At 44.3% G+C, this 56,817-nt stretch carries 58 protein-coding genes, 5 tRNA genes, 1 rRNA gene and 1 pseudogene (1 of these 65 only partly in view); 59 read left to right on the top strand and 6 right to left on the bottom strand.

The window, feature by feature from the left end:
• The first annotated feature begins 181 nt into the window (after positions 1-181).
• The 9 genes and pseudogenes from rrf to priA all read left to right on the top strand — a co-directional run bounded on the left by rrf (position 182) and on the right by priA (position 9,446).
• Positions 182-294: ribosomal RNA gene (rrf, locus tag F7D73_RS12685) — 5S ribosomal RNA — on the top strand.
• Positions 295-665: 371 nt separating this feature from the next.
• Positions 666-887, top strand: a complete 222-nt coding sequence (locus F7D73_RS12690; RefSeq protein ID WP_006848869.1) for a DUF2795 domain-containing protein — start codon at positions 666-668, stop codon at positions 885-887.
• An 85-nt stretch (positions 888-972) separates the two neighbouring features.
• Positions 973-1,908 (top strand): PorP/SprF family type IX secretion system membrane protein, encoded by a 936-nt coding sequence (locus tag F7D73_RS12695; RefSeq protein ID WP_437182323.1) that lies wholly within the window; start codon positions 973-975, stop codon positions 1,906-1,908.
• A 43-nt stretch (positions 1,909-1,951) separates the two neighbouring features.
• Entirely contained in the window at positions 1,952-3,412 is a 1,461-nt protein-coding gene (locus F7D73_RS12700) for an SUMF1/EgtB/PvdO family nonheme iron enzyme (protein ID WP_194256920.1), read from the top strand.
• 5 nt (positions 3,413-3,417) lie between these two features.
• A complete protein-coding gene (gldL, locus tag F7D73_RS12705; protein WP_153125246.1) occupies positions 3,418-4,143 on the top strand; it encodes a gliding motility protein GldL in 726 nt (241 codons plus the stop codon).
• Positions 4,144-4,332: 189 nt separating this feature from the next.
• Positions 4,333-5,229, top strand: a pseudogene (gene gldM, locus F7D73_RS12710) (gliding motility protein GldM); the annotation flags it as partial.
• Between the two features lie 63 nt (positions 5,230-5,292).
• A complete protein-coding gene (gene gldN, locus F7D73_RS12715; RefSeq protein WP_153125250.1) occupies positions 5,293-6,351 on the top strand; it encodes a gliding motility protein GldN in 1,059 nt (352 codons plus the stop codon).
• Between the two features lie 50 nt (positions 6,352-6,401).
• Positions 6,402-7,034: a porin family protein gene (locus F7D73_RS12720; protein WP_153125252.1), complete on the top strand. Its 633-nt coding sequence runs from the start codon at positions 6,402-6,404 to the stop codon at positions 7,032-7,034.
• 138 nt (positions 7,035-7,172) lie between these two features.
• The gene (gene priA, locus F7D73_RS12725; RefSeq protein WP_153125254.1) at positions 7,173-9,446 is read left to right on the top strand and encodes a replication restart helicase PriA; all 2,274 of its coding nucleotides are present in this window, start codon (positions 7,173-7,175) and stop codon (positions 9,444-9,446) included.
• Positions 9,447-9,529: 83 nt separating this feature from the next.
• On the opposite strand, the gene F7D73_RS12730 is transcribed toward priA, so the two are convergent.
• Together F7D73_RS12730 and F7D73_RS12735 are read right to left on the bottom strand one after the other, a co-directional pair.
• Entirely contained in the window at positions 9,530-11,110 is a 1,581-nt protein-coding gene (locus tag F7D73_RS12730) for an OmpP1/FadL family transporter (RefSeq protein WP_153125255.1), read from the bottom strand.
• A gap of 184 nt (positions 11,111-11,294) precedes the next feature.
• The gene (locus tag F7D73_RS12735) at positions 11,295-13,376 is read right to left on the bottom strand and encodes an HD family phosphohydrolase (RefSeq protein ID WP_153125257.1); all 2,082 of its coding nucleotides are present in this window, start codon (positions 13,374-13,376) and stop codon (positions 11,295-11,297) included.
• Between the two features lie 110 nt (positions 13,377-13,486).
• On the opposite strand from F7D73_RS12735, the gene gltX reads away from it, so the two are divergent.
• Together gltX and F7D73_RS12745 are read left to right on the top strand one after the other, a co-directional pair.
• Positions 13,487-15,004: a glutamate--tRNA ligase gene (gene gltX / locus F7D73_RS12740; protein WP_153125259.1), complete on the top strand. Its 1,518-nt coding sequence runs from the start codon at positions 13,487-13,489 to the stop codon at positions 15,002-15,004.
• A gap of 110 nt (positions 15,005-15,114) precedes the next feature.
• Positions 15,115-16,386: a 3-deoxy-D-manno-octulosonic acid transferase gene (locus tag F7D73_RS12745; RefSeq protein ID WP_367383723.1), complete on the top strand. Its 1,272-nt coding sequence runs from the start codon at positions 15,115-15,117 to the stop codon at positions 16,384-16,386.
• Between the two features lie 99 nt (positions 16,387-16,485).
• On the opposite strand, the gene F7D73_RS12750 is transcribed toward F7D73_RS12745, so the two are convergent.
• The 4 genes from F7D73_RS12750 to F7D73_RS12765 all read right to left on the bottom strand — a co-directional run bounded on the left by F7D73_RS12750 (position 16,486) and on the right by F7D73_RS12765 (position 20,599).
• Positions 16,486-17,010, bottom strand: coding sequence for a nitroreductase family protein (locus F7D73_RS12750; protein ID WP_089543947.1), 525 nt, complete (start codon positions 17,008-17,010; stop codon positions 16,486-16,488).
• A gap of 53 nt (positions 17,011-17,063) precedes the next feature.
• Positions 17,064-18,266 carry a MalY/PatB family protein gene (locus tag F7D73_RS12755; protein ID WP_153125264.1) on the bottom strand — a complete coding sequence of 401 codons (1,203 nt, stop codon included), beginning with the start codon at positions 18,264-18,266 and terminating at the stop codon, positions 17,064-17,066.
• 263 nt (positions 18,267-18,529) lie between these two features.
• Complete coding sequence (locus tag F7D73_RS12760) at positions 18,530-19,384, bottom strand: DUF3737 family protein (RefSeq protein ID WP_153125266.1); 855 nt, start codon at positions 19,382-19,384, stop codon at positions 18,530-18,532.
• 222 nt (positions 19,385-19,606) lie between these two features.
• Entirely contained in the window at positions 19,607-20,599 is a 993-nt protein-coding gene (locus F7D73_RS12765; protein WP_089543944.1) for a malate dehydrogenase, read from the bottom strand.
• Between the two features lie 304 nt (positions 20,600-20,903).
• Between F7D73_RS12765 and F7D73_RS12770 the strand changes: the two genes are divergently transcribed.
• From F7D73_RS12770 to map, 48 genes are all read left to right on the top strand, one after another.
• Complete coding sequence (locus F7D73_RS12770; RefSeq protein WP_153125268.1) at positions 20,904-22,691, top strand: aminopeptidase P family protein; 1,788 nt, start codon at positions 20,904-20,906, stop codon at positions 22,689-22,691.
• 138 nt (positions 22,692-22,829) lie between these two features.
• Entirely contained in the window at positions 22,830-23,021 is a 192-nt protein-coding gene (gene rpsU, locus F7D73_RS12775) for a 30S ribosomal protein S21 (RefSeq protein ID WP_006848852.1), read from the top strand.
• A gap of 83 nt (positions 23,022-23,104) precedes the next feature.
• The gene (locus F7D73_RS12780; protein ID WP_153125354.1) at positions 23,105-23,986 is read left to right on the top strand and encodes a tyrosine-type recombinase/integrase; all 882 of its coding nucleotides are present in this window, start codon (positions 23,105-23,107) and stop codon (positions 23,984-23,986) included.
• 23 nt (positions 23,987-24,009) lie between these two features.
• Positions 24,010-24,309 (top strand): ribosome hibernation-promoting factor, HPF/YfiA family, encoded by a 300-nt coding sequence (hpf, locus tag F7D73_RS12785; protein WP_153125270.1) that lies wholly within the window; start codon positions 24,010-24,012, stop codon positions 24,307-24,309.
• A gap of 100 nt (positions 24,310-24,409) precedes the next feature.
• Positions 24,410-24,483 (top strand) — tRNA-Thr (locus tag F7D73_RS12790).
• A 16-nt stretch (positions 24,484-24,499) separates the two neighbouring features.
• A tRNA-Tyr gene (locus F7D73_RS12795) sits at positions 24,500-24,581 on the top strand.
• A gap of 13 nt (positions 24,582-24,594) precedes the next feature.
• A tRNA-Gly gene (locus tag F7D73_RS12800) sits at positions 24,595-24,667 on the top strand.
• A 14-nt stretch (positions 24,668-24,681) separates the two neighbouring features.
• Positions 24,682-24,753 (top strand) — tRNA-Thr (locus F7D73_RS12805).
• A 69-nt stretch (positions 24,754-24,822) separates the two neighbouring features.
• On the top strand, positions 24,823-26,019 hold the full coding sequence (gene tuf, locus F7D73_RS12810) for an elongation factor Tu (RefSeq protein ID WP_153125272.1): 1,197 nt from the start codon (positions 24,823-24,825) through the stop codon (positions 26,017-26,019).
• Between the two features lie 58 nt (positions 26,020-26,077).
• Positions 26,078-26,150 (top strand) — tRNA-Trp (locus tag F7D73_RS12815).
• A 16-nt stretch (positions 26,151-26,166) separates the two neighbouring features.
• Complete coding sequence (gene secE, locus F7D73_RS12820) at positions 26,167-26,355, top strand: preprotein translocase subunit SecE (protein WP_006848848.1); 189 nt, start codon at positions 26,167-26,169, stop codon at positions 26,353-26,355.
• 12 nt (positions 26,356-26,367) lie between these two features.
• Positions 26,368-26,910, top strand: a complete 543-nt coding sequence (nusG, locus tag F7D73_RS12825; protein WP_153125275.1) for a transcription termination/antitermination protein NusG — start codon at positions 26,368-26,370, stop codon at positions 26,908-26,910.
• 61 nt (positions 26,911-26,971) lie between these two features.
• On the top strand, positions 26,972-27,412 hold the full coding sequence (gene rplK, locus F7D73_RS12830) for a 50S ribosomal protein L11 (protein WP_153125277.1): 441 nt from the start codon (positions 26,972-26,974) through the stop codon (positions 27,410-27,412).
• 21 nt (positions 27,413-27,433) lie between these two features.
• Entirely contained in the window at positions 27,434-28,126 is a 693-nt protein-coding gene (gene rplA, locus F7D73_RS12835) for a 50S ribosomal protein L1 (protein ID WP_153125279.1), read from the top strand.
• 18 nt (positions 28,127-28,144) lie between these two features.
• Positions 28,145-28,663 carry a 50S ribosomal protein L10 gene (rplJ, locus tag F7D73_RS12840; protein WP_153125281.1) on the top strand — a complete coding sequence of 173 codons (519 nt, stop codon included), beginning with the start codon at positions 28,145-28,147 and terminating at the stop codon, positions 28,661-28,663.
• A gap of 55 nt (positions 28,664-28,718) precedes the next feature.
• Positions 28,719-29,096: a 50S ribosomal protein L7/L12 gene (gene rplL / locus F7D73_RS12845; protein ID WP_089543935.1), complete on the top strand. Its 378-nt coding sequence runs from the start codon at positions 28,719-28,721 to the stop codon at positions 29,094-29,096.
• A 111-nt stretch (positions 29,097-29,207) separates the two neighbouring features.
• Positions 29,208-33,020 carry a DNA-directed RNA polymerase subunit beta gene (rpoB, locus tag F7D73_RS12850; RefSeq protein WP_153125283.1) on the top strand — a complete coding sequence of 1,271 codons (3,813 nt, stop codon included), beginning with the start codon at positions 29,208-29,210 and terminating at the stop codon, positions 33,018-33,020.
• Between the two features lie 31 nt (positions 33,021-33,051).
• Positions 33,052-37,383: a DNA-directed RNA polymerase subunit beta' gene (gene rpoC / locus F7D73_RS12855; RefSeq protein WP_153125285.1), complete on the top strand. Its 4,332-nt coding sequence runs from the start codon at positions 33,052-33,054 to the stop codon at positions 37,381-37,383.
• A 311-nt stretch (positions 37,384-37,694) separates the two neighbouring features.
• Positions 37,695-38,210 carry a sigma-70 family RNA polymerase sigma factor gene (locus tag F7D73_RS12860; RefSeq protein WP_153125287.1) on the top strand — a complete coding sequence of 172 codons (516 nt, stop codon included), beginning with the start codon at positions 37,695-37,697 and terminating at the stop codon, positions 38,208-38,210.
• On the top strand, positions 38,203-38,844 hold the full coding sequence (locus F7D73_RS12865) for a DUF4974 domain-containing protein (protein ID WP_153125289.1): 642 nt from the start codon (positions 38,203-38,205) through the stop codon (positions 38,842-38,844). The genes F7D73_RS12860 and F7D73_RS12865 overlap by 8 nt, the downstream gene beginning before the upstream one ends.
• Positions 38,845-38,912: 68 nt before the next feature.
• On the top strand, positions 38,913-41,459 hold the full coding sequence (locus F7D73_RS12870; RefSeq protein WP_194256921.1) for a TonB-dependent receptor family protein: 2,547 nt from the start codon (positions 38,913-38,915) through the stop codon (positions 41,457-41,459).
• Positions 41,460-41,650: 191 nt separating this feature from the next.
• Positions 41,651-41,977: a DUF3467 domain-containing protein gene (locus F7D73_RS12875; protein ID WP_153125293.1), complete on the top strand. Its 327-nt coding sequence runs from the start codon at positions 41,651-41,653 to the stop codon at positions 41,975-41,977.
• A 240-nt stretch (positions 41,978-42,217) separates the two neighbouring features.
• The gene (gene rpsL, locus F7D73_RS12880; protein ID WP_006848839.1) at positions 42,218-42,598 is read left to right on the top strand and encodes a 30S ribosomal protein S12; all 381 of its coding nucleotides are present in this window, start codon (positions 42,218-42,220) and stop codon (positions 42,596-42,598) included.
• A gap of 186 nt (positions 42,599-42,784) precedes the next feature.
• On the top strand, positions 42,785-43,261 hold the full coding sequence (gene rpsG / locus F7D73_RS12885; protein WP_153125295.1) for a 30S ribosomal protein S7: 477 nt from the start codon (positions 42,785-42,787) through the stop codon (positions 43,259-43,261).
• 29 nt (positions 43,262-43,290) lie between these two features.
• Complete coding sequence (gene fusA, locus F7D73_RS12890) at positions 43,291-45,405, top strand: elongation factor G (protein ID WP_153125297.1); 2,115 nt, start codon at positions 43,291-43,293, stop codon at positions 45,403-45,405.
• Between the two features lie 115 nt (positions 45,406-45,520).
• Positions 45,521-45,826, top strand: a complete 306-nt coding sequence (rpsJ, locus tag F7D73_RS12895; RefSeq protein ID WP_006283658.1) for a 30S ribosomal protein S10 — start codon at positions 45,521-45,523, stop codon at positions 45,824-45,826.
• A gap of 20 nt (positions 45,827-45,846) precedes the next feature.
• A complete protein-coding gene (gene rplC / locus F7D73_RS12900) occupies positions 45,847-46,461 on the top strand; it encodes a 50S ribosomal protein L3 (protein ID WP_153125299.1) in 615 nt (204 codons plus the stop codon).
• Complete coding sequence (gene rplD / locus F7D73_RS12905; protein WP_153125301.1) at positions 46,461-47,090, top strand: 50S ribosomal protein L4; 630 nt, start codon at positions 46,461-46,463, stop codon at positions 47,088-47,090. Before rplC ends, rplD begins: the two co-directional genes overlap by 1 nt.
• 17 nt (positions 47,091-47,107) lie before the next feature.
• Positions 47,108-47,401, top strand: a complete 294-nt coding sequence (rplW, locus tag F7D73_RS12910; protein WP_006848834.1) for a 50S ribosomal protein L23 — start codon at positions 47,108-47,110, stop codon at positions 47,399-47,401.
• Positions 47,402-47,409: 8 nt separating this feature from the next.
• Entirely contained in the window at positions 47,410-48,237 is an 828-nt protein-coding gene (rplB, locus tag F7D73_RS12915) for a 50S ribosomal protein L2 (RefSeq protein WP_153125303.1), read from the top strand.
• A gap of 10 nt (positions 48,238-48,247) precedes the next feature.
• Positions 48,248-48,514 (top strand): 30S ribosomal protein S19, encoded by a 267-nt coding sequence (gene rpsS, locus F7D73_RS12920; protein WP_006848832.1) that lies wholly within the window; start codon positions 48,248-48,250, stop codon positions 48,512-48,514.
• Positions 48,515-48,550: 36 nt separating this feature from the next.
• A complete protein-coding gene (rplV, locus tag F7D73_RS12925) occupies positions 48,551-48,955 on the top strand; it encodes a 50S ribosomal protein L22 (RefSeq protein WP_006848831.1) in 405 nt (134 codons plus the stop codon).
• A gap of 9 nt (positions 48,956-48,964) precedes the next feature.
• Positions 48,965-49,702: a 30S ribosomal protein S3 gene (gene rpsC, locus F7D73_RS12930; RefSeq protein WP_153125305.1), complete on the top strand. Its 738-nt coding sequence runs from the start codon at positions 48,965-48,967 to the stop codon at positions 49,700-49,702.
• A gap of 16 nt (positions 49,703-49,718) precedes the next feature.
• The gene (gene rplP / locus F7D73_RS12935) at positions 49,719-50,147 is read left to right on the top strand and encodes a 50S ribosomal protein L16 (RefSeq protein ID WP_006848829.1); all 429 of its coding nucleotides are present in this window, start codon (positions 49,719-49,721) and stop codon (positions 50,145-50,147) included.
• Between the two features lie 2 nt (positions 50,148-50,149).
• On the top strand, positions 50,150-50,344 hold the full coding sequence (gene rpmC, locus F7D73_RS12940) for a 50S ribosomal protein L29 (protein WP_006848828.1): 195 nt from the start codon (positions 50,150-50,152) through the stop codon (positions 50,342-50,344).
• 2 nt (positions 50,345-50,346) lie between these two features.
• A complete protein-coding gene (gene rpsQ / locus F7D73_RS12945; RefSeq protein ID WP_006848827.1) occupies positions 50,347-50,613 on the top strand; it encodes a 30S ribosomal protein S17 in 267 nt (88 codons plus the stop codon).
• Positions 50,614-50,615: 2 nt separating this feature from the next.
• Positions 50,616-50,981, top strand: coding sequence for a 50S ribosomal protein L14 (gene rplN / locus F7D73_RS12950; RefSeq protein WP_006848826.1), 366 nt, complete (start codon positions 50,616-50,618; stop codon positions 50,979-50,981).
• A gap of 20 nt (positions 50,982-51,001) precedes the next feature.
• Positions 51,002-51,319: a 50S ribosomal protein L24 gene (gene rplX / locus F7D73_RS12955; protein WP_153125307.1), complete on the top strand. Its 318-nt coding sequence runs from the start codon at positions 51,002-51,004 to the stop codon at positions 51,317-51,319.
• Positions 51,319-51,873 (top strand): 50S ribosomal protein L5, encoded by a 555-nt coding sequence (gene rplE, locus F7D73_RS12960; RefSeq protein ID WP_022122149.1) that lies wholly within the window; start codon positions 51,319-51,321, stop codon positions 51,871-51,873. The genes rplX and rplE overlap by 1 nt, the downstream gene beginning before the upstream one ends.
• Before the next feature lie 5 nt (positions 51,874-51,878).
• A complete protein-coding gene (rpsN, locus tag F7D73_RS12965; RefSeq protein WP_089543921.1) occupies positions 51,879-52,181 on the top strand; it encodes a 30S ribosomal protein S14 in 303 nt (100 codons plus the stop codon).
• 71 nt (positions 52,182-52,252) lie between these two features.
• Positions 52,253-52,648: a 30S ribosomal protein S8 gene (gene rpsH / locus F7D73_RS12970; protein WP_006848822.1), complete on the top strand. Its 396-nt coding sequence runs from the start codon at positions 52,253-52,255 to the stop codon at positions 52,646-52,648.
• A gap of 14 nt (positions 52,649-52,662) precedes the next feature.
• Positions 52,663-53,235, top strand: a complete 573-nt coding sequence (gene rplF, locus F7D73_RS12975) for a 50S ribosomal protein L6 (protein WP_153125309.1) — start codon at positions 52,663-52,665, stop codon at positions 53,233-53,235.
• 18 nt (positions 53,236-53,253) lie between these two features.
• A complete protein-coding gene (gene rplR, locus F7D73_RS12980; protein ID WP_022122151.1) occupies positions 53,254-53,598 on the top strand; it encodes a 50S ribosomal protein L18 in 345 nt (114 codons plus the stop codon).
• Between the two features lie 6 nt (positions 53,599-53,604).
• Positions 53,605-54,117 (top strand): 30S ribosomal protein S5, encoded by a 513-nt coding sequence (rpsE, locus tag F7D73_RS12985; RefSeq protein WP_117662536.1) that lies wholly within the window; start codon positions 53,605-53,607, stop codon positions 54,115-54,117.
• 16 nt (positions 54,118-54,133) lie between these two features.
• Positions 54,134-54,310: a 50S ribosomal protein L30 gene (gene rpmD / locus F7D73_RS12990; RefSeq protein WP_153125311.1), complete on the top strand. Its 177-nt coding sequence runs from the start codon at positions 54,134-54,136 to the stop codon at positions 54,308-54,310.
• A 26-nt stretch (positions 54,311-54,336) separates the two neighbouring features.
• Positions 54,337-54,783, top strand: coding sequence for a 50S ribosomal protein L15 (gene rplO, locus F7D73_RS12995; protein ID WP_006848817.1), 447 nt, complete (start codon positions 54,337-54,339; stop codon positions 54,781-54,783).
• A 4-nt stretch (positions 54,784-54,787) separates the two neighbouring features.
• Complete coding sequence (secY, locus tag F7D73_RS13000) at positions 54,788-56,125, top strand: preprotein translocase subunit SecY (protein WP_153125312.1); 1,338 nt, start codon at positions 54,788-54,790, stop codon at positions 56,123-56,125.
• 15 nt (positions 56,126-56,140) lie between these two features.
• Positions 56,141-56,817: the 5' portion of a type I methionyl aminopeptidase gene (gene map, locus F7D73_RS13005; protein WP_153125314.1), read on the top strand. Its footprint extends 124 nt past the window's final position; only the first 677 of its 801 coding nucleotides appear in the window; it begins with the start codon at positions 56,141-56,143; the stop codon falls past the right edge of the window.

Below are 56,817 nucleotides of genomic sequence, written 5' to 3' on the forward strand. Positions count from 1 at the left end.
TGTAAAGACAGCGATGTCAAAGCCGAGCATTACTAATTGCCCGAACACTTTCTTTCAATAAGTTCATAGTTTCAACTGTATGAACAGTCTGAATGAGTGGTAGAAAAGATTAATCACTAATCACTACTCACTAATCATTTCTTATACGTTTGCTTGTGTGCAAATACGTCATAACCCATTATCAGGTGGTTATTGCGGTGAGGTCCCACCTCTTCCCATTCCGAACAGAGAAGTTAAGCTCACTTGCGCCGATGGTACTGCAATGCAATGCGGGAGAGTAGGTAGCCGCCTTCTTTCATCAAGAGCCTCAGATTTCGAAAGATTTCTGAGGCTTTTTTGTTTTCCCACTGCTTTTTCTTTTTCCCACTGATTTTTCTTCTGTTTTACCTTTTTATCTTTTTCCCACAGATTTCACAGATGCACACAGATTTTTCTTCTGCTTTACCTTTTTACCTTTTTCCTACAGATTTCACAGATGCCCACAGATTTTTATTCTTTGTTGATGAGAAGGATTTTGTGCGTAATCTTTTCTGCTTTTCTCTAGTATAATCTGTTTTCTTGGGATTTTATGTTCTTTTATGAAAAAAAATGAGAGAAAAACTTGTAGTTACAATATATTTTATTACTTTTGCAGCCAAATTCATAAAACGTTAAATAATTAAGCTATGTATTGGACACTTGAATTAGCTTCAAAGCTTGAAGATGCACCATGGCCTGCAACAAAAGAAGAGTTGATTGACTATGCAACTCGTTCTGGTGCGCCTCTGGAAGTTCTGGAGAATTTGCAGGAAATAGAGGACGAAGGGGATGTTTACGAAAGCATCGAAGACATCTGGCCTGATTATCCTTCAAAGGATGATTTCCTCTGGAATGACGACGAATATTAAAGTCGATGATAGGGCTGCTCTTTTCTTAGGGCAGCCTTTTTCATTTTTATATATAATAAAATCGTGTTTCTTCCGTTATTAGATTGTGTTTAAAAGATTTATCATATTATGTTTGGTGCTGGCGGATGCCCTGTGTTCCTGGGCGCAGTATGACCCTTCTTTCAGTCATTACTTCGACATGGAACCTTCCTTTAATCCGGCAGCAGTGGGTAAGCAGGCAAAACTGAACGTGACGGCTGCTTACGCTCTGGATATGGCAGGATTCGAACACAATCCCCGTACGATGTATGTGGCTGCGGATATGCCTCTTTATGCGCTGAAAAACTATCATGGCGTGGGAATCAACCTGATGAACGACCAGATTGGTCTTTTCACTCATCAGCGTCTTTCCTTGCAGTATTCTCTGAAGCGACCGCTCCTGGGGGGTATGCTGGGTATAGGATTGCAGGGTGGCATGATCAGCGAGAAGTTTGACGGTAGCAAGGTGGATGCCGGAGAGTCTGGTGACCCTGCTCTTGCCACCTCCGATGTTAATGGTAGTGGCATGGATTTGGGCGTAGGTCTTTATTATATGCGCGGACCTTGGTATGTGGGACTTTCAGCTCAACATCTGACTTCTCCCACCATCGAACTGGGAGAAACCAATGAAATGAAGATAGATGCCGTATATTATTTGACAGGTGGATACAATATTCAGTTGAGAAATCCGTTCTTAAAAATAAAATCGTCTATGTTGGTGAAGTATGACGGAACCACCTGGCGAGGAGATGTGACAGGCAGACTGGTCTACCAATATGACAAGAAGCTGCTGTATGGCGGTGCTACCTACAGTCCTGACCATTCTGTAACGCTTCTCTTGGGCGGTAGTTTTCATGGGGTAGTCCTTGGATATAGCTACGAATTCTATACCTCGTCTATAAGTGCCGGAAATGGCAGTCATGAACTCTTCATCGGTTATCAGACAGACATCAATCTGGTGAAAAAAGGAAAGAACAAACATATGAGTGTACGAATACTCTGACAAGAGTGGATATGCAGGAATAAATAATATAAGACTCATGAATATGAAAAAGAATATATTGCTTCTAGGTACATTGATTGCTGTCTTGACGCTGAGCAGTTGCTTCGGTGCCAAGTATACTTCAATGGCTGGCAGAGGCGGTGAGGTTGTTGGCGTTAGTGGTAAGAGTTTTGACGAGCCAGCCCCTTTTGGTATGGTAAAGGTGAACCGTGGCTTTCTGAAAATGGGTTTGGAAAGTCAGGATTCCCTATGGGGACAGAAGACTCCGAGAAAAGATGTATCTGTAGATGGATTCTGGATGGATGATACAGAAATCACCAATTCAGAATATAAGCAGTTTGTGGCTTATGTGAGAGACTCTATCCTTCGTACCCGTCTGGCTGATCCAGCCTACGGTGGTGATGAAACCTATATGATTACCGAGGATAAGAATGGTAATCCTGTTCCTCCAAGAGTAAACTGGAAGAAAATGTTGCCAAAGAAACCGAATGAGGATGAAATGCGAGCATACGAAAGTCTGTATGAAACCAATCCCGTGACCGGCGAAAAGCTGATAGACTGGCGACAGCTCAACTACAAATACGAAATCTACGACTATTCGGCAGCAGCCCTTCGCAGAAACCGTATCAATCCTAAGGAACGTAACCTGAACACGGATGTTACCGTGAATCCAGACGAAGTGGTGATGATTTCCAAGGATACTGCTTATATCGATGATGAAGGAAGAATCATCAGCGAAACCATCAACCGTCCGTTGAGCGGACCTTGGGATTTCCTGAATACCTATATCGTGAATGTCTATCCTGATACTACCTGTTGGGTAAACGACTTCCGCAATACGGAAAGCGAAATTTATCTGAGAAGTTATTTCAGTAATCCTGCCTATAATGACTATCCGGTCGTGGGCGTGACATGGGAACAGGCAAATGCCTTCTGTGCATGGCGTACCGATTATCTGCTGAAAGGTCTGGGACCGGAAGCCAGATTCGTACAGCGTTACCGTCTGCCTACTGAAGCAGAGTGGGAGTTTGCAGCAAGAGGCAAAAACCAGAGTGAATTCCCTTGGGACAATCAGGATGTGAAGAATGGAGACGGCTGTTACTATGCTAACTTCAAGCCAGACCGCGGTAACTATACCAAGGATGGAAATCTGATAACGAGTAAGGTAGGTATTTACTCTCCAAACTCAAACGGACTCTTCGATATGGCGGGAAACGTGGCAGAATGGACCAGTACCGTTTATACAGAGGCGGGTGTTGACGCCATGAACGACTTGAATCCGGAACTGAAATACAATGCAGCCAAGGAAGATCCTTACCGATTGAAAAAGAAGAGTGTGAGAGGAGGTTCATGGAAAGATCCTGAATCGTTTATCCGTTCGGCATGGCGCTCCTGGGAATATCAGAACCAGCCACGTTCGTATATCGGATTCCGTTGCGTAAGAAGTCTGGCTACTACATCGAGTGCCAAGCAGAAACCATCAAGAAATAAGAATAGGAGATAATCAAAATGGGTGACTATAGTAAATATAATATTGTCTATCGTCTGCAGAAGTGGATGGATAGCGTTCCGGGACAGACTTTCCTGAACTATGCATATAGTTGGGGTGCGAGTATCGTTATTGCTGGTACTCTCTTCACGTTGACGCATCTTCCCGGAGCCAAACTGATGATCTTCCTGGGAATGGGCACTGAGATTATCGTGTTCTTCCTGTCAGCTTTCGACCGTCCTTTCGATAAGACTGCTGAAGGTAGAGATCTTCCCACTCATGTGACGGAGGAATATCTGGAGGGCGATAAAGTAGAATACCAGGACAAGAATGTGGCAGCTTCTACCATAGGAGCGTCTTCTTCTCCAATTGCTGGTATTGCCAACCAGGCTTCCCAAATAGTTCAGACGGATGCCTTGGCAGAAATGCAGGTAGCTTCTGAGGAAATGCAGAAAGTGCAGAGCAGCTATGTGGATGAACTGAAGAATCTGGTAGATACCCTTGGCAAGGTTAATGAGCAGAGCTCCCGTCTGACTCGTGACAGCGAGGAGATTGAAAACCTGAACCGCACGCTTACCGGTATTACCAAGGTTTATGAGATGCAGTTGAAAAGTGCCAGTCAGCAGATTGGTACCATCGATCAGATCAATGAACAGACCCGGAAGATGGCTCAGCAGATAGAGCAACTGAACAGCATTTATGCACGTATGATTGCAGCGATGACCGCAAACTTAAAAGAAAAATAAATGGCAATAAAGAAAAGACCGATATCACCACGCCAGAAGATGATCAATCTAATGTATGTCGTCTTGATGGCTATGTTGGCACTGAATACTCCTACAGAAGAGGAACTCGGTGTCAAGGGAAAGTCGTTGATGGAGAAGGTGAAGAGAAGTTTGCTGGATGAGCCGAGAAAGGGCGACGAGAAGAAGAAGGATGTGAAACTCGTAGAACTGAATGTAAGCGAAATGGATGCCTTCGTGATTCCTGAAAAGACAACCCTGTATGCCGGTGAGCGTTTCAATTCACATGTGGTGATGGCGGCTGTGGATAGTACCCAGCGACCTGAAATTTATGTCAATGGCAGTCGGCTTCAGGCTGCTGATGGTAGATATAGCTTTACTGCTGGTGGGGTAGGAGAACACCGGTTTAGTGGTTATATCCTGATGAAAGGTAAGGATGGCGAGGAAATCCGTCGTAACTTCAGTCAGAAATATACCGTATTGCCTGTTCCTAATACAGCTACCGTTGCTGCCGACCTGATGAACGTGCTCTATGCAGGCTATGCCAATCCTATCAGTATCAGCGTTCCTGGTGTTCCGGCAAATGCCATTTCTGCAACCATGACAGGCGGTTCTTTCGTAGCTAAGGGCAATGGTCATTTCGTGGCTACACCTTCAGCGGTGGGTAAGGATGTTACCATCCATGTGACAGCCCGCGATAAGGGACAGGTGAGAAGTCTGCCTCCATTCGTTTTCCATGTAAGAAAACTTCCTGATCCAACCGCCTATATTGCGATGGGAACAGACAGATTCAAAGGTGGTGCCCTATCGAAAGGTGCTCTGATGGGTGCAACAACCATTCATGCTGCCATTGATGACGGACTTCTCGATATTCCATTCAAGGTGTTGGGTTTCGAGACCGTTTTCTTTGACAACATGGGAAATGCTATCCCGCTGGCTTCAGCCGGTTCCAACTTCTCTGACCGACAGCGCGAAGAGTTCAGAAAACTCTCCCGCAACCGAAGATTCTATATTTCGCATATCAAGGCTGTAGGTCCAGACGGAATTACCCGAAACCTGCCGGCTGCGATGGAAGTAATCGTCAGGTAAGTGAAGAATTCAAATGCTTTGCTAATCATAAAGTTCAAAGTTCAAATTTCAATGTTCAAAGTAATGAAAAAGATATTATTCATAATCATGCTCTTGGGAATGACGCAGGGTATTATAGCTCAGCCTCAGGCTCGCAGACAGCAGGCACAGCAGAAGGCTCAGCAGTCTAATGCCAACAACATGACTACCCGTGCGCAGATTTCCTTTCCTACTGCAGCCCCAATGGATGAGGATGTGGTATGGAGAAGAGATATCTACCGTGAGTTGGATCTCAATGAGGATGCCAATGCAGGATTGTATTATCCGGTAGAGCCAATTGGTAACCAGATGAATCTCTTTACATCAATATTCAGACTGATGATGACTGGCAAGATTAACGTCTATCAGTATCGTATGGATGGAAACGAGAGTTTTGCTGCTGCCGACCGTGTGCAGCCGTTGGCTTTCCTGGACAACTACCATATATATTATGAAAAGCAGAATAACGGTAGAATCAAGTTGGATAACAGTGATATTCCTTCCAGTGAGGTGAAAGCCTATTATATCAAGGAGTCTACCTATTACGACCAGCGCTCGGCTACTTTCCATACCAAGGTGCTGGCACTTTGTCCTATCATGACACGTGATGACGACTTCGGAGATGGTGGTACCAAGTATCCTCTCTTCTGGGTGAAATATGATGATCTGGCTCCTTTCCTTGCCAAGCAGCAGATGATGACCAGCAATCTGAACAATGCTGCGGTGATGAGCGTGGATGATTATTTTATACGTACCCAATATAAGGGAAAGATTTACAAGACCAATAATATGTTGGGTAAGACTTTGGCGCAATACTGTCCCAATGATTCTGCAATGACAAAGGAACAGAAGCGCATAGAAGCAGAATTGGCTGCTTTCGAAAAGAATGTATGGGGCAATCAGGCTAAGAAGGATTCACTCGACAGCATTGCCAATGCAGCCAATGCGGTGAAGGGAAAGGCTAAGGTGAAGAACCGTAGAGCTGGTGGCAGTTCTTCTGTGAGAGCTTCCAAGTCTGCTTCTGTCAAGACTCGCCGACCGAAGAGTAGTTCCTCTTCTTCCAATGGTTCTGCACGTGTAACGGTTCGTCGTGAACGCCATTAAAAATGAGGATAAGAATGTTTTTTATTAACAGAATAAATAAAAAAGAGAAAATGAAAAAAGTTTTATCAATTGTATTCCTGGTGGCAGCCATGCTGTTTGCCTCAAATGCCAATGCCCAAATCAAGTTTGGTTTGAAGGGTGGTTTGAATGTGACAAGCATGTCATTCAGCGAGGATGTATTCGATGCTTCCAACAAGACTGGCTTCTTTGTTGGTCCTATGGTGAAGGTTACTGTGCCTATCGTTGGATTGAGCTTCGATGCTGCAGCTTTGTACGACCAGAAAGAAGCTGATGTCAAGTATGCCGCAGAAGGTGAGCTTGGTAAGGTTAACGTGAAGCAGCAGTCTATCAACATTCCTGTGAACGTACGTTACGGATTCGGCTTGAGCAGCTTGGCTAATATATTCCTCTTTGCTGGTCCACAGTGGGGCATCAACGTGGGAGACAAGAACTTTAAGTGGAATGAGACAAGCAGCTATTCTTTGAAGAAGTCTAACTTCAGTGTAAACGTAGGTGCCGGTGTAACCTTGTTGAATCATCTTCAGGTTTCAGCAAACTACAACATCGCTTGCGGCAAGTCTGCTGATGCCAGTCTTTCTAAAGCACTTGATGCAGCAGCTAATGCCGGTAAGGACAAGAGCCACAACAATTCCTGGCAGATTGCCTTGGGTTACTGGTTCTAACCAAAGACAAGAAGAGGTCTATACCTATTAAAATATTTAAAAGCAGGTATCCAATGATGGATATCTGCTTTTTTTTTGCTAACTTTGCAAAACGAATGCTCCTAAGTGGAGCATCCCATCGTTTCAGAAGATAAAGATATGAGATACGTAGATGTGATATTACCCCTTCCGCTCGACGGAACCTTTACTTATTCTATCCCTGCAGGGATGGAAGAAAAGGTCGTGCCCGGTATGCGAGTGCTGGTGCCATTAGGCAAAAGCAAGAAGTATATTGCCATGGTTGCGGATGTTCATTCCGAGAAGCCCAACTTTGACTGCAAGCCGATAGATGCGGTGCTGGATGAATGTCCTTCTCTTCTGCCGCAGCAATACCGGCTCTGGCAATGGATCAGCAGTTACTATATGTCTTCACTGGGAGATGTATATAATGCTGCCATGCCTTCGGGAATGAAATCTACTGAGAAATTCAAGCCCAAGATGGAACTCTATGTGGAGCTGGCAAGTGGATTCCGGAATGAGCAGGCGCTCCATGTGGCTCTCAGTATGGTGCAGCGTGCGTTGAAGCAGTCGAAGGCTCTTACCACCTTCCTCACCCTTTCTCATTGGGATAGTCTGGAGGGAGATACTCCACGGGAAGGTATCAGGAAGGTAACGAAGGAAGAGCTGATGAATGAAGCCCACTGTACGGCGGCTGTCGTGAAGGCGCTTATCGACCGTGGCATTCTCTTTACTTACGAGTTGGAAGTGGGCAGATTGAATACTTCGGGTGAGGCGCATCTGGATTTGATCAAACCCTTATCCATGGCGCAGCAGGATGCCTATAATCAGATACTGATGCAGATGATGAAGAAAAACGTGGTACTTCTGCATGGAGTTACTTCCAGTGGAAAGACGGAAATCTACATCCATCTCATCAGAAAAGCCATCGAAGAGCACAAACAGGTGCTTTATCTGTTGCCGGAAATCGCCCTGACTGTACAGATTATGGAGCGACTGCACAAGGTCTTCGGTGACCGTCTGGGTATCTATCACTCTAAATACAGCGATGCTGAACGTGTGGAAATCTGGCAAAAGCAGTTGTCTGACCAGCCTTATGACGTGATATTGGGAGCGAGAAGTGCCGTCTTCCTGCCTTTCCAAAAGCTGGGACTTGTCATCATAGATGAAGAGCACGAGACATCCTTCAAGCAGCAAGATCCGGCTCCACGCTATCATGCCCGCAGTGCAGCCATCATGCTGGCTAATATGTATACTGACGCCAAGGTTCTGCTGGGAACAGCTACCCCTTCCATGGAGAGCTATTATAATGCGCAGCAGGGGAAATACGGACTGGTAGAACTGAAAACAAGATATAAGGACATCCAACTGCCAGAGATACAGGTGGTGGACGTGAAAGACCTGCGCCATCGCAAGATGATGACTGGAGCTTATTCTCCTCAACTTCTGGCGGCAGTAAGACAGGCATTGAAGAATGGAGAGCAAGCCATCCTCTTCCAAAACCGAAGGGGATTTGCACCGATGATAGAATGCAAGGTATGCGGATGGGTGCCTAAATGCAAGAACTGTGATGTATCGCTTACGTTGCATAAGAGTATTAATCTCCTGACCTGTCATTATTGCGGCTATACCTATCCCGTACCAACGGTATGTCCGAACTGTGGAAGTACCGAGTTGATGGGCAGGGGAATAGGAACGGAACGTATCGAAGACCAGATAGCAGAAATCTTCCCCGAAGCCCGGATTGCCCGTATGGACCTGGATACCACCCGTACCCGTAATGCCTATGAACGACTTATTGCTGAGTTTTCATCAGGCAAGACCAATCTTCTGATTGGTACTCAGATGATTTCAAAGGGGTTGGATTTTGATAAAGTGAGTGTGGTAGGTATCCTGAATGCAGATTCGATGCTCAACTATCCTGATTTCCGTGCTTACGAGCATGCTTTTATGATGATGGCACAGGTAAGTGGAAGAGCAGGAAGAAAGGGGAAGCGGGGGCTGGTAATCCTGCAAACCAAGAATCCTACCTTGCCGGTTATCGGACAGGTGGTGCATAATGATTACGAGGGATTGTTCAAGGGAATCCTGGAAGAGAGAAAGATGTTTCATTATCCACCTTTCTTCCATCTTATCAACGTGTTCCTGAAACATAAGCATGAAAAGGTATGTCAACAGGCTAGTTTTGAACTGGGCAAAACCTTAAGGGGATGGTTTGGCGAGCGTGTGCTAGGTCCGGATAAACCAGCTGTAGCAAGGGTAAAGACCATGAATATCCGCAAGTTGGTCATCAAGCTGGAGAATGGAATCGACCAGATGAAGGTCAGGGAATACCTGAAATATGCCCAGACCATGATGCTGAAAGATCCGAGATATGGAGCTTTGCAAATCTACTATGATGTAGATCCGCTATAATTGAAAAGGCTATCCTGCCTGATGCGGGATAGCCTTTATAATTGTAGTTATGTGTTTTCTTATGAAAAGAAAGTGAATTCTTTTTAGAAGTTGATGTCGAGACCAACTGCAAACACATTGTTGTTACGTGTATAGTCAGAGTTGTAGTTGAAGCTCTTCTGGGCAGTGAGCTGAACATTCTCTGAAGTCTTCTTGTGCTGATAGAAGGTATGGAAATAAGCCACGTTCAAATCCATCTTCTTATTGATGTGGTAGACACCACCGATGGCAGCAGAGTTGGAGCTGACAACGAACGACTTATCGTCCATGTATCTTTTTGAAGTTGGTGTGTCAAGGTTCTCATCAGGCAAACCATAGTTGGTATTCTGCCAGCCAGTACTCAAGGTAATCTTCTTGTTTACGTCTACCTCGACGCCTGCGTTGTACTCCAATGTACCACGCTTTAACTTCTCCTGTCGGTTGTTGTAAGATGTAGCGTGCTTGTCATCGAACCAGTGGAAACCTACGTTTACTCTTACTGTATTTACAGGACTGTAGCCTACACCGAGAGCCAGATAAGCAGGAATATCACCAGCAATCTTCTTGCCATCTTCGTATTCGCCGATAGCTCCCTCAAGCTTTGAATCAAACTGAGTCTTCAGCTGTCCCATTGCTCCCTGAATAACAGGATTAGACAGAATGGCATCTGCAGCCTGTTCTGGCACGCCACCTGCGATATAGGCATTGCGGAGGTTGTCTGGAAGGTTACCAATACTTGGTGTCTGGTTTACTGACTTATTCTTCAAACGAATGCGGGTCTTGAATTCATATTTGGCAGCAAAGTTCCATCTGCCAGTCTTGAAGTCGATACCGAGCATAGGAGTGAATCCCAAACCGCTCTGGTCACAGCTCAACTCAATGTTGGCAGCCTTTTCCTTGGTAGGGTCGAGTACCATATAGAGAGGCATATTGCCTACCTTGATATCTTCTACATATCCATAGTAGTTTGTTGAAGCATAGACGCCACGTACACCAGCGTATGCACTGAGGTGCTCGTTTATCTTGTAGGCTGCACCTAAAGAGAGGCCATAGTAGTACTGACGACCGTGCATATAACTATTGTAGCTATACTTGCCTTCCTTTCCAAAATACTTATCGCTAGAGAAAACTGCAGGTACGCCATATTGTGAAGCAACCTGGTCTACGGCACCAGCCAGCTGGCAAGCTGCAATAGCAGTCTCAGCAACAATCTTCTCGAAAGAGCCCAATCCATTATCAAAAGTACACTTACCGCCACCACCGGTGAGGGCGAAGCCAGCCTGGAGAGACCATCTACCTTTATTATAAGCATACTGGAAAGAAGGGATAACAGGTGCAAAAGCCTTGCCCTTGAATTCTCGTGGAGTAGTAGGATTGTTCACATTATTGGTGAACAATGCATAATCATTCTCAATGCTACGTGTCTGGTAAGCCAACTGCCAGTTGATGGCAAGATGCTTTCCTTCACCCATGAATACAACTCCTGCTGGATTGTAATAAACACCGTCGATACCAATAGAAGCCTCACGGCTCATCATTCTGTTGAATGCTACATGTTGATTGGTGTTAGTGAGCAAACCACCTGCAAAAGAAGGGGTTGCTGAAGCCATCGCAATGGCAAGACTAACTAATTTTAGTTTCTTCATTTTAATTATTTTAAATAAAAACGTCCGCAAAGGTAACAAGAATGTTCTATTTTACTGTCGTTTAGTGCGTTTATTTAAAGTATATTAACGCAAAAAGCCCATTAATCTGCACAGAAGTTAATTTGTGTGCAAAATAATGGGCTCATAGTTGCCATTTTGGGGGGATAGCCTTACATGGCGTTTTCTATGCCTTGGCTGTTGTTGCACTCTTGGCATCTCCATTTAAATGAGGATAGGAGATGCGAGTGTGGTAAATAGCCTTCAAACGTTCGATAAGAACCTGTTTGGCAAGGGCTATATCACGGAATGTAATCGGACATTCCTTGAAGAAACCATCAGCTACCTGACCATCAATCAACTTGTTCACCAGGTTGCTGATGCTTTCCTCGGTATATTCATTCATTGAACGGGAGGCAGCTTCTACAGTATCTGCCATCATCAATATCGCCTGTTCACGGGTGAAAGGGTTAGGACCCGGATACTGGAACAGGGATTTATCAACCACCTCTGTAGGATGGGCATTGCAATAGTTGACATAGAAGAATTTGGTGATTCCCGTGCCATGATGCGTAGTAATGAAGTCTTTGATGATGCCCGGTAAGCCAACCTTCTCTGCCATCTTCAAGCCTTCGTATACGTGATTGATGATGATTTGTGCACTTTCCAAGTCACTCAGCTGGTCGTGTGGATTTACGCCAGCCTGATTTTCGGTAAAGAAAACCGGGTTGGTCATTTTTCCGATATCGTGATAGAGGGCTCCTGTACGTACCAGCAGGCTGTTTGCCTCGATGCGGTTGGCGATTTCTGCAGCCAGGTTACCTACGGTGATGGAATGCTGGAAGGTACCCGGTGCTATCTCACTCAGATTGCGGAGCAGTCCCTTGTTGGTGTTTGACAACTCGAAGAGCGTCACGTTGGAGGTGAATCCGAACATCTTTTCGATGATATACATCAGCGGGTAAGACAACAGGAGGAAAATACCGTTGATGGTAAAATAGGTGTACATATTGCGATCGATATTGAACACCTGATTATCCTGCATCAGCTGAAGTGCAAAGTATACCACGCCACTGGCAAGGGCAACCAGCAAGGCTGTGATGAATATCTGGGAACGCTTGGACAGTTCGCGTAACGTATAGATGGCAACCAGACCGGAAGCCAACTGTACGATGATAAACTCGTACTGGTATTTTACGGCTGCCGCACAGATAAGTATCATCGTGACATGGGTGATGAATGCCGTACGTGAATCCATGAAGACGCGCACGAATATCGGTGTCATGGCAAATGGGATGATATAAACGCTGAAGAAGTTATGACTCATGATGAGTGAAACAAAAATAGGAAACAGCGTTATCATCGCATAGAGCATGGTGATACTGCGGGGCTTGTCGAAATAGTCTTTTCGGAACAGGCTGAGGTAGCTGGTGAACATGATGACCAGGATGAAGACGAAAAGAATCTGACCGATGATGGTTGTCGTGATTTCGTCTGCTGTAGAACTGCGGCGCTTCATCTCTTTGTCAAAAGAACAAAGCACACGGTAGGTGTTGTCGGTAATCACTTCACCACGGTCTATGATTTTCTGACCGCTCATCACCATGCCACTGGCGAGCGGAATACTGCTGAGCATATCATTCTTCTCGGTTTCACTTCGTTCTTTGTCGTAAACGAGGTTTGCCTCAATATAATTATTAAGGTTGCAGCGTGACAGAATCTGGCGCTGGGCGGCTATCCTTTCGTCGAAGAATATTCGCTCGTAGGCAGCAATGGTAGAATAGAAACTGCCGATAGGGACGCTACGGACATTCTTTCCGCTGATGATGCGAATCATGCTCGTGGAGTCTTTATAGATACGGTTGTATTCCGGGGTATTGATGATTCCGGTTTGATAGATTTTGTGCAGCTGCTGGGCTATGACCTCAACATACTCTTTAGGCAGTCCGGGAATGCCCTGGCTGAAGTCGTGTCGGAACCGGTGCACCTGTACATTTTCCGTATTAGGATTGACGGTATAATAAGGCAGGAACTGTTTCAGCAAAGAGTCTTGCTCATGCTTGATAGATTCATCTGTCTTGTAAATAGGAAAATCAAATTTTGCGATGACGGAACCGTACATCCAAGGCTTTCCTACATCATACCGATACTGTCGTCCTTCATTGTGTGGCAAGAACCAAACAATGATGGCAACGGTTACGCAGATAAGAACTGCTTTTGTGGCAAAATTACGCCAATAATTGTGTTCTGGGTTGTTGAATATGCTCATTTTCGTCTAATTATTCTATTTACAGTGCGAAAATACGAAAAAAAACTATTATAATCGCAAAAAAAGATGTAAATTTGCAGAAAAATTTGAAATAAGCTATAAAATAAGACATGACAGATAGAAAAGTAAGGGTGCGTTTCGCCCCAAGTCCTACAGGTGCATTGCACATTGGTGGTGTTCGTACCGCCCTCTATAATTATTTGTTTGCTCGCCAGCATGGTGGCGAGCTCGTGTTCAGAATTGAGGATACAGACTCTCATCGTTTCGTTCCTGGAGCTGAGGAATACATCCTGGAATCTTTCAAGTGGCTCGGCATCCAGTTTGACGAGGGTGTGAGCTTCGGTGGTGAGCATGGTCCTTATCGCCAGAGTGAGCGTCGCGACATCTATAAGAAGTATGTGCAGCAGCTCCTGGACAACGGCAAGGCTTACATCGCTTTTGATACTCCAGAGGAGTTGGAGGCTAAGCGTGCCGAGATTCAGAACTTCCAGTATGATGCTCATACCCGTATGCAGATGCGCAACTCTCTTACCCTTTCCAAGGAGGAGGTAGATCAGCTCATCGCAGATGGTAAGCAATATACTGTACGCTTCAAGATTGAACCGGGTCAGGAGATTCACGTGAACGATATGATTCGTGGCGATGTGAAGGTGATGAGCGATATCCTGGATGACAAGGTGCTTTATAAGAGTGCTGATGAATTGCCTACTTATCACCTGGCAAATATCGTGGACGACCACTTGATGGAAATCTCTCACGTGATTCGTGGTGAGGAGTGGTTGCCTAGTGCTCCATTGCACGTTCTCCTTTATCAGGCTTTCGGTTGGGAGGATACTATGCCTCGCTTCGCCCACCTGCCTTTGCTCCTCAAGCCAGAGGGTAAGGGTAAGCTCTCTAAGCGTGATGGCGATCGCCTTGGTTTCCCTGTATTCCCATTGGAGTGGCATGACCCTAAGACGGGTGAGGTTTCTTCTGGTTATCGTGAGAGTGGCTACTTCCCAGAGGCTGTAGTCAACTTCCTGGCGCTCCTAGGCTGGAATCCTGGTACAGAGCAGGAAATCTTCTCTCTCGATGAGTTGGTGAAGGCATTCGATATCTCCCGTTGCTCTAAGGCTGGCGCCAAGTTTGACTTCAAGAAGGGCATCTGGTTCAACCATGAGTATATCCTCATGAAGAGTGATGATGAGATTGCCAATCTCTTTGCACCTATTGTGGCAAACAATGGTGTAGAGGAGACTTTGGACCGCGTAAAGCAGGTGGTACACATGATGAAGGACCGTGTGAACTTCGTCTATGAGTTGTGGCCATTGTGCTCATTCTTCTTCATTCCTCCTACAGAGTATGATGCAAAGACAGTCAAGAAGCGCTGGAAGGAGTATTCTGCACAGCAGATGACCGAACTCGCTGAGGTACTCGAGGGTATTGAGGACTTCTCAATCGAGGGTCAGGAGCCTATCGTGATGAAATGGGTAGAGGACAAGGGCTATAAGCTCGGTGATGTGATGAACGCCTTCCGCCTGACTCTTGTTGGTGAGGGTAAGGGCCCTGGAATGTTCGACATCTCTGCCTTCCTCGGTAAGGAGGAGACATTGCGTCGTCTTCGCAAGGCTATCGAAGTTTTGGGTTAATTCACAGATATAAATATCTCTCTGGGGAAATATGTTCTGCACATGTGGCGGCATTTTCCTCAGAGAGTTCACGTATTTATAGATAGTAACCAATATAAAGAAATATCATGATCTATAATATCGTAATCTATTTCGTCCTTTGGGGCATAGCCATAGCCAGCTTGTTTAATGAAAAGGTGCGCAAGATGTGGCGTGGCGAACGTGAGGCTTTCAAGATATTGAAGCAGAAGGTGGATCCTACAGCTAAGTACATTTGGTTTCATGCAGCTTCGCTCGGCGAGTTTGAACAGGGACGTCCTTTGATGGAACGCATCCGCAAGGAATATCCGCAGTATAAGATTTTGCTTACCTTCTATTCTCCTTCTGGTTATGAGGTGCGCAAGAACTATGAGGGTGCAGACATCATCTGTTATATGCCAGTAGATACCCGTCTGAATGCCATTCGTTTCCTCCGCCTTGTACGTCCTGTGATGGCTTTCTTCATCAAGTATGAGTTCTGGTCTAATTTCCTTCATATCCTGAAGCATCGCAATATTCCTACCTATAGTGTGAGCAGTATTTTCCGTGAGGATCAGGTGTTCTTCAAGTGGTATGGCAGAAGTTATGCTGGTGTGTTGAAGTGCTTTACCCGTTTCTTTGTTCAGAATGAGGAAAGCAAGCGATTGCTTGAAAGCATCGGAATCACTGATGTGGATGTGGTAGGAGATACCCGTTTCGACCGTGTTCTCCAGATAAAGGAGGCGGCAAAGCATTTGCCTATCTGCGAAGCTTTCAGAAGTGGGGTGGCTGGTTCTGATTCTGCTGCGTCTTCTGAGAAAGCATCTCATCCAGACTATAAGGTCTTCGTGGCAGGTAGTTCATGGCCTCCTGATGAGGAAATCTTTATCCGTTTCTTCAATGAGCATAAGGACTGGCGACTGCTGATTGCACCTCATGTGATTGCCGAGGAGCATCTGAAACTGATTCTCTCCTTGCTGAAGAATAAGAAGGTGGTGCGCTATACGCAGACTACTCCTGAGGAGGCAGCCAAGGCTGATGTGCTGATTATCGATTGCTTCGGATTGCTGAGCAGCATGTATAACTATGGTGATGTGGCTTATATCGGCGGTGGATTTGGTGTGGGTATTCATAATACCCTGGAGGCTGCCGTATGGAATATGCCGGTAATCTTCGGTCCAAACAACAAAAAGTTCCAGGAGGCTCAGGGCTTGCTGAAATCGGGTGGAGGTTTTGAAATCAATACCTATGAGGACTTCGATGGACTGATGAGTTCCATGATGAACGATGAGGCTTTCCTGAAGCAGGCAGGCGATAAGGCTGGAGCCTTCGTGGCTCATTTGGCTGGAGCTACAGATAAGGTATTGGCAAGTGTAAAGTTGTAATAGCTTCATTATATACATATACAAGAAAAGGTCTCATGAATACTTTCCTTCATGAGACCTTTTTATATATATATGTTTCATAAACCAGGCGGTGTACCTTTATTTGATGATGCGATAGTAATCCTCCTTGCGAGGCTTCACGGTGTGAGGATGTGCAGAAGCATAACCCAATGCCAGGGCTCCGACGCCCATCAATCCCTCTGGCAGATTCCAGTCCTTCATCAACTTCTTGCCTTCTTCTGAAGCGAACATACCGTCTTCACGGTTGATCCAGCAGGAAGAAAGACCGATAGAGTGGGCTGCAAGCATCATATTGCCCAAGATGAGGCTGCCGTCTTTTACTCCGTTCACATTACTTTCTGGAGCCAGGACGATGACGATGGTTGGCGCTCCGTAGTAAGGATCGCTCTCTACACCCATGATGTCTGCGTTCATCTTGCGAAGCTGGGCGCAAATCTCAGGATTCTGAACGGCAATGATGAAAGGCTCCTGGGTTCCATGACCTGTAGCTGCCCATGTGCCGGCTTCCAATACCGTCTTCAACTCTTCGTCGGTAATCTGATCTGCCTTGAAGCGACGAATACTTCTTCTCTCCTTAATGGCTTTCAAAACTTCATTTTCCATCTTATCTTGTTTTAAACATTTTATTTAGAAATCTTTTCTCTTTCTTCTCTCTTTTATGCAGGGCATCCGCTTAAATCTTCTTCATCCATATACTGGCTGAGAACGCGTGCGATGCGAATCAATCCCTGCATTAGGATCTTGCGAGGACAGGCGATGTTGAGGCGCAGGTAGCCCTGGCCAGCCTTTCTGCCATACATCGTACCACTGTTGACGAATACCTTGCCATCATTCATCAGCTTCTCATAAGCCTCGTCGCTTGACAGTTCGAATGGCAGGATATCGAGCCATACCAGGTAGGTGCCTTCAAGGCGGGTAACGCGAACTTGTGGCAATTCGGTATTGAAGAATTCCTTTACTGCCTGATAGTTCTCGTAGAGATATTGGTTCAATTCATCCAACCATTCTTCTCCCTCATTGTAAGCTGCCTGGAGAGCGATAACGCCGAATGGGTTTACGTCACAAACCTCGTTGATGTTGATGGCACGGTTGATGCGGCGGCGCAATGTTGCATCCGGACAGATAATGTTGGCTATCTGAAGGCCTGCAATATTGAATGACTTAGATGGAGAATTCAATACTACGCAGTTGTCACGGCAAGCCTCGCTGATGCTGGCAAATGGAGTATACTGATAGCCTGGCATGATGAGCTCGCAATGGATTTCATCTGCGATGACCTTTACACCGTGCTTGAGACAGATGTCGTTCATTCGCTCCAGTTCCTCTTTCTTCCAGACTCTTCCGGCTGGATTGTGAGGATTGCAGAGGATGAAGGCTGTGGTCTTCTCATCGGCACATTTGCGCTCGAAGTCTTCGAAATCTATCTCATAAGTGCAGTTGCCCACACGTTTCAGTTCGTTTTCTACTACTTCGCAGCCGCTGTTTGTAATGCAGGAGAAGAAACAGTTGTATACTGGAGTCTGTACCAGCACCTTCTCTCCAGGCATGCAGATGGCTTTCAAACAGCAAGAAATGGCTGGTACAACGCCTGAAGTATAGAGAATCCAGTCTTTCTCAATGTTCCACTGGTGGCGGCGGGAGAACCAGCTGATGATAGCCTCGTAATAAGAATCTGGTACGAGGGTATAGCCGAAGATGCCGTGAGCTACGCGCTTCTGAAGAGCTTCGATGATGCAGGGAGCAGTCTGGAAATCCATATCTGCTACCCACATCGGAATAACGCCGTCTTCCTTCACCAAATCCCATTTGTATGAGTTGGTTCCACGACGTTTGATGATTTCATCAAAATTGTATTTCATATTTGTTTTCTATCTATGTTATTTCTTCTATTTATATAGGATAAATCTCTTATTTATATAGGATCATTCTCTTTTTCTCCTAATTGAAATCTTCGTTCATCGACGTTGAATGTACGTTCATCGACGCTGAATGTACATTCAACGTCGTTGAACCGCCGTTCAGCGTCGATGAACGGAGATTTCAGTTAAGTGTAAGAATAATTAGTTATGGGAACAATAAGTAATTTACTTGATTGTTGTCATTTCTGTAATTACCTCTTAAACTATTTCGATTTATCTGTGATTTTACATGCACCCTTTGGCGCTTTGGCAAACTCAGTATATGTTACGCTTCCCACTTCGTCTGCCTCGATTCTTCCGGAGATAGGGTTCTTGATATTGGTGATACTTCCCTTAATCTGTGCATCGATGTTGGTGCAATCCTCGAAGGCACGGTCGCATTCCTTATCAAAGGTGCAATCCTCCAGAGTTACATGGTCCATGTAGCAGAGAGGCTGCTCGCCGCTGATGTGGCAACGTACGAACTTGATGTTCTTGCTGTGCCAGGCCAGATACTCACCATTCAGTTCCGAATCATAGACGGTTACATTCTCGCATTCCCAGAAACTGTCCTTGGTTGTAATCTTTGCGTTGTGAATCTCCACATTTCTGCAGTATTGGAATACATATTTAGAGTCGCTCTCAAGTCCGTCTACATAGATATTCTTGGAGAACATGAATGGATAAGTTCCATCGTGGAGTTTTACGTTCTTCAGTTTCAAGCCATCTACCTTCCAGAAAGTCTCATCAGCATCTGTGATGTTTACGTTTTCCAATTCCAGGTTCTTCATTTCGCGGAAGAACTTAGGACCATCGATGGTGCAGTCTTTCATCACCATATTATCACTATACCAGATGGCCGAACGGCTTTCTGGGGCGAAGTAGCAGTCTGTGATGAGGGAACCATCCACATGCCACCAAGGGTATTTGCCATAAAACTTGGAATGGTGGCATTCTATGTTCTTGCAGCACTTGATGCCAGACTCGCCATCTGTAATCGTGATGTCCTCCAGACGTACATCGTGAGCACCGAAGAGAGGGCGCTCGCCTCCGAATGATTTGTTCTTTATCTGTTCCATACTTTTCTATTATCCTTTCTTATTTGTAATTTCTGTGTGCAAAATTACAAAAATAATGCCAAAGTCGTATAACCCGATTTACAGAAAAGTGTAACTTTATGGCGTATTTGTGGATAAAGTGGCTGAAGGCAGGAAAAATGGAAATCAAAAAAGGCTGAATCATGAAGCATTTTCACGATTCAGCCCTTATCGAGTTAACTTCTAAAAATCCGAAGCGGAGAATTACAAGTTAGGGTTCATCTCTTTCCACTCAGCTACTGGAGGAACGATGCCGAGCTCTACGATCTCATCGCGCATCTTGCAAAGGTGCTCGTAAGACTTCTGGAGGCTAGCGAGCTCTTCCTCAGTACCTGTAGGCTCTGTGAAGTGAACACCAGTCTTGTCGATAGTAGTAGGCATAGCCATCATTACGTTCTTGAAACCGAGCTTGTCGTGGTTTACATAGCAACCTGCTGGCAATGTGAACTTCTCACCACCCATAGCAGCCTCGATCATCTTAACTGCGTTGTAAGCTGGGCTCTGGAATGAAGAACGACCACGGAGCTTGATGATGTTAGAACCACCCTGTACTGTGTGGTGCTTGATCTCTTCCCAACGCTCGTCAGAAAGACCCATCTCTGCCAATGGCTTGCCGTCAACCTTAACCTGAGAAGCGAATACAGCCATCTGCTCGCCGTGACCACCGTAAGTGTGAGCGCCAGTAACCTTATCCTGCTGTACACCGAACTCGAGGGCCAAAGCCTGCTGCAGACGAGTAGAATCGAGAGCTGCGAGTGATGTCAACTGGTTTGGCTTCAAACCTGAGTGGATAAGTGCTGTAAGAGCTGTAACGTCAGCTGGGTTGAAGATAACAACTACGTGCTCAACCTCTGGGCAGTACTTCTTGATATTGTCACCGAACTCAGCAGCAATCTTGCAGTTACCCTTGAGAAGGTCCTCACGAGTCATACCCTCCTTACGAGGAGCACCACCAGAAGAGATAATGTACTTAGCACCAGTGAAAGCTTCCTCTGGATTTACTGTATAAGTAACGTTAACACCAGGGAATGCGCACTGCTGAATCTCATCGAAAACACCGTGAACACCTGGCTCGAAGATGTCGTAGAGACAAATATTAGGAGTAAGACCGAGCATCAAAGCGCTCTGAACCATGTTTGAACCAATCATACCGCCTGCACCGACGATAACGAGCTTGTCATTTGTTAAAAATTCCATAACTACAATATTTTATTTAAGATGTTTATAAATTTCTTGCTTACTGAGTTGCAATGTGTTGCAACTTTTGTTTTGCTGGATTGTCATCAGATAAAAAGACCGTAAATCTCGCTCTTTTGGCTTTCCGACCGCAAAATTACTAAAAAGTAATGTAAAACGTGCATTTATTTCCGCTTAAATTTGTGATTAATTCTTAAAATTCGTATCTTTGTAATCTCTAATTAGCAAAATACTATATTTTCTTCTCTTTCCAGAGAGGAATGGTAGTAATAAACGAAATGTATAATTATAATAATGTGTGCCGATGAATATGATTAATCAAAGATTGGAAAGTTTAAGGGAGGTTATGAAGCGTGAGCATCTTGCTGCGTTCATTTTTCCTAGTACTGATGCTCATCAAAGTGAGTATGTTGCTGACCATTGGATGGGTAGGGCTTGGATATCAGGCTTTGATGGTTCTGCAGGAACAGCAGTCGTGACCATGCATTCTGCTGCGTTGTGGACAGACTCCCGCTATTTTCTTGCTGCTGAGGAACAGTTGAAAGGTACTGAGTTTCAGTTGATGAAATTGAAAATTCCGGGAACTCTTTCGATTGCAGAATGGCTGGGGAAGGAGCTGCAGGATGTAGACTCTCCAGAAGTGGGTCTGGACGGATGGGTTAATTCCTATACCTCAACTTCAGGATTGATTGCTGATTTGCGTAAAGCAGGCGGCATCACGGTTCGTACCAATTTTGATCCGTTGGAGGAAATTTGGAAAGATCGTCCTTCCATTCCTTTGAAACCTGTAGAAATTCAGCCAATGGAATTTGCTGGTGAGGATGTTCCTTCTAAGATTAAGCGTATCAGACTGGCTTTAAGAGCTCAGCATGCTGATGGCATGTTGGTTTCTGCCCTGGATGATATCGCCTGGACTCTGAATCTGCGTGGTACTGATGTGCATTGCGTCCCTGTGTTTGTCAGCTATCTCCTGATAGCTTCGGACAAGGTGTCACTTTTTGTTGATGAAGCTAAAGTCAGCTCCGAGATACGTGCATATCTGGAATCCAACGGTGTCTCTATATATAAATGTAATAAGGTGGAAGAGGGGCTGAAGGCTTATTCTGAATATAATATTCTCCTGGATGGTAACGAAACCAGTTATTATCTTTGGAAAGCAGTAAGATGTCAGGAGATAGTTCAAGCTTCTTCCCCAATACCGGCAATGAAGGCTGTGAAGAATGAGGCCGAGATAGCCGGATATCGTAGTGCGATGTTGAAAGACGGTGTGGCGATGGTGAAATTCCTCAAATGGCTGCTTCCGGCTGTTGAGGCTGGAGGGGAAACCGAAATCTCAATCGATAAGAAGTTGACTGCTTTGCGTGCAGAACAGAAATTGTTCCGTGATATCTCATTTGACACAATTGCTGGATATCAGGCTCATGGAGCTATCGTTCATTATGAGGCAACGCCGGAAACTGATATTCCTTTGAAGCCGGAGGGATTGCTGCTCCTTGATTCAGGTGCACAATATCAGGATGGCACTACTGATATTACCCGTACCATTGCTCTGGGGCCGATTACCGAGGAAATGAAACACATCTATACGTTGGTACTGAAGGCTCATATACAGTTGGAATTGGCTAAATTCCCTGATGGCGCTTCCGGTACTCAACTCGATGCTTTGGGACGAGAGTGCATGTGGAGAGAAGGATTCAATTTCCTGCATGGTACAGGTCACGGTGTTGGATCCTATCTGAGCGTGCATGAAGGACCTCACCAAATCCGAATGGAGTATATGCCGACTCCATTACGTGCCGGCATGACTTTGACGGATGAACCAGGACTCTATCTGGCGGGAAAGTTTGGAGTACGTATCGAAAACACAGTCTTGCTTTCCGGTTATATGAAAACGGAATTCGGTAAGTTCTTACAGATAGAACCTCTAACCCTTTGTCCGATAGATACAGCACCAATTGATTTGACAATGCTCATGCCGGAAGAGCTGGCTTGGCTCAATGAATATCATGCTAAGGTGTATGCAGAATTGGCTCCTTATCTTGATGAAGAGGAGAAAAAATGGCTAGAAAATGCCACAAAAGCCATAAAATGAAGGCGTTAAAACAAAAAAAACGTCTAAATTCTTGGTTATCTGAAAAATAAGATGTAATTTTGCACCCGCAAATTGTGGCATCATGCCCATTACGCAAGAAATAATATAAGTTTAACATTATAAATTAAAAGCAAAAAAATGATTATTGTACCAGTTAAGGACGGTGAGAACATCGAGAGAGCTCTCAAGAAGTTTAAGAGAAAGTTTGAAAAGACAGGTGTTGTTAAGGAATTGCGTGCTCGTCAGCAGTACGACAAGCCATCTGTTTTGAAGCGTCTCAAGATGGAACACGCCATTTACGTACAGCAGTTGCGCGCAAACGAGGAATAATAGTAAAAAATCCTCAAAAAATTTGGTAGTTTGAATTAATTTTCGTAACTTCGTTGCCGAATAACAGAATGAGCAACGTTATGCTGAATATTGACAAGTTCTTAGAATACTTAGAGTGCGAACTGAATAGGTCGCAAAGGACAGTAGAAAGCTATCGGGATGATTTGAAACACTTCGAGAAGTTTGCTAGGGACTTGTCTGATTCCTTCTCTTGGGAAACCGTTGATGCTGATCTCGTCCGTAACTGGATGGCTCAGATGATTGACGAGGGAAATAAGGCTACTTCAGTCTGTAGAAGACTGAGTGCTTTGAAGACTTTTTATCGTTTTGCCTTGTCGAGGCATTATGTGGAAAGTGATCCTGTTTATCAAGTCCAAGGGCCGAAAAAAGAAAAACCTCTGCCGCAATTCTTGAAAGAGAGTGAGTTGGAGGATTTGCTGGATAAGCAACAGTGGGGGACTGATTATAATAGTGTACGTGCGCGTACCTTAATTATAACGTTCTATGAAACTGGGATGCGAGTCTCGGAACTGGTTGGCTTGAATGATGAGGATGTCAACTTTCTGAATAAAGAGTTGAAGGTCACGGGAAAGGGAAATAAGCAGCGTGTCATTCCGTTTGGTGACGAGCTTTGTGAAACTTTACAAGGATATATAAGGCTAAGGAATCTTAGCTTGGAGCGAAAGTCGGATGCTTTGTTCCTTTCTAGAAAGGGGACGAGGATGAGTACTGCAAATGTTCGCTCTATTGTGAAGGAAAACCTCTCGAGGGTCTGCTCGTTGAAAAAGAAAAGTCCACATGTCTTGAGACATACGTTTGCTACGGCAATGTTGAATCATCATGTTGGTATTGAAAGTTTGAAAAAACTGTTGGGACATGCCAAGCTCTCTACTACGGAGATTTATACGCATACAACGTTCGAACAGTTAAAGCGAGTTTATAATGAAGCCCATCCAAGGGCATAACCTTTTAAAAATTGGAGGTCACTATGGAAATTAAGATTCAGTCGATTCATTTCGACGCTACTGAGAAGTTACAGGCGTTTATCGAAAAGAAAATCGCCAAGTTGGAGAAAACTTATGAAGATATACAGAAAGTAGAGGTGCAATTAAAGGTCGTAAAACCTGCTACTGCCCTTAACAAGGAAGTTCATCTCGATGTTGCAGTCCCAGGAACCCAGTTGTTCGTGGAGAAGACATGCGATACTTTTGAGGAGGGAGTTGACCAGGCAGTGGATTCTATGAAGGTTCAATTGACCAAATTTAAAGAAAAAACAAGGAATCGATAAAAAAAACACGAAAAAATTTTGTGGATTCAAAAAATAGTTGTATCTTTGCAGCCGTTTTCCGATAGGTCGAAAACTTAGCCGTATTGCGGCTGTAAAGATTGCCTCTTTAGCTCAGTTGGCCAGAGCACGTGATTTGTAATCTCGGGGTCGTTGGTTCGAATCCGACAAGAGGCTCGAAAAGAAAGTCTATGGGTAGTTACCAGAGTGGCCAAATGGGGCAGACTGTAAATCTGCTGGCTATGCCTTCGGTGGTTCGAATCCATCACTACCCACTTTCTTTGATAAGCGGAAATAGCTCAGTTGATAGAGCACTAGCCTTCCAAGCTGGGGGTCGCGGGTTTGAGCCCCGTTTTCCGCTCAATTTATTAACTTGCTGTAATAGCTCAGTGGTAGAGCACTTCCTTGGTAAGGAAGAGGTCCTGAGTTCAACTCTCAGTTACAGCTCTATCGTTCTAGATGCTTTAGGATGGTAGAGGAACAGATTATTCATTTATATAAATAAAAAGAAAAGCTATGGCTAAAGAAGAATTCGTGCGTACCAAACCGCATGTTAACATTGGTACAATTGGTCATGTTGACCATGGTAAGACTACTCTGACCGCTGCTATCTCTAAGGTATTGAATGAGAAGCTCGGTACATCTGAGGCAGTTAAGTCATTCGATCAGATTGATAATGCTCCTGAGGAGAAAGAGCGTGGTATCACTATCAACTCTGCTCACATCGAGTATGAGACAGCAAAGCGTCACTATGCACACGTTGACTGTCCTGGACACGCTGACTATGTAAAGAACATGGTTACTGGTGCTGCTCAGATGGATGGTGCTATCTTGGTAGTTGCTGCTACTGACGGTCCTATGCCACAGACACGTGAGCACGTACTTCTTGCACGTCAGGTAAACGTACCTCGCTTGGTTGTTTTCTTGAATAAGTGCGATATGGTTGAAGATGAGGAGATGCTCGAACTCGTTGAAATGGAAGTTCATGAGATCCTCGAGCAGTATGGTTACGAAGAGGATACTCCTATCATCCGTGGTTCTGCTCTCGGTGCTTTGAATGGTGTTGAGAAGTGGGTTAAGTCTGTTGAGACTTTGATGGATACCGTTGACGAGTGGATTCAGGAGCCTGAGCGTGAGGTTGATAAGCCATTCTTGATGCCTATCGAGGATGTATTCTCAATCACAGGTCGTGGTACTGTTGCTACAGGTCGTATCGAGACTGGTCGTTGCAAGGTTGGTGACGAAGTTCAGTTGCTCGGTCTCGGTGAGGATAAGAAGTCTGTTATCACTGGTGTTGAGATGTTCCGTAAGGTTCTCGCTGAAGGTGAGGCAGGTGATAACGTAGGTTTGCTCCTCCGTGGTATTGATAAGGCAGAGGTTAAGCGTGGTATGGTAGTTGTACACCCAGGTGCTATTACTCCTCACGATCACTTCAAGGCTTCTATCTATGTATTGAAGAAGGAAGAGGGTGGTCGTCATACACCATTCGGTAACAAGTATCGTCCTCAGTTCTATCTCCGTACTATGGATTGTACAGGTGAAATCAAGCTTCCAGAGGGAGTTGAGATGGTAATGCCTGGTGATAACGTAGAGATCGAGGTAGAATTGATCTACAAGGTTGCTTTGAACGAGGGTCTTCGTTTCGCTATCCGCGAGGGTGGTCGTACAGTAGGTTCTGGTCAGATCACAGCAATTCTTGACGACATTAAGTAATTAGAATACTCTATTTACTAAATAAAGGCTCCCGCTTCTGCGGAAGTGGGAGCTACTTACGGGTTTAGCTCAGTTGGTAGAGCACTGGTCTCCAAAACCAGGTGTCGAGGGTTCGAGCCCTTCAACCCGTGCAAAATAGAAGATAATATGAATAAAATAGTAAATTATTGCAAGGCATGTTACGATGAACTTGCGCATAAGACTACTTGGCCATCACGTGCCGAACTTACTCATAGTGCAATGGTTGTATTATCTGCTTCCCTAGTCATTGCATTGGTGGTGTTCGCGATGGACTCTATATTCAAAGCCTTTATGGGTGTTGTTTATCCAGGTTAATTTTTAAAGGAAATGGCAGACGCAGGAAATAAATGGTATGTGCTCAAGGCCGTAAGCGGTAAGGAGGCTAAGGTGAAAGAATACATCGAAGCTGAGATGAAGCACAATGACTTACTTGCAGCAAATGTTTCTCAGGTGCTTATACCAGTTGAGAAGCATGCGGCTGTGCGTAATGGTAAGAGAGTTGTTAAAGAAAAAGTATCTCTTCCAGGTTATGTTTTTGTGGAGGCTAAACTGAAGGGTGATGTTGCGCATACACTGCGTTTCATGCCTAACGTTCTAGGTTTCCTTGGAGGATTGGATGAGCCTACACCTGTCCCACAGAGAGATATCAATCGAATGTTGGGAGCAGCAGAAGAGACTGAGTTTGAGGAGAATCTTGATTGTCCTTATCTCGTTAATGATACTGTTAAGGTAATGGAAGGTCCATTCAGTGGATTCAGTGGTGTTATCGAAGAGGTTAACTTGGAGAAACACAAGCTGAAGGTAACGGTTAAGATCTTCGGACGTAAAACTCCGTTGGAATTAGGTTTTATGCAAGTAGAAAAGGAATAGGATTCTGTTACGAGAATTTTAGATCCTTTTATAAGTTTCAATTTTAAATATTAACAAGAAAATGGCTAAAGAAGTTGCTGGATTAATCAAATTACAGATTAAAGGTGGCGCTGCAAATCCTTCACCTCCAGTAGGACCTGCTCTGGGTTCTAAAGGTATTAATATCATGGGATTCTGCAAGGAGTTCAACGCCCGTACCCAGGACAAAGCAGGTAAGGTATTGCCAGTTGTTATTACATACTACACTGACAAGTCGTTCGATTTCGTTATCAAGACTCCTCCTGCTGCAGTACAGTTGAAAGAGGCTGCAAAGATTAAGAGTGGTTCTGCTCAGCCTAATCGTCAGAAGGTTGCTTCTCTTACTTGGGATCAGTTAAAGGTAATCGCTGAGGATAAGATGAAGGACTTGAACTGCTTTACTGTAGAGTCAGCTATGAAGCTCATCGCTGGTACTGCAAGAAGTATGGGTATTACTGTAAAGGGAGACTTCCCTGGTAAATAATTTAAAACTTCAATTAGAAAAATGAGTAAACTGACAAAAAATCAAAAATCAGTAGCTGATAAGGTTGAAGCAGGGAAGATGTACACTTTGAAAGAGGCTGCAGAGTTGGTTAAGGAAATTACCACAACCAAGTTTGATGCATCTCTTGATATTGATGTACGTTTAGGTGTTGATCCACGTAAGGCTAACCAGATGGTTCGTGGCGTTGTTTCATTGCCAAACGGTACCGGTAAGGTTACTCGCGTGCTCGCTCTCTGTACTCCTGATCAGGAAGCTGCTGCTAAGGAAGCAGGCGCTGACTACGTAGGTCTCGACGAATATGTTGAGAAGATTAAGGGTGGTTGGACAGATATTGATGTCATCATCACAATGCCATCTTGCATGGGTAAGATTGGTCCTTTGGGTCGTGTTCTCGGTCCTCGTGGATTGATGCCAAACCCTAAGAGTGGCACTGTAACTATGGATGTTGCTAAGGCAGTTAAGGAAGTTAAGCAAGGTAAGATTGACTTTAAGGTTGATAAGGCTGGTATTATCCACACTTCAATCGGTAAGGCTAGTATGACCTCAGAGCAGATCTACGGAAATGCTAAGGAGTTCATCAATACAGTTATCAAGTTGAAGCCTGCTGCTGCTAAAGGTACATATATCAAGAGTATCTTTATTTCTAGCACTATGAGTAAGGGTATCAAGATTGATCCTAAATCAGTTGAATAACTCTAAAAGTTTTGTAAAATGAAGAAAGAAGTTAAAGATACTATCATCACCAAACTTGGACAGTTGCTTCAGGAATTCCCTCACTTCTATCTTGTAGATGTTACAGGATTGGATGCAGAGAAGACAAGCAATCTTCGTCGCAAGTGTTTCAAGAGTGAGATTAAGATGGTTGTTGTTAAGAATACCTTGCTTCACAAGGCATTTGAGGCATCAGACATCGATTTCTCTGAGCTTTATGGCAGCTTGAAGGGTACTACAGCAGTTATGTTCACTAACGTAGCTAATGTACCAGCTAAGTTGTTGAAGGAATACGAGAAGGAAGGCATCCCAGCATTGAAGGCTGCTTATGCAGAGGAAGGTGTTTATGTTGGTGCAGACAAGCTCGCAGAACTTTCAGCAATCAAGAGCAAGAGCGAGGTTATCGCAGAGATTGTTGCTTTGCTCCAGTCTCCAGCAAAGAACGTTGTTTCTGCTCTTCAATCAGGAAGCAACACTATTCACGGTGTGCTTAAGACATTGGGCGAGCGTCCTGAGTAATCAATCACAATGTTATCAATTTTAATAGTATAAACAAATAAAAATTTAGAATAAAATGGCAGATATTAAAGCTATTGCAGAAGAGTTAGTAAATCTTACTGTTAAGGAAGTTAATGAGTTGGCAACAGTCCTCAAGGACGAGTATGGAATTGAGCCTGCTGCTGCAGCTGTAGCTGTAGCTGCTGGTCCTGCTGCTGGTGGTGCAGCTGCAGCTGAGGAGAAGTCTTCATTCGACGTAGTTCTCGCTGAGGTTGGTGGCGCTAAGCTCCAGGTAGTAAAGGCTGTTAAGGAGGCTTGTGGTCTCGGTTTGAAAGAGGCTAAGGATCTCGTAGACGGTGCTCCTTCTACAATCAAGGAGGGTGTATCTAAGGACGAGGCTGAGAACCTTAAGAAGGCTATCGAAGAGGCTGGTGCTAAGGTAGAGCTCAAGTAATTAGATTAATTACATCTCTTACATAATGGTTAGGATTCTCCTAGTAGGCGAGTCCTAACCTTTTTGTGTCTTTTATTATCATGTTAATAAAACCCCATTTAATAACTTCTAATGGCTACAAAAATTGTTGATAACAGAGTAAATTTTGCCAGCGTCCATAATCCGTACCCATATCCGGATTTTCTCGATGTGCAGTTAAAGTCTTTTAAGGACTTCTTACAGTTGGATACTCCGCCTGAGGAACGCAAGAATGACGGTTTGTATAAGGTGTTCTCTGAGAATTTCCCTATCACCGATACTCGTAATAATTTCGTTCTTGAGTTCTTGGATTACTATATTGACCCTCCTCGTTATTCTATCGATGAGTGCTTGGAGCGCGGTCTTACATATAGCGTACCTTTGAAGGCTAAGATGAAACTGTATTGTACTGATCCTGACCATGAGGATTTCGGTACTTTCATTCAAGATGTATTCTTGGGTACTATCCCTTACATGACTTCTAACGGTACATTCGTCATCAATGGTGCTGAGCGTGTTGTTGTTTCTCAGTTGCACCGTTCACCTGGTGTGTTCTTTGGACAGGGTGTTCATGCAAATGGTACTCTTCTCTATTCTGCCCGTATCATTCCTTTCAAGGGTAGCTGGATTGAGTTTGCTACTGACATCAATAATGTGATGTATGCTTACATCGACCGTAAGAAGAAGTTGCCTGTTACTACCTTGCTTCGTGCTATCGGCTATGAGCAGGATAAGGATATTCTTCAGATTTTCGACCTTGCTGAGGAGGTTAAGGTTAACAAGAAGAATATGAAGGCTGCTATCGGTCGCAAGCTTGCTGCACGTGTCCTGAAGAGTTGGAATGAGGACTTCGTTGATGAGGATACTGGTGAAGTTGTATCTATCGAACGTAACGAGGTTATCATGGAACGTGAAACCGAGTTGACTGTCGATAACATCGAGGAGATTGTTGAGAGTGGTGCTTCTACTGTTCTTCTTCACAAGGATGAAGAGGCTGCTAACAAGTTTACCATCATCTTCAATACATTGGCAAAGGACCCAAGTAACTCTGAAAAGGAGGCTGTCAACTACATTTATCGTCAGTTGCGTAATGCTGATCCTGCTGATGATGCCAGTGCACGCGAAGTATTCCAGAACTTGTTCTTCTCAGATAAGCGTTATGATTTGGGTGAGGTAGGTCGCTACCGTATTAATAAGAAGTTGGGTCTCGATACAGATATGGATGTCCGCGTTTTGACTAAGGACGATATCATCGAGATTATCAAATATTTGATTCAGCTCATCAACTCAAGTGCTACAGTTGATGATATCGACCACTTGTCTAACCGTCGTGTTCGTACCGTTGGCGAGCAGCTGGCTAACCAGTTCTCTATCGGTTTGGCACGTATGAGCCGTACAATCCGTGAGCGTATGAACGTTCGTGACAATGAGGTGTTTACACCAACAGATTTGATCAATGCCAAGACCATCTCTAGTGTTATCAACTCATTCTTCGGTACAAACCCATTGTCACAGTTCATGGACCAGACCAACCCATTGGCTGAGGTAACTCACAAGCGTCGTCTTTCTGCCCTCGGTCCTGGTGGTTTGTCTCGTGAGCGTGCAGGTTTCGAGGTTCGTGACGTACACTATACTCACTATGGTCGTCTTTGTCCTATTGAGAGTCCTGAAGGTCCAAACATCGGTTTGATTTCTTCTCTCTGTATGTATGCAAAGATCAATGACCTTGGCTTTATCGTTACTCCTTACCGTAAGGTTAACGACAGCAAGGTGGACATGGATAATGCTGATGTCGTATTCTTGACCGCTGAGGATGAAGAGGCTAAGATTATTGGTCAGGGTAATGCTCCTTTGACAGAAGAAGGTGAATTTATCCGTGACGTTGTTAAGTGCCGTCAGGATGCTGATTACCCAGTTGTTCCTCCTGCAGACGTTGATTATGTTGACGTGTCACCTCAGCAGATTGCTTCTGTATCAGCAGGTTTGATTCCATTCTTGGAGCATGATGACGGTCACCGTGCGTTGATGGGATGTAACATGATGCGCCAGGCTGTTCCATTGCTTCACAATGATGCACCTATCGTAGGTACTGGTCTTGAGAAGCAGGTTTGTGAAGATTCACGTACTATGGTTACTGCAGAAGGCGAGGGTGTTATCGAATATGTAGATGCTACAACCATCCGTATTCTTTACGATCGTACAGAGGATGATGAGTTCGTAAGCTTCGAGCCTGCTTTGAAGGAGTATCGTATTCCTAAGTTCCGTCGTACCAACCAGAATATGACCATCGACTTGCGTCCTATCTGCAATAAGGGTCAACGTGTAAAGGCTGGCGATATCCTGACTGAGGGTTATGCTACAGAAAATGGTGAGTTGGCTTTGGGTCGTAACTTGCTCGTTGCTTATATCCCTTGGAAGGGTTATAACTATGAGGATGCCGTCGTTATCTCTGAGCGCATGGTTCGCGATGACGTGTTGACTTCTGTTCACGTAGACGAGTATTCTCTTGATGTTCGTGAGACTAAGCGTGGTGTAGAGGAATTTACTTCCGATATTCCAAACGTAAGCGAAGAAGCTACAAAGGACCTCGATGATAATGGTATCGTTCGCGTAGGTGCTAGAATTGAGCCAGGCGATATCATGATTGGTAAGATTTCACCAAAGGGTGAGAGCGATCCTTCACCAGAAGAGAAGTTGCTCCGTGCTATCTTCGGTGACAAGGCTGGTGATGTGAAGGATTCTTCATTGAAGGCTAATCCATCTTTGAGTGGTGTTGTTATTGACAAGAAGTTGTTCTCACGTGCAGTGAAGACTCGTGAATCCAAGAAGCAGGATAAGATTATACTTGCAAAGATTGATGAGGAGTACGAGGCAAAGGGAGACGACTTGAAGGATATTCTCGTTGATAAGTTGCTCACTCTGACAGAGGGAAAGACTTCTGAGGGCGTCAAGGATTATACAGGTGCTGAAATCATTACCAAGGGTAGCAAGTTCACTGCTACTGCCTTGAAGAACCTGGAGTATGATGGCGTTCAGTCTAATGGTTGGACAGATGATGACCATACCAATGGTTTGATCCAGCGTTTGATCATGAACTATATCCGCAAGTACAAGCAGCTTGATGCTGAGTTGAAGCGTCGCAAGTTTGCTATTACTATCGGTGATGAGCTTCCATCAGGAATTCTTCAGATGGCTAAGGTTTACATCGCTAAGAAGCGTAAGATTCAGGTAGGTGATAAGCTTGCTGGTCGTCACGGTAATAAGGGTATCGTTTCTAAGGTAGTTCGTCTTGAGGATATGCCATTCATGGCAGACGGTCGTCCTGTTGATATGGTATTGAACCCATTGGGTGTGCCTTCTCGAATGAACCTTGGTCAGATCTTTGAGTGTATCCTCGGTGCTGCAGGTAAGAAGTTGGGTGTTAAGTTCGCGACTCCTATCTTTGACGGTGCTAAGCTGGAAGACCTTTCTGAATGGACAGATAAGGCTGGTTTGCCTCGCTTCTGTTCTACTTACCTCTATGATGGTGAGACAGGTGAGCAGTTCGACCAGCCAGCTACAGTTGGTATGACTTACTTCTTGAAGTTGGGTCACATGGTTGAGGATAAGATGCACGCACGTTCCATCGGTCCTTACTCTCTGATTACTCAGCAGCCACTTGGTGGTAAGGCACAGTTTGGTGGTCAGCGATTCGGAGAGATGGAGGTTTGGGCCATCGAGGCATTCGGTGCCAGCCACGTATTGCAGGAGATTCTGACTATCAAGTCAGATGACGTTGTAGGACGTAGCAAGGCATACGAGGCAATTGTGAAGGGTGATCCAATGCCAACACCTGGCATTCCAGAGTCACTCAACGTATTGCTCCATGAGCTTCGCGGCCTTGGCTTGAGCATCAAACTGGATTAATTTTGAGAACCCCTAATTAAGATATAGAAACATGGCTTTCAAAAAAGATACAAAGGTAAAGAATAATTTTACGAAGATTACCATCGGTCTCGCTTCTCCTGAGGAGATCCTGGAAAATTCGTATGGTGAGGTTACTAAGCCTGAAACCATTAATTATCGAACATACAAGCCGGAGCGTGATGGTCTCTTCTGCGAGCGCATTTTTGGTCCTACCAAGGACTATGAGTGCGCCTGCGGTAAGTACAAGCGCATCCGCTACAAGGGAATCGTCTGCGACCGATGCGGTGTAGAGGTTACTGAGAAGAAGGTTCGTCGTGAGCGTTCTGGTCACATTGAACTCGTTGTTCCTGTAGCTCACATCTGGTATTTCCGTTCTCTTCCTAACAAGATTGGTTACCTCCTCGGTATGCCAACCAAGAAGCTTGATGCTGTTATCTACTACGAGAAGTATGTAGTTATCCAGCCTGGTGTGATGGAAGGTAAGACAGATGCTGATGGATTGGAAGTAAACGGTTCTCATAAGCTCGATCTCCTGACAGAAGATGAGTATATCGACATTATCGACAACCAGATCAGCGAGGAAAATGATCGTTTGGATGATTCAGATCCTAACAAGTTCATTGCCAAGATGGGTGCAGAGGCTATCTATGAGCTTCTTCAGAATGTAGACCTCGACAATCTGTCATACGAACTTCGTGACCGAGCTAACAACGACTCTAGCCAGCAGCGTAAGACTGAGGCTTTGAAGCGTCTTCAGGTAGTAGAGGGTTTCCGTGCCAGCAAGGGTATTAACAAGCCTGAATGGATGATCATGAAGATTATTCCTGTTACTCCTCCAGAGCTTCGCCCATTGGTACCGCTGGACGGTGGTCGTTTCGCTACATCAGACTTGAACGACCTCTATCGTCGTGTTATCATCCGTAACAACCGTTTGAAGAGATTGGTTGAAATCAAGGCTCCTGAAGTGATTCTCCGAAACGAGAAGCGTATGTTGCAGGAGGCTGTTGACAGTTTGTTCGACAACTCTCGCAAGAGTTCTGCTGTCAAGAGTGAGAGCAATCGTCCATTGAAGTCTCTCTCTGACTCTTTGAAGGGTAAGCAGGGTCGTTTCCGTCAGAACTTGTTGGGTAAGCGTGTAGACTATTCTGCTCGTTCGGTAATCGTTGTAGGTCCTGAGTTGAAGATGGGTGAGTGTGGTCTTCCTAAGTTGATGGCTGCAGAGCTTTACAAACCATTTATCATCCGCAAGTTGATTGAGCGTGGTATTGTCAAGACTGTTAAGAGTGCCAAGAAGATTGTTGACCGTCGCGAGCCTGTTATCTGGGATATCCTCGAGAACGTGATGAAGGGTCATCCGGTTATGTTGAACCGTGCCCCTACACTTCACCGTCTCGGTATTCAGGCTTTCCAGCCTAAGATGATTGAGGGTAAGGCTATCCAGTTGCACCCATTGGCATGTACAGCGTTCAACGCCGACTTCGATGGTGACCAGATGGCTGTTCACCTTCCATTGAGCAATGAGGCTATCTTGGAGACTCAGATTCTGATGCTCCAGAGCCATAACATTCTGAACCCTGCTAATGGTGCACCTATCACCGTTCCTTCTCAGGATATGGTGCTTGGTCTCTACTATATTACAAAGATTCGTCCAGGTGCAAAGGGCGAGGGATTGACATTCTACGGTCCTGAGGAGGCTTTGATTGCCCGTAACGAGGGTCGTTGTGATCTCCACGCTTTGGTAAAGGTTGTCGTTGACGACTTGGTTGACGGTAAGATTCAGAAGCGTATGGTTGAGACTTCTGTAGGTCGTGTTATCGTGAATGGTATCATCCCTGATGAGGTAGGATTCTTCAACGATGTCATCTCCAAGAAGACTCTCCGTGGCTTGATTTCTAGTGTAATCAAGGCTGTAGGTATGGCTGAGGCATGTGAATTCCTCGATGGTATTAAGAACTTGGGTTATCGTATGGCATACGTTGCAGGTTTGTCATTTAACCTTGGTGATATCATTATCCCACCAGAGAAGGAGGCTATCGTTGAGCGTGGTCGCAAGGAGGTTGAGGAAATCACCAACAACTATAATATGGGTTTCATCACCAACAAGGAGCGTTACAACCAGGTTATCGATGCATGGACTCACGTAAATACTGACTTGGGTAACATCTTGATGAAGGAGATGACTGAAGCTGACCAGGGATTCAACGCTGTATACATGATGCTTGATTCCGGAGCCCGTGGTTCTAAGGATCAGATTAAGCAGTTGTCAGGTATGCGTGGTTTGATGGCTAAGCCTCAGAAGGCTGGTGCAGAGGGTGCGCAGATCATTGAGAACCCTATCCTTTCTAACTTTAAGGAGGGTATGTCAGTGTTGGAGTACTTTATCGCTTCTCACGGTGCCCGTAAGGGTCTTGCGGATACCGCTATGAAGACTGCTGATGCTGGTTACCTGACTCGTCGTCTTGTTGACGTTTCTCATGACGTCATCATCACTGAGGAGGATTGTGGTACATTGCGCGGTCTGGTATGTACAGCATTGAAGAATGGTGATGAGATTATTTCTTCACTCTATGAGCGTATCCTGGGTCGTGTATCAGTTCATGACATTATCCACCCAACTACAGGTGAGTTGATAGTTAAGGCAGGTGAGGAAATTACTGAGCCAAAGGCTAAGGCAATCGATGAGTCTCCTATCGAGAGCGTTGAGATTCGTTCCGTACTTACCTGTGAGAGCAAGAAGGGTGTCTGCATGAAGTGTTACGGTCGTAACTTGGCTACAGCCCGCATGGTTCAGCTTGGTGAGGCTGTCGGTGTCATCGCAGCTCAGGCTATTGGTGAGCCTGGTACTCAGCTTACTCTCCGTACATTCCACGCCGGTGGTATTGCGTCTAACGCTGCTGCCAATGCTAAGATTGCTGCGAAGAACAAGTCTCGTATCGAGTTTGATGAGTTGAGCACTGTTCCTTTCATCGAGGAAGATGAGGAAGGAAATGATATCAAGTGCGAGAAGGTAGTAAGCCACTTGGCCGAAATCCGTTTCGTTGATCCAAATACAAACATCATCCTTGCTACATTAAATGTTCCTTACGGTTCTTCTCTGTATCATAAGGAAGGTGAAGTTGTTGAAAAGGATACTGTGATTGCCCGTTGGGACCCATTCAACGCCGTTATCGTCAGCCAGTATGCCGGTACATTGAAGTTCAATGACGTTCAGAAGGATCAGACCTACCGTGCCGAGGTCGATGAGACCACTGGTTTGGAGGAGAAGATCATCACTGATTCAAAGAATAAGGCGATGGTTCCTTCTTGTGATGTTATCGATGCTAATGGTGAGGTAGTTGGTACATACAACTTCCCTGTAGGTGGTCACCTCATTGTTGAGGATGGTCAGACTATCAAGACCGGTGAGGTGTTGGTTAAGATTCCTCGTGCGGTTGGTGGTGCTGGTGATATCACCGGTGGTCTTCCACGTGTTACCGAGCTTCTCGAGGCTCGTAACCCATCTAATCCTGCTGTCGTATCAGAAATCGATGGTGAGGTAACCATGGGTAAGGTAAAGCGTGGTAACCGTGAGATCATCGTAACATCTAAGACTGGTGATCAGAAGAAGTATCTCGTATCTCTCTCTAAGCAGATCCTGGTACAGGAGCATGATGCTGTACGTGCTGGTACTCCTCTTTCTGATGGTAGTGTAACTCCTGGCGATATCCTCGCCATCATGGGTCCTACTGCTGTTCAGGAGTATATCGTTAACCAGATTCAGGACGTTTACCGTCTCCAGGGTGTGGCTATCAACGATAAGCACTTCGAGGTTGTGGTACGTCAGATGATGCGTAAGGTTCGTATCGACGATCCAGGTGATACAACATTCCTGGAGCAGGAGTTGGTTGACAAGCTCGACTTCGCAGAGGAAAATGATCGTATCTGGGGTAAGAAGGTTGTTGCCGATGCCGGCGACAGCACCGAACTTAAGCCTGGTCAGATTATCACAGCACGCAGATTGCGTGACGAAAACTCTGCCTTGAAGCGTCGTGACAAGAAACTTGTACAGGTTCGTGATGCCGTAGCTGCTACTTCTACTCAGATTCTTCAGGGTATTACCCGTGCAGCTCTCGGTACAAAGAGCTTCATGAGTGCTGCTTCCTTCCAGGAAACTACTAAGGTCTTGAACGAGGCTGCTATCCGTGGTAAGGTTGATTACCTTGAGGGTATGAAGGAGAATGTAATCTGCGGTCACTTGATTCCTGCAGGTACTGGTCTCCGTCAGTGGGAGAAGCTCATCGTCGGCTCTAAGGAAGAGTACGAGCGTATGCAAGCTAATAGAAAGAATGTACTCGACTATGCAGATACTCCTATCGTGGACTAATCAGTAGGGTAGAGTCACATATATAATAAGGAGGGTGTGTCATAAGATTATGATGCACCCTCTTTTTCTTTTGTATGCTATTGATATATTGTTGGAAAAGACAGCTAAAGTTTTTGGGAAAGCTAGTATCTCTGGTCGCACAACAGCTGTTGTGCGCTTGCATATCAGCTGATGTGCGCTTGCATGACAGGTGATGTGCATGCGGCGGTCAACCGTTATGCGCTAACTTTTTTATATTTTTTCTTCTTCATGGGTTGGGAATTTTGTACCTTGATGTGTTCTTGGGATAAACAATACAGATAAAAATAGAAATGGAAAAGATAGAACAACTTTTTCGCCAGCATTATTCAAAGATGTTTCTCGTTTCGAGGATGATTCTAGGAGATGAAGAGACCGCAAGGGATGTGGTGAGCGATATTTTTGCAGATTTGCTCAGTGGAAAGCTTCGCCTTCCACCTAAAAGTACGGAAGGTTACTTTGTCGTTCTTACTCGAAACCGATGTTTGAATTATCTCAGAAAGATGACCCTTCACGAAAAGGTCAAGGCTGGTCTTAAGGTGGACCATACGGTAGATATCGTGCATGATGAAAACCGAATCATTCGCGAGATAGACCATGAGATGAGCAAGGCAGATCAGATGCTTCGTTTTGTAGATGAAGAATTGACGCTCCAAACCCGCCGCGTGGTCAATATGCATTATCGCCAGAAACTCACTTATCGTGAAATCTCAGAAGAGTTAGGTATCAGTGAGGCTGCCGTCTATAAGCATCTTGCTCAAGGTATCAAACGAATAAAAGAACATTTTAATCCCAAGAACAATGGATAAGTTAACACAAGTAATCGACATGATTGAGCACCCAGAGCATTATTCTGAGTCTCAGATGAAAGAGATTCTCCAAGATGAGGAGTCTCGCCAGACCTATCTCACGATGATGGAGATGCGTATGGCTTTTGATAAAGAAGCGACAGAGAAAGATTTGGATGTAGATAAGGAATGGCAATTGTTTACTGAACAGCATCCGGTAGTGAAGTCCCGTTTTGATTGGCGCAAACTCGCTGCTTCCTTTATAGGTGTATGTTTGCTGTCTGGCATCGCCTTTGCTGCCATTCATACATTCAGTTCGCATCGTCAGGTAGAAGAAACATCGGCAGGGGATACGTCTCAGGTAAAAGTAGTATCCAGTCCAAATACTGCTGCTGTCAGTGATAAAGCTACGTCATCTGATGTCAAGAAGGAAATTGTGCATAAGACTTTCGACAATGTTTCCTTAGAAACGATGCTCGGAGAAATGGCAGAGTATTATGGAGTGAATATTGTGTTCCAGAACCAGGAAGCCAAGCAGCTTCGTTTCTATTATGAATGGAACAGCGAGAACAGTCTGCAGAGTGTAGTGGATGAGTTGAATCATTCACAGCAGATAATTCTCTCTTTGGACAATGAGCAACTTGTTGTAGAATAACCCTGTCGCAGACAGGTCTGTTTGCAAGTTGGCTTATTTGTAATATGTATCAAATCAATATAAAAATTATGAAGAAATATATGTTCGCTTTCCTGATGTGTCTGTTGGTACAGGCATCGTTTGGACAGCGCATCTCTAGAAGCTATAACAACCGTTCCATGTCTGAAGTCCTGAAGGATTTAGACAAGGCAACCCGTCGATATAAAATCAGTTTTATCTATAATGAACTGGAAGATTTCACCGTCACTACCTCTTTCCGTAATCTCGATTTGCAGGAAGCTTTGGGACGGGTCTTTGGATTCTATCCGATGAAGGCTACGATAGAGGATAGCTTGATATTCGTGGAATGTACCCAAAAGGAACCTACCAAAATGATGGGACGGGTGATAGATGAACGTCATCGACCAGTGGAGTTTGCTAATGTGGCTTTACTCAATCCCAGGGATTCTTCCTTTCTCACAGGTGGTGTGACCAATGCCAGCGGCAATTTCGTGATACCTTGTGGCATGAAGAAGGTTCTCGCCAAAGTAAGTTGTGTGGGTTATTACACCTTATATAATATATATAATGTGGGAAAAGTCGGAAATGTGGTGTTGAAGGAGAGTACCATGCATATCAATGGTGTTACGGTGAAGGCGAAATTGCCTTCTTTCAAGATGGGACGTGAAGGAATGCTCATAGACATACAGCATTCTGATTTGTCAAAAGTAGGAGATGCCGTTGATGTACTCCGACAATTACCTCGCATCAATGTAAGTAGTACCGATGTCATCAGCGTTTATGGCAAGGGTACACCTATTATATATATCAACAATAAGCAGGTGAGAGATTCCAGGGAATTGCAGCGCCTGAAGTCTGATGCCATCAAGAATGTGGAAATCATTACTTCGCCTGGTGCAAGATATGATGCCACGGTTAGCTCTGTCATACGTATCCGAACCGTCAAGAAGCAGGGCGAAGGGGTGAGTGGATCCTTGAATTCCATGGTATGGTATAATGGATATCTGGGAGGGTCAGAACAGCTTAGTCTCAATTATCAGAGTGAAAAGCTCAACTTGTTTGGGTCTCTTTGGGGATATACAAGAGGGCATAAGGAGGCTACTTCGCTAATTCAGCATATTGAAGGAACGAAGAATGTTACCGTAAACCAGTATGATCCCTTATCCTATCGCAATACAATGGGAGAAGTAAACTTTGGTTTCAATTATGACCTCAATGATGAAAACTCTATCGGTGCTTCTTATGATTTAGAATGCGAACCCTATGCGAAAGGGCATGTTGATGGACAGCAGGAAATATTCAATGAGGGACAACCTGTGGATATCATCAAACAGAAAGCATTGGTCGATGATATAGGTGGTCCTACCCATGAGTTGAATGCTTACTATGTGGGAAAGGTCAATAAACTGGGAATAGACTTTAATGGAACCTGTCTCTGGCAAAAAACTGGGCGGGATATGTTGGAAACAGAAGAGGCTACCGTATTGGAAAATCGGGAAATCCATACTGCGAGTCGCCGCCATAATCAGTTGCTTGCAGGCAAACTGGTTCTTTCTTATCCCATAGCCAAGGGGCAGTTGGAGTTAGGAAGCGAAGTGAGCCATACCCACAGTAGCGGAGAATATAGCAATGCGGAAGGTGTTGTGGCGGATGCTTCTACCGATATGAAGGAAGATAATTTGGCGGGATTTCTTGCCTTTTCATATCCTTTAGGCTCGTTTTCAATGGATGCAGGATTGAGATACGAGTATGTGTCTGCCAAGTATTATTCTTTCGGTAAGTATGAAGAAGAGCCTAGCAGGAATTATAGCAATTGGTTTCCCAACCTGACCCTGTCATGGAATAAGGAACCATGGGCGGCATCTCTGGCGTATACCTGCAAGACAAAGCGTCCTTCTTATAGTTCCTTGCGCAATGAGGTGCAGTATGATAATCGCTATATGTATGAAGGTGGCGATCCTTATCTTCGTCCTACCATTGCTCATGATGTTTCATTGGATGTGATGTGCAACTGGATTTCGTTTGGTGTGGAGTATCTTTATGAGGACAATCCCATCATCTGGTATGTTACCCTTTATAATCATCAGGATATAGCCTTCTTGAGAAATGTGAACTTTTCCAGCAAGCAGACGATGACAGCGTATGTCATAGCTGCTCCCAAGTTCGATTGGTATCAGCCTATATGGCAAGTCTTCTTTCAGAAGCCTTTTTTTGATGCGGAAAAATATGGTGCCCCTCGTGGTTTGTCGAAGCCTGCCTTGGGTATTACATGGAACAACAAGTTTAAGTTGAGTTCTACTTGGACTTCATGGGTGACCCTTCATGCCAATACTACATCCTATAATGCCTTCCGCCGGTATCGCTCTGGTTATTTTGCCTCTATGCGAATGGTTAAGACATTCTTTGATGAAGCCTTGACTGTTAATTTCTATGCTGATGATATCTTCAGAAGTCAGAAAGACCAATGGACCATGTATGGCGACCATGCAACCTTGACGAAGGATAGTTATAATAGTGCCCGTGAAATTGGTGTCAGGGTGGTCTATAAATTCAATTCCGGTCATAGAAAGTATAAGGGCTCAGGTGCTGGTAATGCAGAGAAGAGCCGTTTTTGATAGACCGGTTCTTCAGATAAAAAAGAATTTATATTTCAAAAGTCCTTTCATACTACGCTTGTGTCTTTGAAGCGTTTTAGTGTGAAAGGACTTTTAACACAAAATAATTGGCAGATTATTCGTTTTTTCCAGATATTATGTGTAAATTTGCATCATAAATTAAAGTTTAACCCTATTAACTTAATAAAATTATGGAAGAAAATAAGAATAAGGAACAGCAGAATCAGTTCCAGATGGGTATCAGCCCAGAAGTAGCAGAAGGTACATATTCAAACTTGGCATTGATTACCCATTCTAGCTCAGATTTCATTTTGGATTTTGCTTGTGCACTCCCGGGAATGCCGGCACCTCAGATCAAGAGCCGTGTCATCATGGCACCAGAGCACGCTAAGCGTTTGCTTCAGGCCTTGCAGAGTAATGTATATAATTATGAGCAGACTTTTGGTAAGATTAAGATGGCTGAAGAGCAGCAGGATCGTACTATCGCTCCATTCGGCACACCAAAAGGTGAGGCTTAATCCATAAACATACATACTAAGACTAAATTTCCTGCTAAATTCCACTTTTTCTTTATAAGTTTTGTTTTTAATAGTTATATAAAGTTAAAATTTAGTGTCCTTTTTCAAAAGTTACCTATAATATTAGGTAGTTTGCAGAAAAAATCGTAACTTTGCACCCCGAAAAGCCCCATAATGTGGTGGCTTATACGGAAATAAGACAATAATAAAAAACAAAATAATAAATTAAAAAGTAAAATTATGCCTACTATTTCACAGTTAGTAAGAAAAGGCAGAAGAGTTTTGGTAGACAAGAGCAAGTCTCCAGCTTTGGATTCATGTCCTCAGCGTCGTGGTGTTTGCGTTCGTGTTTACACAACAACTCCAAAGAAGCCTAATTCGGCAATGCGTAAGGTTGCCCGTGTACGTTTGACAAACTCTAAGGAGGTTAACTCTTACATTCCAGGAGAGGGACACAATTTGCAGGAGCACTCAATCGTATTGGTTCGTGGTGGTCGTGTAAAGGACCTTCCTGGTGTTCGTTATCACATCGTTCGTGGTACTCTTGATACCGCAGGTGTTGCAAACCGCACACAGCGTCGTTCTAAGTACGGTGCTAAGCGTCCAAAGGCAAAGAAGTAATTCTAAATCCGGACAAAATTAAAAGAAATCCGAAAACTCACGGTCGGAGAAGGTCGAGAGTTTAGGTAAAAAGATTATTTTATTAAACGTTTTGCTGGAGAAGTAACAGGTTGAGTAAATACTCGGGTGCGAGTGTTGAAGAACGATATACAGCCCCATGCAGAATTTAAATTTTTTCGATTAAAAATGAGAAAAGCAAAACCAAAGAAGAGAGTGATCCTCCCAGATCCAGTCTTCAACGACCAGAAGGTCTCTAAATTCGTAAATCATTTGATGTATGATGGTAAGAAGAATACATCTTATGAGATTTTCTACAATGCACTCGATACCGTTAAGGCTAAGATGGCTAACGAGGAGAAGTCTGCACTTGAAATTTGGAAGCAGGCTCTCGATAATATTACTCCACAGGTTGAGGTTAAGAGCCGCCGTATTGGTGGTGCTACCTTCCAGGTTCCTACAGAAATTCGTCCTGACCGTAAGGAAAGTATCTCTATGAAGAACCTTATCAGCTTCGCTCGCAAGCGTGGTGGTAAGACTATGGCAGACAAGCTTGCTGCTGAGATTATGGATGCTTATAACAATCAGGGTGGCGCTTTCAAGCGTAAGGAGGATATGCATCGTATGGCTGAGGCTAACCGTGCATTTGCTCACTTCAGATTCTAATTTAACATATAAAATAGGTTTAAAAGAAAATGGCAAATCGCGATTTACATTTGACACGTAACATCGGTATCATGGCGCACATCGATGCCGGTAAGACAACAACATCTGAGCGTATCTTGTTCTATACAGGTAAGACTCATAAGATCGGTGAGGTACACGATGGTGCTGCTACAATGGACTGGATGGCCCAGGAGCAGGAGCGTGGTATTACTATCACTTCTGCAGCTACAACTTGTAACTGGAACTATCTCGGTAAGTCTTATAAGATTAACTTGATCGATACTCCGGGACACGTTGACTTCACTGCTGAGGTTGAGCGTTCACTCCGTGTACTCGATGGTGCTGTTGCTACATATTCTGCAGCTGACGGTGTACAGCCACAGTCAGAGACAGTATGGCGCCAGGCTGACAAGTACAATGTACCTCGTATCGGTTATGTAAACAAGATGGACCGTTCAGGTGCTAACTTCTTTGAGACAGTTCAGCAGATGAAGGATATCTTGGGTGCTAATCCTATTGCTATTCAGATTCCTATTGGTGCAGAGGAGAACTTCAAGGGTGTAGTTGACCTGATCAAGATGAAGGCTATTCTCTGGCACGATGAGACTATGGGTGCTGAGTATGACGTAGAGGAAATTCCTGCTGATTTGGCTGACGAGGCTGCAGAGTGGCGTGATAAGCTTCTTGAGGGTGCTGCTAACTTCGATGACGAGGTTATGGAGCTCTATCTCGATGGTCAGGATATTCCAGAGGAGAAACTCCTTGCTGCTATCCGTAAGGGTTGCTGCGCTATGGAATGCTGCCCAATGTTGCTCGGTTCTTCATACAAGAACAAGGGTGTTCAGCCATTGCTCGACTATGTATGTGCATTCTTGCCATCACCAATGGATACTCCAAATATCATCGGTACTAACCCTGATACAGAAGAGGAAGAAGATCGTAAGCCATCTGAGGATGAGCCAACATCTGCTCTCGCATTTAAGATTGCTACTGACCCATTCATGGGCCGCTTGGTATTCTTCCGCGTTTACTCAGGTAAGGTTGTTGCTGGTTCTTATGTTTACAACCCACGTTCTGGCAAGCGCGAGCGTATCAGCCGTCTGTTCCAGATGAACTCTAAGCAGGAAATCCCAATGGAGTCAATCGACGCAGGTGATATCGGTGCAGGTGTAGGTTTCAAGGATATCCGTACTGGTGATACACTCTGTGATGAGGATCACCCAATCGTATTGGAGTCTATGACATTCCCTGATACTGTAATCTCTATCGCAGTTGAGCCTAAGAGCCAGGCTGACATCGCTAAGATGGATAACGGTCTCGCTAAGTTGGCTGAGGAGGATCCAACCTTTACAGTACGTACTGATGAGCAGAGCGGTCAGACTATCATCTCTGGTATGGGTGAGCTCCACTTGGATATCATCATCGACCGTTTGAAGCGTGAGTTCAAGGTTGAGTGTAACCAGGGTAAACCTCAGGTTAACTACAAGGAGGCTATCACTAAGACAGCTCAGAGCCGTGAGACTTACAAGAAGCAGTCTGGTGGTCGTGGTAAGTTCGCTTGTATCGATGTAACCATCGGTCCTAAGGACGAGGATTACAAGGAGGGCGACTTGCAGTTCATCAACGAGGTTAAGGGTGGTAACGTTCCTAAGGAATTCATCCCATCAGTACAGAAGGGCTTCGCTGACTGCTTGTCAAATGGTGTACTCGGTGGCTTCCCAATGACAGGTTTGAAGGTAACTTTGACAGATGGTAGCTTCCACCCAGTTGACTCTGACCAGTTGTCATTCGAGTTGGTAGCACATCAGGCATTCAAGGTACTTTGCCCTAAGGCTGGTCCTGTCTTGATGGAGCCTATCATGAAGGTAGAGGTTGTTACTCCAGAAGAGAACATGGGTGACGTAATCGGTGACTTGAACAAGCGCCGTGGTCTCGTTCAGGGTATGGAAGAAGGTCGTAGCGGTGCTCGCATCGTAAAGGCAATGGTTCCATTGGCTGAGATGTTCGGTTATGTAACAGCTTTGCGTACTATCACTTCTGGTCGTGCAACAAGTTCTATGGAGTACGATCATCATGCACCTCTTTCTTCAACAATTGCTAAGGCTGTGTTGGAGGAGGTTAAGGGTCACGCAGAACTCCTTTAATAAAATAAAGAAATAACGGTAAGATGAGGCGCTGCTTAGCGAATGACTCTTAAGCAGCGTACCTCTTCTTCCTTTAGACTAAAATAATTCATATAATAATAACTTAATTTTAAAAATGAGTCAGAAAATCAGAATTAAGCTGAAGTCTTACGACCACCAGTTGGTTGACAAGTCAGCTGAGAAGATTGTGAAGGCTGTAAAGGCAACAGGCGCTATCGTTAGCGGTCCTATTCCATTGCCAACACACAAGCGTATTTTTACTGTAAACCGTAGTACTTTCGTTAACAAGAAGTCTCGCGAGCAGTTCCAGCTCTCAGATTTCAAGCGTCTCATCGACATCTACAGCTCAACAGCTAAGACAGTTGATGCCTTGATGAAGCTTGAATTGCCAAGTGGTGTAGAAGTAGAAATCAAAGTCTAATTATTAAAAATTAAATTGAAATGCCAGGATTAATTGGAAAGAAAATCGGAATGACATCCGTTTTCAGTGCCGACGGTAAGAACATTCCGTGCACTGTTATCGAAGTAGGTCCTTGTGTTGTAACCCAGGTTAAGACCGTAGAAAAGGATGGTTACAAGGCTTATCAGTTAGGTTTCGGCGAGGCTAAGGAGAAGCGTACTTCTCAGCCTATGATGGGAATCTTCAAGAAGGCAGGCACAACACCTAAGAAGCACTTGGCCGAGTTCAAGTTTGATGAGGAGTACAACCTCGGTGACACCATTACAGTTGAAATCTTCAACGGCTGCAAGTTCGTTGACGTAATTGGTACATCAAAGGGTAAAGGCTTCCAGGGCGTTGTTAAGCGTCACGGATTCGGTGGTGTAGGTCAGTCTACTCATGGTCAGGATGACCGCGCTCGCAAGCCGGGATCTATTGGTGCATGTTCTTACCCTGCTAAGGTATTCAAGGGTATGCGCATGGGCGGCCAAATGGGAGGTGATAGAGTAACAACTCAGAACCTTCAGGTGTTAAAGGTAATTCCAGAGCAGAATCTCCTTATCGTTAAGGGTTCTTTCGCTGGATGCAAAGGTTCAACTGTTTTAATTGAGAAATAATGGAAGTTAGCGTATTAGATATCAAAGGTCAGGAGACCGGCCGCAAGGTAGCTCTTAATGATGCAGTCTTCGGCATTGAGCCTAACGATCACGTTCTCTACCTCGACGTAAAGCAGTATCTCGCTAACCAGCGTCAGGGTACAGCTAAGTCTAAGGAGAGAAGCGAGATGAGCGGTTCTACTCGTAAGCTTGGTCGTCAGAAGGGCGGCGGCGGTGCTCGCCGTGGTGATATTAACTCACCTGTACTCGTAGGTGGTGCTCGCGTATTTGGTCCTAAACCACGTGATTACCGCTTCAAGCTCAACAAAAAAGTAAAGATTCTTGCTCGTAAGTCTGCTTTGTCTTACAAGGCACAGGAGAGCGCAATCGTAATGTTGGAAGATTTCACATTCGAGGCTCCAAAGACTAAAGAATTCTTAAGTGTTCTTAAGAATCTTAAAATTGAGGGCAAAAAAGTACTCTTTGTTTTGCCAGAATCAAATAAAAACGTATATTTGTCTGCACGTAACTTACAGCGCGCTGAGGTTATCCTCGCATCTAACGTCAATTCGTACAAAATTTTGAACGCAGATGTTGTAGTGATTACAGAAAAGTCGCTTGAGACTATCGACCAGATCTTAACAAAGTAAAAAGGAGATATTAGAATATGGCATTTATTATCAAACCATTGGTTACTGAGAAGATGACCAAGATTACAGACAAGCAGCCTAACCGCTATGGCTTCGTTGTTCGTCCTGAGGCTAATAAGCTCGAGATTAAGAAGGAAGTTGAGAGTCTGTATAATGTTACAGTAGTTGACGTGAACACTATTCGCTACGCTGGCAAGCGCTCTGCTCGTTACACAAAGGCAGGTCTTGTTAAGGGTCAGAAGAATGCGTTCAAGAAGGCAATCGTTACTCTTAAGGAGGGCGATACAATTGATTTTTACAGCAATATTTAAAATAAAAAATGGCAGTACGTAAATTAAAACCGGTTACTCCGGGTCAAAGACACAAGGTTATTGGCACGTTCGAGGATATTACTGCATCCGTGCCAGAGAAGTCTCTCGTTTACGGTAAGCGTTCTACCGGCGGTCGAAACAACACCGGTAAGATGACCGTTCGCTACATTGGCGGTGGTCATAAGCAGAAGTATCGTTTAATCGACTTCAAACGTGAGAAAGATGGTGTTCCAGCAGTTGTTAAGACAATCGAGTACGATCCAAACCGTTCGGCTCGTATCGCTTTGCTTTACTATGCTGATGGTGAAAAACGTTACATTATTGCTCCTAACGGACTTCAGGTAGGCACTACTTTGATGTCAGGTGCAGAGGCTGCTCCTGAAATCGGTAACTGTCTTCCATTGGCAAACATCCCTGTAGGTACAGTGATCCACAACATCGAGTTGCGTCCTGGTCAGGGTGCTTTGTTGGTTCGTTCGGCTGGTAATTTTGCTCAGTTGACTTCTCGTGAGGGCAGTTATTGTGTAATTAAGCTCCCTTCTGGTGAAACACGCCAGATTTTGAGTGCTTGTAAGGCTACAGTTGGTAGTGTTGGTAACTCTGACCACGCTCTTGAGCAGTCTGGTAAGGCTGGTCGTTCACGCTGGTTGGGTCGTCGTCCACACAACCGTGGTGTTGTTATGAACCCTGTTGATCACCCAATGGGTGGTGGTGAAGGTCGCCAGAGTGGTGGTCATCCACGTTCACGTAAGGGCTTGTACGCTAAGGGTCTTAAGACTCGCGCACCTAAGAAGCTTTCTAACAAGTATATTATCGAAAGAGCTAACAAAAAATAAAGAGTAAATTATGAGTCGTTCACTTAAAAAGGGTCCATACATCAACGTTTCTCTCGAGAAGAAGATTCTCGCTATGAACGAGAGTGGCAAGAAGAATGTTGTTAAGACATGGGCTAGAGCTTCAATGATATCTCCTGATTTCGTAGGACATACTGTTGCAGTTCATAACGGTAATAAATTTATCCCTGTTTATGTTACAGAGAATATGGTTGGCCACAAGCTTGGAGAGTTCGCTCCAACACGTCGCTTTGGCGGTCACTCTGGTAACAGAAAGTAAGCTAAGGGTTAAACCATTTAAAAATTTAAGTAAATAATGGGAGCAAGAAAACATATTGCGGCTGAGAAATTGAAAGAAGCCCGTAAAAACTTGTACTTCGCTAAGTTGGTAGGCGTTCCTTCTTCTCCACGTAAGATGCGCTACGTTGTAGACATGATTCGTGGTATGGAGGTAAACCGTGCACTCGGAGTACTTCGCTTCTCTAAGAAGCAGGCATCTGCTGACGTTGAGAAATTACTCCGTTCAGCTATCGCTAACTGGGAAGCAAAGAATAATCGCAAGGCTGAAGACGGTGAGCTTTATATCAGTAAGGTCTTCGTTGACGAAGGCGTTACAATGAAACGTATGAGACCTGCACCACAGGGTCGTGGTTATAGAATCCGTAAGCGTTCTAACCATGTAACTCTCTTTGTTGATGCAAAAACTAATGACGAAAAATAATTAAGTAGAATGGGACAGAAAGTTAATCCGATTAGTAACCGACTTGGTGTTATCCGTGGTTGGGATTCAAATTGGTTCGGTGGTAAGAACTTCGGTGACAACCTCGTAGAGGATCAGAAAATCCGTAAGTATCTTAACGAGCGCCTTGCTAAGGCAAGTGTTTCTCGTATCGTTATCGAACGTACATTGAAACTTGTTACCATTACTATTTGCACAGCCCGTCCAGGTATTGTCATTGGTAAAGGTGGTCAGGATGTAGATAAGTTGAAGGAAGAGTTGAAGAAGCTCTACAAGAAGGAGATTCAGATCAACATCTTCGAGGTTAAGAAGCCTGAGCTTGATGCTACCATCGTTGGTAAGAACATCGCGAGCCAGATTGAGCACATGATTGCTTATCGTCGCGCTATCAAGATGGCAGTTGCTAACACCATGCGTGCTGGTGCTGAGGGTATCAAGATTCAGATTACAGGTCGTCTGAACGGTGCTGAAATGGCACGTAAGGAAATGTACAAAGAGGGTCGTACTCCTCTTCACACTTTCCGTGCAGACATCGACTATTGCCAGTGCGAGGCTCTTACTAAGGTAGGTTTGCTTGGCATCAAGGTTTGGATTTGCCGTGGTGAGGTTTATGGTAAGGCTGATCTTACTCCAAACTTCGCTCAGGACAACAAGAGCAACAATAACAACCGTGGAAACGGTCGCTCTAACAACCGTGGTGGTAATCGTAAAAGAAACAATAACCGTTAAATTTTAGAAAGCTATCATGTTACAGCCAAAAAGAGTAAAATATAGAAGACCTCAAGATGGTCGTGGCAACAAAGGCAACGCTCACAGAGGTACACAATTGGCATTCGGTTCTTTCGGCATCAAGACTCTTGAGTCAAAGTGGATCGATAGCCGTCAGATTGAGGCAGCTCGTGTGGCATTGAACCGCTACATGAACCGTCAGGGTCAGGTCTGGATCCGAATTTTCCCTGATAAGCCAATCACTCGTAAGCCTGCAGATGTCCGAATGGGTAAAGGTAAGGGTGATCCAGCAGGATGGGTTGCACCTGTTACACCAGGTCGTATTCTCTTCGAAGTAGAGGGTGTAAGTTTCGATATTGCTAAAGAAGGCCTTCGCCTTTGTGCTCAGAAACTTCCTGTGAAGACTAAGTTTATTGTTAGACGTGATTACGATAAAAACGCTTAATTATGAAGATTGCAGAAATTAAAAATATCGAGACCAAGGAATTGGTTGAGAAGTTGGAGGCAGCTGTTGACGCTTTGAACAAGAAGAAGATCAACCACAATGTTACTCCACTTGAGAATCCATCAGAGATTAAGGTTGCTCGTCGTGATATCGCACGTATGAAAACTGAACTTCGTCAGAGAGAACTTAACAAATAATAATGGTCCAGATGGAAACAAGAAATTTAAGAAAAGTAAGACAGGGTGTTGTTATCAGCAACAAGATGGATAAAACCATTGTTATTGCAGCTAAGTTCAAGGAGATGCACCCTATTTATGGTAAGTTTGTCCAGAAGACAAAGAAGTACCATGCGCATGACGAGAACAATGAGGCTAACGTAGGTGATACAGTTATGATCATGGAAACTCGTCCTCTGTCTAAGACAAAGAGATGGAGATTAGTACAAATCGTAGAAAAAGCTAAGTAATTATGATACAGACTGAATCAAGACTTACAGTATGTGATAACAGCGGCGCTCGCGAGGCTCTCTGCATTCGAGTTCTCGGTGGTACAGGCCGTCGTTACGCAAGTGTTGGTGACGTAATTGTCGTTGCTGTCAAGAACGTTATCCCATCAAGTGATTTGAAGAAGGGTGCAGTATCAAAGGCTTTGATTGTTCGCACAAAGAAGGAGATTCGTCGTGCTGACGGTTCATATATCCGTTTCGACGATAACGCTTGTGTATTGCTCAACAATGCAGGTGAGCTTCGTGGTAGCCGTATCTTCGGTCCTGTTGCTCGTGAGCTTCGTGCAGTTAATATGAAAGTCGTTTCTTTGGCACCTGAGGTTCTTTAATATTAAAAAAGTAAAAAGTAATGAGTAAGTTACATATTAAGAAAGACGATACCGTTATCGTTATTGCCGGTGCTGATATGGGCAAGACAGGTAAGGTGCTCAAGGTCCTCGTTGACGAGAACCGTGCCATCGTTGAGGGTGTGCACATGGTATCTAAGAGCACTAAGCCATCTGCTCAGAATCCTCAGGGAGGCATCGTAAAGCAGGAGGCTCCTATTCATATCTCTAATTTGAGTTTGATCGATCCTAAGAGTGGCAAGGCTACTCGCGTTGCTATCAAGCATGAGGGTAAAAACGTTGTTCGCATCGCTAAAAAGTCAGGGGAGGAAATCAAGTAATGGATACAGCACAGTTAAAGAAAGTATATAAGGAGACAATCGCACCTGCTCTTCAGAAGCAGTTCAACTATTCTTCAGCTATGGAGATTCCAGTATTGAAGAAGATTGTCATCAACCAGGGTCTCGGTGACGCTACTCAGGACAAGAAGATTGTTGACGTAGCTATCAATGAGATTACTGCTATCACCGGTCAGAAGGCTGTTGCTACATATTCTAAGAAGGATATCGCAAACTTCAAGCTTCGTAAGAAGATGCCTATCGGTGTTATGGTAACATTGCGTCGTGAGCGTATGTACGAGTTCTTGGAGAAACTCGTTCGTGTTTCTCTTCCTCGTATCCGCGACTTCAAGGGTATTGAGAGCAAGTTTGATGGTCGTGGTAACTACACATTGGGTATCACAGAGCAGATCATCTTCCCAGAGATCAATATCGATGAGATTGATCGTATTCAGGGTATGAACATTACCTTCGTAACAACTGCTAAGACAGACGAGGAAGGTTTTGCTCTTTTGAAGGCTTTCGGTCTTCCATTCAAGAACGCAAATAAAGATTAAGAGATATGGCAAAAGAATCAATGAAAGCTCGCGAGATTAAGCGTGCAAAGCTTGTAGCTCGTTACGCTGAAAAGCGCGAAGCTCTGAAAAAGATTATTGCAACTTCTAATGATCCAGCCGAAGCATACGAGGCAGCTCGTAAGCTTCAGGCTATCCCTAAGAATGCAAACCCTATCCGTCTTCACAACCGTTGCAAGATCACTGGTCGTCCTAAGGGTTATATCCGCCAGTTTGGTCTTTCTCGTATCCAGTTCCGTGAGATGGCTTCTGCAGGTTTGATTCCTGGTGTAAAGAAGGCTAGCTGGTAATCTTTAAAGGCAAAGAATTTTTTTATTTAATATTGTCGGGGTAGTCCCGATTAATTAAACATTTATATTTTATGACAGATCCAATAGCAGATTATCTGACAAGACTCAGAAACGCAATCATGGCTCATCACCGTGTTGTTGAAGTTCCTGCGTCTAACTTGAAGAAAGAGATTACAAAGATCCTCTTCGAGAAAGGTTACATCCTCAACTACAAGTTTGTAGAGGATGGTCCTCAGGGCTCAATCAAGGTTGCCTTGAAGTACAACCCAACTACAAAGCAAAACGCTATCAAGTGTTTGAAGCGCGTGTCTACTCCAGGTTTGCGTAAGTACACTGGTTACAAGGACATGCCTAGAGTTATTAACGGATTAGGTATCGCAATCTTATCTACATCCAAAGGTGTAATGACAGACAAAGAGGCTTCTGATCTTAAGATCGGTGGCGAGGTTCTTTGCTATATTTATTAATTGGAGGCTTTTATATGTCTAGAATAGGAAAATTGCCAATTAGTATCCCTGCAGGTGTTACTGTAAACTATGACAACGATTCACACGTTTGTACAGTAAAGGGCCCTAAGGGTGAACTTTCTCAGTGGATTGATCCATCTATCAAGTTTATCAATGCAGATGGTCATATTAGCTTTGAAATCGATGAAAATAGTCCTGTAAATGTTAAGCAGAAGCAGGCTTTCCACGGTTTGTATCGCTCTCTCGTCCACAACATGGTTGTTGGTGTTAGCGCTGGTTATACAAAGGTTTTGGAATTGGTAGGTGTTGGTTATCGTGTTTCTAACCAGGGCAACCTTATTGAGTTTGCTTTGGGTTACACTCACCCTATTTTCATCCAGTTGCCTAAGGAGATTAAGGTTGAGACTAAGTCTGAAAGAAACCAGAACCCAATCTTGACATTGGAGTCATGCGACAAGCAGTTGTTGGGACTCGTTTGTGCAAAAATTCGTTCTTTCCGCAAGCCTGAGCCTTATAAGGGTAAGGGTATTCTCTTTAAGGGTGAAGTTATTCGCAGAAAGTCTGGTAAGAGTGCTTCAGCTAAGTAATTTTAATTATTTACGATTATGACAACAAAGAAAGTAGAAAGACGAATTAAGATAAAGTTCCGCATTCGTAAGAGTGTGAACGGTACAGCTGAGCGTCCACGTCTTAGTGTATTCCGCTCTAACAAGCAGATCTACGCTCAGGTTATTAACGATTTGACAGGCACTACACTTGCATCAGCTTCTTCACTTGGTTTGGAGAAGATGCCTAAGCAGGAGCAGGCAACTAAGGTTGGCGAGCTCATTGCTGAGAAGGCAAAGGCTGCTGGCGTTGAGGCAGTAGTTTTCGACCGTAATGGTTATCTTTACCATGGTCGCGTAAAGCAGTTGGCTGAAGGTGCTCGTAACGGTGGTCTTAAATTTTAAACGATTATGGCAATGGATAAAGTAAAAGTAAATAACGAAGAAGTACTTAAGGATCGCTTGGTTGCTATCAACCGTGTAACTAAGGTTACTAAGGGTGGTCGTACTTTCACATTCGCTGCTATCGTCGTTGTTGGTGACGGTAATGGCGTAATCGGCTACGGTCTTGGTAAGGCAGGTGAGGTTACAGCTGCTATCGCTAAGGGTACTGAGGCTGCAAAGAAGAACTTGGTTAAGGTTCCTGTACTCAAGGGTACAGTTCCTCACGAGGTTGAGACTGCATTCGGTGGTGCTAAGGTTCTCATTAAGCCAGCTGCTGCCGGTACTGGTTTGAAGGCCGGTGGTGCTATGCGTGCTGTTCTTGAGAGCGTTGGTATCAAGGATGTCATTGCAAAGTCTAAGGGTTCTTCAAATGCCCACAACCTTGTAAAGGCTACTATTGCTGCTCTTGCTGAGATGCGTGATGCATACACAGTAGCAGGTGAGCGTGGTATCAGTATGGATAAAGTATTTAACGGTTAATTAGGAAATATCGAATATGGCAACAATTAAAGTCAAGCAGATTAAGAGTAAAATCGGTGCTCCAGTAGATCAGAAGCGTACACTCGCTTGTCTTGGTCTCCACAAGATTTCTCAGGTTGTTGAAGTAGAGGATACTCCTAGCAACCGTGGTATGATCCGTAAGGTTCATCACCTCGTAAGTGTAGTTGATTAATTAATCTTTATAAATTAGGAACGATTATGAAATTAAATAATTTGAAACCTGCTGCAGGTTCTACCCATTCACGTCGTCGTATTGGTCGTGGTCCAGGTTCTGGTCTCGGTGGTACTTCTACACGTGGTCACAAGGGTGCCAAGGCTCGTTCTGGTTATAAGAGAAAGATTGGTTTCGAAGGTGGTCAGATGCCATTGCAGCGTCGTGTTCCAAAGGCTGGATTCAAGAATATCAACCATAAGGAGTACTTCGCAGTAAACCTTTCAACTCTTCAGGCTCTTGCTGAAGCAAAGAACCTTACAAAGATCGGTATTGAGGAACTTAAGGCTGCTGGTCTTACCAATGGTAAGGAGCTCGTTAAGGTTCTCGGTAACGGTGAACTTAAAGCAAAATTGGAAGTTGAAGCTAATGCTTTCTCAAAGACTGCCGAAGAAGCAATCAAGGCAGTAGGTGGTAACGCAACTATAATCTAAGTAAATGAAAAAGTTTATTGAGACACTAAAGAACTGTTGGAAGATAGAGGATCTCCGTCAGAGACTCCTCATCACTCTTCTGTTTACGGCTATTTACCGTTTTGGCTCGTTTGTGGTGCTTCCTGGCATCAATCCGAGCATGTTGGAAAAATTACAGTCGCAGACCTCTGGCGGTCTTATGTCGCTTTTGGACATGTTCTCTGGTGGTGCATTTTCTAATGCGTCTATCTTCGCATTGGGAATTATGCCTTATATCTCAGCTTCAATTGTAATGCAGCTTCTTGCTGTCGCTGTACCTTATTTCCAGAAGATGCAGCGAGAGGGCGAGAGCGGCCGCAAGAAAATACAATGGTATACTAGAGTCCTGACTGTAGCCATTCTGGTCTTTCAGGCTCCTAGTTACCTCTTGAATTTGAAGATGCAGGCTGCTAATGCTCTTGCAACTGGTATTAGCTGGACAGTCTTTATGATTCCAGCTACTATCATTCTTGCAGCAGGAAGTATGTTCATCCTTTGGCTTGGTGAGCGTATCACTGATAAGGGTGTTGGAAATGGTATCTCTCTGATTATTATGATTGGTATCATCGCACGTTTGCCTCAGGCATTCGTTCAAGAGGTTACTTCGCGTTTGCAGGCTATCTCCAGTGGTGGTTTGATTATGTTTATCGTAGAGATTCTGATCCTTTATGCTGTTGTCTGTGCTTCAATTCTTTTGGTGCAGGGAACACGTAAAATCCCAGTTCAGTACGCTAAGCGTTTGGTTGGTAATAAGCAGTATGGTGGTGCACGTCAGTACATTCCTTTGAAGCTTTTTGCTGCTAACGTAATGCCTATCATCTTTGCTCAGGCTTTGATGTTTATTCCATTGGCTATAGTTCGCTATCAGTCTGAGAATGCTAGTAGCGTTGTTCAGCAGTTGATGGATAATCGTAGTTTGCTTTACAATGTTGTTTATGTAATCTTGGTTATTGCATTTACATACTTCTATACTGCGATTACATTGAATCCTACTCAGATGGCAGAGGATATGAAACGCAATAATGGTTTCATTCCAGGTGTTAAGCCAGGAAAGGATACAGCTGAGTACATTGATACCGTAATGTCTCGTATTACTTTACCAGGTTCATTATTTATTGCATTTATTGCGATTATGCCTGCTCTTGCAGGACTTCTCGATGTGCAGCAGGCCTTCTCACAATTCTTCGGAGGTACTTCTCTGTTGATTTTGGTAGGTGTCGTTATTGATTCTTTGCAGCAGATCGAAAGTCATTTGCTTATGCGCCACTATGATGGCCTTCTCAATTCTGGCCATACTCGTCAGGGTGGTGTTGCAGCATATTAATCTTTATCTTTTGAAATGAAGATATTTCTGAAGACAGAGGATGAAATTAACCTGATGCGACAAGCTAACCAGTTAGTTGGTAAAACACTTGTTGAATTAGGTAAACATATAAAACCAGGTGTAACGACTCTCCATTTGGATAGGATAGCAGAGGAGTTTATCCGTGATCACGGGGCAATTCCAACGTTTAAGAATTTTCCTAATCCATATGGAGAGCCTTTTCCCGCTAGTATATGTACATCTATCAATGATGTGGTTGTACATGGCATTCCTAGTGAAAAGGACGTTCTCAATGATGGTGATATCATTTCCATCGACTGTGGAACTCTTTTGAATGGCTTCAATGGAGATAGTTGTTATACTTTTGCCGTTGGAGAAATATCTTCTGATGTTAAGCAACTTCTTAAGGTGACTAAAGAATCTTTATATCTAGGTATCGAACAGGCTGTAGTAGGAAAACATTTGGGTGATATTGGTTACGCTGTACAGAGCCATTGTCAACAATATGGCTATGGAGTTGTGCGGGAGTTAACAGGTCATGGCATTGGCAAGGATATGCATGAGGATCCTCCGGTACGTAATTATGGTAGTAGGGGCTCTGGTATTTTGTTAAAGGAAGGCATGTGCTTAGCCATCGAGCCGATGATAACTATGGGCGACCGTCAAATTGGTATGCTACCAGATAAATGGAG

This window comes from Segatella copri, from assembly GCF_009494395.1.
Lineage (GTDB): Bacteria > Bacteroidota > Bacteroidia > Bacteroidales > Bacteroidaceae > Prevotella.

Excerpts from the sequence above, each read along its gene's own strand:
- F7D73_RS12690 (WP_006848869.1), top strand. The coding sequence starts at position 666 with ATGTATTGGACACTTGAATTAGCTTCAAAGCTTGAAGATGCACCATGG.
- F7D73_RS12700 (WP_194256920.1), top strand. The coding sequence starts at position 1,952 with ATGAAAAAGAATATATTGCTTCTAGGTACATTGATTGCTGTCTTGACG.
- gldL (WP_153125246.1), top strand. The coding sequence starts at position 3,418 with ATGGGTGACTATAGTAAATATAATATTGTCTATCGTCTGCAGAAGTGG.
- gldN (WP_153125250.1), top strand. The coding sequence starts at position 5,293 with ATGAAAAAGATATTATTCATAATCATGCTCTTGGGAATGACGCAGGGT.
- F7D73_RS12720 (WP_153125252.1), top strand. The coding sequence starts at position 6,402 with ATGAAAAAAGTTTTATCAATTGTATTCCTGGTGGCAGCCATGCTGTTT.
- priA (WP_153125254.1), top strand. The coding sequence starts at position 7,173 with ATGAGATACGTAGATGTGATATTACCCCTTCCGCTCGACGGAACCTTT.
- F7D73_RS12730 (WP_153125255.1), bottom strand. The coding sequence starts at position 11,110 with ATGAAGAAACTAAAATTAGTTAGTCTTGCCATTGCGATGGCTTCAGCA.
- F7D73_RS12735 (WP_153125257.1), bottom strand. The coding sequence starts at position 13,376 with ATGAGCATATTCAACAACCCAGAACACAATTATTGGCGTAATTTTGCC.
- gltX (WP_153125259.1), top strand. The coding sequence starts at position 13,487 with ATGACAGATAGAAAAGTAAGGGTGCGTTTCGCCCCAAGTCCTACAGGT.
- F7D73_RS12750 (WP_089543947.1), bottom strand. The coding sequence starts at position 17,010 with ATGGAAAATGAAGTTTTGAAAGCCATTAAGGAGAGAAGAAGTATTCGT.
- F7D73_RS12755 (WP_153125264.1), bottom strand. The coding sequence starts at position 18,266 with ATGAAATACAATTTTGATGAAATCATCAAACGTCGTGGAACCAACTCA.
- F7D73_RS12760 (WP_153125266.1), bottom strand. The coding sequence starts at position 19,384 with ATGGAACAGATAAAGAACAAATCATTCGGAGGCGAGCGCCCTCTCTTC.
- F7D73_RS12765 (WP_089543944.1), bottom strand. The coding sequence starts at position 20,599 with ATGGAATTTTTAACAAATGACAAGCTCGTTATCGTCGGTGCAGGCGGT.
- F7D73_RS12770 (WP_153125268.1), top strand. The coding sequence starts at position 20,904 with ATGAATATGATTAATCAAAGATTGGAAAGTTTAAGGGAGGTTATGAAG.
- rpsU (WP_006848852.1), top strand. The coding sequence starts at position 22,830 with ATGATTATTGTACCAGTTAAGGACGGTGAGAACATCGAGAGAGCTCTC.
- hpf (WP_153125270.1), top strand. The coding sequence starts at position 24,010 with ATGGAAATTAAGATTCAGTCGATTCATTTCGACGCTACTGAGAAGTTA.
- tuf (WP_153125272.1), top strand. The coding sequence starts at position 24,823 with ATGGCTAAAGAAGAATTCGTGCGTACCAAACCGCATGTTAACATTGGT.
- secE (WP_006848848.1), top strand. The coding sequence starts at position 26,167 with ATGAATAAAATAGTAAATTATTGCAAGGCATGTTACGATGAACTTGCG.
- nusG (WP_153125275.1), top strand. The coding sequence starts at position 26,368 with ATGGCAGACGCAGGAAATAAATGGTATGTGCTCAAGGCCGTAAGCGGT.
- rplK (WP_153125277.1), top strand. The coding sequence starts at position 26,972 with ATGGCTAAAGAAGTTGCTGGATTAATCAAATTACAGATTAAAGGTGGC.
- rplA (WP_153125279.1), top strand. The coding sequence starts at position 27,434 with ATGAGTAAACTGACAAAAAATCAAAAATCAGTAGCTGATAAGGTTGAA.
- rplJ (WP_153125281.1), top strand. The coding sequence starts at position 28,145 with ATGAAGAAAGAAGTTAAAGATACTATCATCACCAAACTTGGACAGTTG.
- rplL (WP_089543935.1), top strand. The coding sequence starts at position 28,719 with ATGGCAGATATTAAAGCTATTGCAGAAGAGTTAGTAAATCTTACTGTT.
- rpoB (WP_153125283.1), top strand. The coding sequence starts at position 29,208 with ATGGCTACAAAAATTGTTGATAACAGAGTAAATTTTGCCAGCGTCCAT.
- rpoC (WP_153125285.1), top strand. The coding sequence starts at position 33,052 with ATGGCTTTCAAAAAAGATACAAAGGTAAAGAATAATTTTACGAAGATT.
- F7D73_RS12860 (WP_153125287.1), top strand. The coding sequence starts at position 37,695 with ATGGAAAAGATAGAACAACTTTTTCGCCAGCATTATTCAAAGATGTTT.
- F7D73_RS12865 (WP_153125289.1), top strand. The coding sequence starts at position 38,203 with ATGGATAAGTTAACACAAGTAATCGACATGATTGAGCACCCAGAGCAT.
- F7D73_RS12870 (WP_194256921.1), top strand. The coding sequence starts at position 38,913 with ATGAAGAAATATATGTTCGCTTTCCTGATGTGTCTGTTGGTACAGGCA.
- F7D73_RS12875 (WP_153125293.1), top strand. The coding sequence starts at position 41,651 with ATGGAAGAAAATAAGAATAAGGAACAGCAGAATCAGTTCCAGATGGGT.
- rpsL (WP_006848839.1), top strand. The coding sequence starts at position 42,218 with ATGCCTACTATTTCACAGTTAGTAAGAAAAGGCAGAAGAGTTTTGGTA.
- rpsG (WP_153125295.1), top strand. The coding sequence starts at position 42,785 with ATGAGAAAAGCAAAACCAAAGAAGAGAGTGATCCTCCCAGATCCAGTC.
- fusA (WP_153125297.1), top strand. The coding sequence starts at position 43,291 with ATGGCAAATCGCGATTTACATTTGACACGTAACATCGGTATCATGGCG.
- rpsJ (WP_006283658.1), top strand. The coding sequence starts at position 45,521 with ATGAGTCAGAAAATCAGAATTAAGCTGAAGTCTTACGACCACCAGTTG.
- rplC (WP_153125299.1), top strand. The coding sequence starts at position 45,847 with ATGCCAGGATTAATTGGAAAGAAAATCGGAATGACATCCGTTTTCAGT.
- rplD (WP_153125301.1), top strand. The coding sequence starts at position 46,461 with ATGGAAGTTAGCGTATTAGATATCAAAGGTCAGGAGACCGGCCGCAAG.
- rplW (WP_006848834.1), top strand. The coding sequence starts at position 47,108 with ATGGCATTTATTATCAAACCATTGGTTACTGAGAAGATGACCAAGATT.
- rplB (WP_153125303.1), top strand. The coding sequence starts at position 47,410 with ATGGCAGTACGTAAATTAAAACCGGTTACTCCGGGTCAAAGACACAAG.
- rpsS (WP_006848832.1), top strand. The coding sequence starts at position 48,248 with ATGAGTCGTTCACTTAAAAAGGGTCCATACATCAACGTTTCTCTCGAG.
- rplV (WP_006848831.1), top strand. The coding sequence starts at position 48,551 with ATGGGAGCAAGAAAACATATTGCGGCTGAGAAATTGAAAGAAGCCCGT.
- rpsC (WP_153125305.1), top strand. The coding sequence starts at position 48,965 with ATGGGACAGAAAGTTAATCCGATTAGTAACCGACTTGGTGTTATCCGT.
- rplP (WP_006848829.1), top strand. The coding sequence starts at position 49,719 with ATGTTACAGCCAAAAAGAGTAAAATATAGAAGACCTCAAGATGGTCGT.
- rpmC (WP_006848828.1), top strand. The coding sequence starts at position 50,150 with ATGAAGATTGCAGAAATTAAAAATATCGAGACCAAGGAATTGGTTGAG.
- rpsQ (WP_006848827.1), top strand. The coding sequence starts at position 50,347 with ATGGTCCAGATGGAAACAAGAAATTTAAGAAAAGTAAGACAGGGTGTT.
- rplN (WP_006848826.1), top strand. The coding sequence starts at position 50,616 with ATGATACAGACTGAATCAAGACTTACAGTATGTGATAACAGCGGCGCT.
- rplX (WP_153125307.1), top strand. The coding sequence starts at position 51,002 with ATGAGTAAGTTACATATTAAGAAAGACGATACCGTTATCGTTATTGCC.
- rplE (WP_022122149.1), top strand. The coding sequence starts at position 51,319 with ATGGATACAGCACAGTTAAAGAAAGTATATAAGGAGACAATCGCACCT.
- rpsN (WP_089543921.1), top strand. The coding sequence starts at position 51,879 with ATGGCAAAAGAATCAATGAAAGCTCGCGAGATTAAGCGTGCAAAGCTT.
- rpsH (WP_006848822.1), top strand. The coding sequence starts at position 52,253 with ATGACAGATCCAATAGCAGATTATCTGACAAGACTCAGAAACGCAATC.
- rplF (WP_153125309.1), top strand. The coding sequence starts at position 52,663 with ATGTCTAGAATAGGAAAATTGCCAATTAGTATCCCTGCAGGTGTTACT.
- rplR (WP_022122151.1), top strand. The coding sequence starts at position 53,254 with ATGACAACAAAGAAAGTAGAAAGACGAATTAAGATAAAGTTCCGCATT.
- rpsE (WP_117662536.1), top strand. The coding sequence starts at position 53,605 with ATGGCAATGGATAAAGTAAAAGTAAATAACGAAGAAGTACTTAAGGAT.
- rpmD (WP_153125311.1), top strand. The coding sequence starts at position 54,134 with ATGGCAACAATTAAAGTCAAGCAGATTAAGAGTAAAATCGGTGCTCCA.
- rplO (WP_006848817.1), top strand. The coding sequence starts at position 54,337 with ATGAAATTAAATAATTTGAAACCTGCTGCAGGTTCTACCCATTCACGT.
- secY (WP_153125312.1), top strand. The coding sequence starts at position 54,788 with ATGAAAAAGTTTATTGAGACACTAAAGAACTGTTGGAAGATAGAGGAT.